At 62.3% G+C, this 48,214-nt stretch carries 39 protein-coding genes, 3 tRNA genes and 1 pseudogene; 39 read left to right on the top strand and 4 right to left on the bottom strand.

Annotated features, from left to right (window positions below):
• Positions 1–29: 29 nt before the first annotated feature.
• Together AB5Z20_RS07070 and AB5Z20_RS07065 are read right to left on the bottom strand one after the other, a co-directional pair.
• The gene (locus tag AB5Z20_RS07070; RefSeq protein ID WP_250787385.1) at positions 30–992 is read right to left on the bottom strand and encodes a diacylglycerol/lipid kinase family protein; all 963 of its coding nucleotides are present in this window, start codon (positions 990–992) and stop codon (positions 30–32) included.
• An 86-nt stretch (positions 993–1,078) separates the two neighbouring features.
• Positions 1,079–2,500, bottom strand: coding sequence for a chloride channel protein (locus AB5Z20_RS07065; RefSeq protein ID WP_368156774.1), 1,422 nt, complete (start codon positions 2,498–2,500; stop codon positions 1,079–1,081).
• Between the two features lie 210 nt (positions 2,501–2,710).
• Between AB5Z20_RS07065 and AB5Z20_RS07060 the strand changes: the two genes are divergently transcribed.
• The 16 genes from AB5Z20_RS07060 (at position 2,711) to AB5Z20_RS06985 (ending at position 18,308) form a co-directional block, all read left to right on the top strand.
• Positions 2,711–3,973, top strand: coding sequence for a molybdenum cofactor synthesis domain-containing protein (locus AB5Z20_RS07060; protein WP_368156773.1), 1,263 nt, complete (start codon positions 2,711–2,713; stop codon positions 3,971–3,973).
• A 10-nt stretch (positions 3,974–3,983) separates the two neighbouring features.
• Positions 3,984–4,463, top strand: coding sequence for a MogA/MoaB family molybdenum cofactor biosynthesis protein (locus AB5Z20_RS07055; protein WP_118080408.1), 480 nt, complete (start codon positions 3,984–3,986; stop codon positions 4,461–4,463).
• A 203-nt stretch (positions 4,464–4,666) separates the two neighbouring features.
• Positions 4,667–5,539, top strand: a complete 873-nt coding sequence (gene modA, locus AB5Z20_RS07050; RefSeq protein WP_320677568.1) for a molybdate ABC transporter substrate-binding protein — start codon at positions 4,667–4,669, stop codon at positions 5,537–5,539.
• A gap of 245 nt (positions 5,540–5,784) precedes the next feature.
• The gene (modB, locus tag AB5Z20_RS07045) at positions 5,785–7,050 is read left to right on the top strand and encodes a molybdate ABC transporter permease subunit (RefSeq protein WP_368156772.1); all 1,266 of its coding nucleotides are present in this window, start codon (positions 5,785–5,787) and stop codon (positions 7,048–7,050) included.
• 3 nt (positions 7,051–7,053) lie between these two features.
• The gene (locus AB5Z20_RS07040) at positions 7,054–8,124 is read left to right on the top strand and encodes a sulfate/molybdate ABC transporter ATP-binding protein (protein ID WP_368156771.1); all 1,071 of its coding nucleotides are present in this window, start codon (positions 7,054–7,056) and stop codon (positions 8,122–8,124) included.
• Between the two features lie 429 nt (positions 8,125–8,553).
• Complete coding sequence (locus AB5Z20_RS07035; protein WP_368156770.1) at positions 8,554–9,837, top strand: double-cubane-cluster-containing anaerobic reductase; 1,284 nt, start codon at positions 8,554–8,556, stop codon at positions 9,835–9,837.
• A gap of 154 nt (positions 9,838–9,991) precedes the next feature.
• Positions 9,992–11,155, top strand: coding sequence for a double-cubane-cluster-containing anaerobic reductase (locus AB5Z20_RS07030; protein ID WP_368156769.1), 1,164 nt, complete (start codon positions 9,992–9,994; stop codon positions 11,153–11,155).
• Between the two features lie 155 nt (positions 11,156–11,310).
• Positions 11,311–12,075, top strand: coding sequence for an acyl-CoA dehydratase activase (locus AB5Z20_RS07025; RefSeq protein ID WP_196022386.1), 765 nt, complete (start codon positions 11,311–11,313; stop codon positions 12,073–12,075).
• 70 nt (positions 12,076–12,145) lie between these two features.
• Entirely contained in the window at positions 12,146–13,195 is a 1,050-nt protein-coding gene (gene selD, locus AB5Z20_RS07020) for a selenide, water dikinase SelD (protein ID WP_368156768.1), read from the top strand.
• Between the two features lie 59 nt (positions 13,196–13,254).
• Complete coding sequence (gene yedF, locus AB5Z20_RS07015; RefSeq protein WP_368156767.1) at positions 13,255–13,881, top strand: sulfurtransferase-like selenium metabolism protein YedF; 627 nt, start codon at positions 13,255–13,257, stop codon at positions 13,879–13,881.
• Positions 13,882–13,900: 19 nt separating this feature from the next.
• Positions 13,901–14,152: a DUF3343 domain-containing protein gene (locus AB5Z20_RS07010; protein WP_196025405.1), complete on the top strand. Its 252-nt coding sequence runs from the start codon at positions 13,901–13,903 to the stop codon at positions 14,150–14,152.
• A complete protein-coding gene (locus AB5Z20_RS07005; RefSeq protein WP_368156766.1) occupies positions 14,149–15,288 on the top strand; it encodes an aminotransferase class V-fold PLP-dependent enzyme in 1,140 nt (379 codons plus the stop codon). Before AB5Z20_RS07010 ends, AB5Z20_RS07005 begins: the two co-directional genes overlap by 4 nt.
• A 77-nt stretch (positions 15,289–15,365) precedes the next feature.
• Positions 15,366–16,724: a branched-chain amino acid transport system II carrier protein gene (gene brnQ / locus AB5Z20_RS07000; protein WP_368156765.1), complete on the top strand. Its 1,359-nt coding sequence runs from the start codon at positions 15,366–15,368 to the stop codon at positions 16,722–16,724.
• 91 nt (positions 16,725–16,815) lie between these two features.
• Positions 16,816–16,892, top strand: a tRNA-Pro gene (locus tag AB5Z20_RS06995).
• Positions 16,893–16,898: 6 nt separating this feature from the next.
• A tRNA-Gly gene (locus tag AB5Z20_RS06990) sits at positions 16,899–16,972 on the top strand.
• A 334-nt stretch (positions 16,973–17,306) separates the two neighbouring features.
• Entirely contained in the window at positions 17,307–18,308 is a 1,002-nt protein-coding gene (locus tag AB5Z20_RS06985; RefSeq protein ID WP_368156764.1) for a hypothetical protein, read from the top strand.
• Positions 18,309–18,449: 141 nt separating this feature from the next.
• Here AB5Z20_RS06985 and AB5Z20_RS06980 read toward each other — a convergent pair whose 3' ends face one another.
• Together AB5Z20_RS06980 and AB5Z20_RS06975 are read right to left on the bottom strand one after the other, a co-directional pair.
• Complete coding sequence (locus tag AB5Z20_RS06980) at positions 18,450–18,905, bottom strand: PIN domain-containing protein (protein ID WP_368156763.1); 456 nt, start codon at positions 18,903–18,905, stop codon at positions 18,450–18,452.
• Positions 18,898–19,221, bottom strand: coding sequence for a type II toxin-antitoxin system RelB/DinJ family antitoxin (locus tag AB5Z20_RS06975; RefSeq protein WP_138112252.1), 324 nt, complete (start codon positions 19,219–19,221; stop codon positions 18,898–18,900). The genes AB5Z20_RS06980 and AB5Z20_RS06975 overlap by 8 nt, the downstream gene beginning before the upstream one ends.
• A 429-nt stretch (positions 19,222–19,650) precedes the next feature.
• Between AB5Z20_RS06975 and AB5Z20_RS06970 the strand changes: the two genes are divergently transcribed.
• The 23 genes and pseudogenes from AB5Z20_RS06970 (at position 19,651) to AB5Z20_RS06860 (ending at position 48,079) form a co-directional block, all read left to right on the top strand.
• Positions 19,651–20,169, top strand: a complete 519-nt coding sequence (locus AB5Z20_RS06970; RefSeq protein WP_022095206.1) for a 4Fe-4S dicluster domain-containing protein — start codon at positions 19,651–19,653, stop codon at positions 20,167–20,169.
• Positions 20,170–20,244: 75 nt separating this feature from the next.
• On the top strand, positions 20,245–22,467 hold the full coding sequence (gene fdhF / locus AB5Z20_RS06965) for a formate dehydrogenase subunit alpha (RefSeq protein ID WP_195444593.1): 2,223 nt from the start codon (positions 20,245–20,247) through the stop codon (positions 22,465–22,467).
• A gap of 78 nt (positions 22,468–22,545) precedes the next feature.
• Positions 22,546–23,163: a 4Fe-4S dicluster domain-containing protein gene (locus AB5Z20_RS06960; protein ID WP_368156762.1), complete on the top strand. Its 618-nt coding sequence runs from the start codon at positions 22,546–22,548 to the stop codon at positions 23,161–23,163.
• Positions 23,156–25,174: a hydrogenase 4 subunit B gene (gene hyfB / locus AB5Z20_RS06955; protein ID WP_195568229.1), complete on the top strand. Its 2,019-nt coding sequence runs from the start codon at positions 23,156–23,158 to the stop codon at positions 25,172–25,174. The genes AB5Z20_RS06960 and hyfB overlap by 8 nt, the downstream gene beginning before the upstream one ends.
• Positions 25,175–25,191: 17 nt before the next feature.
• The gene (locus AB5Z20_RS06950; RefSeq protein WP_055309580.1) at positions 25,192–26,115 is read left to right on the top strand and encodes a respiratory chain complex I subunit 1 family protein; all 924 of its coding nucleotides are present in this window, start codon (positions 25,192–25,194) and stop codon (positions 26,113–26,115) included.
• A 16-nt stretch (positions 26,116–26,131) separates the two neighbouring features.
• Complete coding sequence (locus AB5Z20_RS06945; protein WP_055309579.1) at positions 26,132–27,589, top strand: hydrogenase 4 subunit D; 1,458 nt, start codon at positions 26,132–26,134, stop codon at positions 27,587–27,589.
• A 10-nt stretch (positions 27,590–27,599) separates the two neighbouring features.
• Complete coding sequence (gene hyfE / locus AB5Z20_RS06940) at positions 27,600–28,253, top strand: hydrogenase 4 membrane subunit (RefSeq protein ID WP_035138044.1); 654 nt, start codon at positions 27,600–27,602, stop codon at positions 28,251–28,253.
• Positions 28,254–28,256: 3 nt separating this feature from the next.
• Positions 28,257–29,822, top strand: coding sequence for a hydrogenase 4 subunit F (locus AB5Z20_RS06935; protein ID WP_195625142.1), 1,566 nt, complete (start codon positions 28,257–28,259; stop codon positions 29,820–29,822).
• 4 nt (positions 29,823–29,826) lie between these two features.
• On the top strand, positions 29,827–31,599 hold the full coding sequence (locus tag AB5Z20_RS06930; RefSeq protein WP_035138048.1) for a hydrogenase large subunit: 1,773 nt from the start codon (positions 29,827–29,829) through the stop codon (positions 31,597–31,599).
• A 1-nt stretch (position 31,600) separates the two neighbouring features.
• Positions 31,601–32,317 carry a formate hydrogenlyase complex iron-sulfur subunit gene (locus AB5Z20_RS06925; protein ID WP_152067702.1) on the top strand — a complete coding sequence of 239 codons (717 nt, stop codon included), beginning with the start codon at positions 31,601–31,603 and terminating at the stop codon, positions 32,315–32,317.
• Positions 32,318–32,319: 2 nt separating this feature from the next.
• On the top strand, positions 32,320–33,102 hold the full coding sequence (locus AB5Z20_RS06920; protein ID WP_006234107.1) for an NADH-quinone oxidoreductase subunit B family protein: 783 nt from the start codon (positions 32,320–32,322) through the stop codon (positions 33,100–33,102).
• Positions 33,103–33,684: a formate hydrogenlyase maturation HycH family protein gene (locus tag AB5Z20_RS06915; RefSeq protein WP_195568235.1), complete on the top strand. Its 582-nt coding sequence runs from the start codon at positions 33,103–33,105 to the stop codon at positions 33,682–33,684.
• Positions 33,684–34,187, top strand: a complete 504-nt coding sequence (gene hycI, locus AB5Z20_RS06910; protein WP_195568237.1) for a hydrogenase maturation peptidase HycI — start codon at positions 33,684–33,686, stop codon at positions 34,185–34,187. The genes AB5Z20_RS06915 and hycI overlap by 1 nt, the downstream gene beginning before the upstream one ends.
• 39 nt (positions 34,188–34,226) lie before the next feature.
• Positions 34,227–35,065, top strand: a pseudogene (locus AB5Z20_RS06905) (formate/nitrite transporter family protein).
• 122 nt (positions 35,066–35,187) lie between these two features.
• On the top strand, positions 35,188–37,305 hold the full coding sequence (locus AB5Z20_RS06900) for a molybdopterin-dependent oxidoreductase (protein WP_368156761.1): 2,118 nt from the start codon (positions 35,188–35,190) through the stop codon (positions 37,303–37,305).
• A 76-nt stretch (positions 37,306–37,381) separates the two neighbouring features.
• Positions 37,382–38,839, top strand: coding sequence for an L-seryl-tRNA(Sec) selenium transferase (gene selA / locus AB5Z20_RS06895; protein WP_229089680.1), 1,458 nt, complete (start codon positions 37,382–37,384; stop codon positions 38,837–38,839).
• Positions 38,836–40,803: a selenocysteine-specific translation elongation factor gene (gene selB, locus AB5Z20_RS06890; RefSeq protein WP_250787425.1), complete on the top strand. Its 1,968-nt coding sequence runs from the start codon at positions 38,836–38,838 to the stop codon at positions 40,801–40,803. Before selA ends, selB begins: the two co-directional genes overlap by 4 nt.
• A 492-nt stretch (positions 40,804–41,295) precedes the next feature.
• A tRNA-Sec gene (locus tag AB5Z20_RS06885) sits at positions 41,296–41,392 on the top strand.
• 154 nt (positions 41,393–41,546) lie between these two features.
• On the top strand, positions 41,547–42,179 hold the full coding sequence (gene mobA, locus AB5Z20_RS06880) for a molybdenum cofactor guanylyltransferase (protein WP_250787826.1): 633 nt from the start codon (positions 41,547–41,549) through the stop codon (positions 42,177–42,179).
• 29 nt (positions 42,180–42,208) lie between these two features.
• Positions 42,209–42,604 (top strand): DUF3343 domain-containing protein, encoded by a 396-nt coding sequence (locus AB5Z20_RS06875; protein WP_250787825.1) that lies wholly within the window; start codon positions 42,209–42,211, stop codon positions 42,602–42,604.
• Between the two features lie 251 nt (positions 42,605–42,855).
• A complete protein-coding gene (gdhA, locus tag AB5Z20_RS06870; RefSeq protein ID WP_368156760.1) occupies positions 42,856–44,211 on the top strand; it encodes an NADP-specific glutamate dehydrogenase in 1,356 nt (451 codons plus the stop codon).
• 134 nt (positions 44,212–44,345) lie between these two features.
• Positions 44,346–45,248 carry a xanthine dehydrogenase family protein subunit M gene (locus tag AB5Z20_RS06865; RefSeq protein ID WP_368156759.1) on the top strand — a complete coding sequence of 301 codons (903 nt, stop codon included), beginning with the start codon at positions 44,346–44,348 and terminating at the stop codon, positions 45,246–45,248.
• Positions 45,248–48,079: a molybdopterin-dependent oxidoreductase gene (locus AB5Z20_RS06860; RefSeq protein ID WP_368156758.1), complete on the top strand. Its 2,832-nt coding sequence runs from the start codon at positions 45,248–45,250 to the stop codon at positions 48,077–48,079. The genes AB5Z20_RS06865 and AB5Z20_RS06860 overlap by 1 nt, the downstream gene beginning before the upstream one ends.
• Positions 48,080–48,214 lie beyond the last annotated feature (135 nt).

Below are 48,214 nucleotides of genomic sequence, written 5' to 3'. Positions count from 1 at the left end.
GTCCCCATTTCACCGCAACTTAGGGATGGCTAGTGGGTGGGGTGCCAGACGTGGAGAGCGCCGGCGAGGATGTCCACCTCGATGCGCGAGGCGACGATGGGCTCGCCGTCGGCCTGGATGGGGTAGTCGGGCTCCTCGAACGTGAGCTCGGCATGACGGCAGCGATGCATGCGAACCGGCGACAGCTTGGTATGGTGGCCGTCCTTGGCCGAAAGGAACATGGGCAGGGCGACCGCACGGGGGACGGGGCCGCAGGCGTAGCAGACGTCGAGTATGCCGTCGCACGGGTCGGCGTTGGGACAGATGCGATAGCCAGAGCCATAGGTGGGCCCCAGCTGGATGGCCATGATAATCGCCCGCACGCGCTCGGCGGGCGCGCCGTCAAAGCTGACCGTCATGGGGTAGTTGCGATAGCGCAGGCCAAACTGCTCAAGTCCCGAGAGAGTGTAGAGCGGCGCGCCTGTCAAGCCCGTCTTTTTGCGCAGCTCGGTGGTGCCCAGGCCGATGGCGGCATCGATGCCGACCGAAAGCGTCTGGTCGTAATACTCAACGGCAGCCTCGCCGCTGCCGCCCGCAGGGCTCCACGAGCGAATGCGCCCGATGTCCTGACGCTGCAGCTCGCAGGTGAGCAGCGCGCCAAAATCTTTGCCGGAGAAATCGTCGATACCGAGCGTTTGGGCAAAATCGTTGCCGGAGCCTACGGGTAGGACGGCAAGGGCGGGACGGACCGCCTCATCCTGCGTCATGAGTCCATTGACGACCTCGTGGATCACGCCGTCGCCGCCGAGTGCGATAACCGTGCGGTAGCCCTGGGTCCGTGCGGCAAGTTCCTTGGCATGTCCCATGCGCTCGGTAAGCACCAGGTCAAACTGGGATGAGCGCGCGGTCATGTCCAAAAAGCGCTGAAGGCGCTCGGCAACTTCGCGCGCCGCACCAGACTGGGCGGCGGGGTTGGCGATGATGAGCGTGCGACCAAAATCAGTTGCGTGCATGGGGCGACTCCCGGCGTGTGACATGACGGTGCGGTCGCGCTCAGGTCGAATTGCCCCTGATTGTGGCTGCACGGCGATTATTACATCTACTCTATCAGGTCGTTGTGGCGCTCGATAGCATCCGCTACCGTACCGCCCTCATCCACAATAAGCGAACGGCGCTTGGGTGAGATGATGCGCTGGGCGGGGTACACGCCGCGGTGTCCGCCGGTTAGGTAGCTGATAAAGGCTACGATGACAAAGAACCCGGCAGCCGTGCCGTGGAACAGGTCGATGGCCATCATACAGGTGGTGATGGGTACGTTAAGGCCGGCGCAGAACACGCCGAGCATGCCCAGCGCCGCCAGAAAGCTGGGGTCGATTCCGACGAGGCAACCGATCCAACCGCCGAGCGCCGCACCGATGCCAAACAGGGGTGTGACCTCGCCTCCTTGGAAGCCGGCGCCCAGGGTGAGCGCCGTCACCACGAGCTTGATGGCTGCGTCGGCAAGGGTCGTGTTACCGGCGAACCCGGCGCCCGAGAGCCAGGTGGCAAGGCCGGCATACTTCCAGGCGTCGAGCATCGCGTAGGCCGCGAGCACCACGAGCGCGCCCACGAGTGCGCGAGCAATATAGTTGGTGATAAAGCGGCCGTACAGGCTCTTGACGGTACGAACCGACCAGGCAAAGAGACGTGCGGTGAGACCAAAGATGATGGCGCTGATGACTACGATGACAACCGTCCGTGGTGTCATGTTGGGAACGCTGGCGATAACATTCGCCTCGTACTCGGTTCCCAAGGCAAGCGACGTAAAGTAGCCGGTAAACGAGGCGACCAGGCAGTAGATACCTGCGGTGTAGTCGATCTTGCCGATAAAGCACATTTCCATGCCAAAGAAAGCTCCGGCAAGGGGCGAACCGAATACGGCGCCAAAGGCCGACGAGATGCCGGCGAGCATGAGGTCGTGGTGGTCATGCTTTTTGAGGTGGGCGAGGCTCGAGATGTTACTGGCGATGGTGCCGCCAATCTGCACCGCAGCCCCCTCGCGACCGGCCGATCCGCCGGTGAGGTGCGTGAGCGTGGAGCAGACGAAGGTGAGGACGGCCATGCGCATATGGATAAGGCGTGTGCCCAGGGCGGAGTCGATGACCAGATTGTTACCTCGTTTGGCGGCAAGGCCGTGGTTTTTGTACACCCATGCGGTGGCAACGCCCACAACGGGAAGCAACGCGTAAATCCACGCGTGGTGCTCGCGATAATCGGTCGCGATATTCAGCGAGGCCAAAAATGCCCAAGCGGCAACACCCATGGCGAGCGAGACGATGACGACGAGCGCGAGCAGTTTGGCGCTTGCAAACAGGTTGCGGGCGTTGCGGCGTGTGTCGGCGGCCAAGAGCTGCTCGGAGCGGGTGAGTTGACGCCTGCCGGCCATGATGACGTCGCTAAGGGAGAAAAAGCCGCCATCGTCGAGCGGCTGGGAATGATCCTGCGCTTCGTTTGCGCTTTCGGGTTTGTTGTTATGAGCCATATATTCCTCTTTTAGGTTGCAACGCAAGCATTATAAAACGCGGCAAACGCGACGAGCCGGTGGGTTGGTTTCCATTCTGTTTCGCGGCTTGCGGCCGACAGGTGTATTTGCGGGTACAGGCCAAATCGCGGTCGCGCGTCGGGGGATTATACTGAGACAAGCATAAAGAATCGGCGCTCCTGTTGTGCGCCGTGGCATTAAGAGGTGCATATGGCAGAGAAACTCATTCCGCTGGAGGACGCGCAGTCGATTGTTCTGTCGCACGTTGCTCCGACCAATCTCGTCGAGATTCCCGTGTGGCAGGCGGCTGGTTTTCCCTTGGCCGAGGATGCTGTGGCCGATATCGACATTTCGCCGTTTGACAACAGCGCTATGGACGGATATGCCGTGCGCTCGGCGGACTTGGCGCAGGCGTCTGGTGAGACGCCGGTGACGCTCGACGTTATCGGACATGAGGCCGCGGGCCATGTCTTTGAGGGCGTGGTCGGCGCGGGCGAGACGGTCCGCATTATGACAGGCGCGCCAGTACCCGAAGGTGCCGATGCCGTGGTGAAGTACGAGATCGTCGACGTACTCGATGGCGATGGCAACGAGGGCTCGCACGTTCGCTTCTCGGCGCCTGCCAAGGTAGGGGAGAACGTTCGCTCGGCTGCCGAGGAGGCCCATGCCGGCGATGTTGTGATGCACGCCGGCGAGGTCGTGGCTCCGGCCGGCGCCGGTTTGCTGGCAAGCGCCGGATACGCGAGCGTGAAGGTGCACGCTGCCCCGCGCGTGGGCATCATCTCGCTGGGCACGGAACTGGTCGCACCGGGTAGGGTACCGGCACGCGGTCAGATTCGCGATTCCAACTCCTCGGCGCTGATGGCCGAGGCGCTCGATGCAGAAGCCGAGCCCGTGTTCTACGGCATCGCTCCCGATGATGAACAGGCGATTGCCGAGCTCGTACATCGTGCCGTGCAGGAGTGCGATTTTGTCATTACGAGCGGTGGCGCCTCGGCGGGCGATTACGACTATGTGACGGCGCTGGTCAAGCGCGAGGGCGAGGTTCTGTTCGATCGGATCTCGATGCGTCCCGGCAAGGCCATTACGTTTGGCTTGCTCGGGGGTAAGCCTTACCTGGGGCTTTCAGGCAATCCGGCCGCGGCGTATGTGGGCTTCGAGATGCTCGCCCGCCCGGCGATTCGTAAGATGCGCGGCTTTGCCGAGGGCGCGCGTCCCGTGCAGCAGGCGACGCTCACGCACGGTGTGAAAAAGCGCCAGGACCGACGCTTCTTCGATCGCGCCACGGTTTTGCGCGACCCCGAGACCGGTGAGCTGTTGGTGACCGAGGCCAAGACGCAGAATTCGGCGCTGCTCGGCACGATGCAGCGGGCCAACTGCCTGCTGCGTATTGACGAAGGACCGTGCGAGCTCAAGGCGGGAGATGTCGTGGACGTCGTGCGTGTCGACCTGCCTGAGGGAACGGTGCTATAGGAGGATCGCTATGGAGTTGAAGATTTCGATTGTGACGTGCTCGGATACGCGCGATCTTGCCCAGGACGAGGCCGGAGCCGCACTCGAGGAGCTTATCGAAGCGCAGGGCTGGACGGTCGCCTCACATGTGGTCGTGCGCGACGACGTCAGCGAGATTGGTGATGCCATTGTGGAAGCCGCCGATGAGTGCCACGCCAATGTCGTGCTCACCTGCGGCGGCACGGGGCTTTCGATGCGCGATGTGACGCCCGAGGCGACGCGTGCCGTCTGCGACCGCGATGTGCCGGGTATTGCAGAGGCGATTCGCGCGTACTCGATGACCAAGACGCGCCGCGCCATGCTCTCGCGCGCTATTTGCATGCAACGAGGTCATACACTTGTCGTAAACTTTCCCGGTTCTACGAAGGCCGCCCGCGAAAGCTGGGAGGCCATAGCAGACCAGCTGGAGCATGCGGCTCAGATGACAGCGGGCGGCGGACATACCAACTAAGCGGTTTACCTGCGGCGGGGCGACCTTATCGGTCGCTCCGCCTTTGTTTTCCGCCGAAGCGACGCCGAGGGGTACGGTACCTCGAAACTATATTCTCTAGCGAGAATAATTTCTCACTACCATTATTCGCACAGAAGTATAATCTGATTGCAGATTAAAGCCTGCGGCGGGGTGCCCGGGCATAGCGTTCGAAAGGGTTGAACATGTTCGATATGGTTTCTCGTCGCGGATTCGTCTCGCTCTCTGCTGCCGTCGCTGCCGGCCTTGGTCTTGCCGGCTGCTCGGGCGGCAAGACGTCCGAGCCGGCCGGATCCGATGCCGGTTCTGCTAAGGCATCTTCCAAGAAAGCTGTCGAGCTGCAGGTCTTTGCCGCCAACTCGCTCGAGAAGGCGCTCCCCGAGGTCCAGGAACTCTATACCGAGCAGACCGGCACCACCTTTGCCGACACGCAGTTTAAGGCCTCCGGCGACCTTGTCGAGCAGATGCGCGCCGGTGCCGCCGTCGACGTGCTCATCACCGCTTCCAAGGGCACCATGGATGACGCTGAGACCGCCGAGCTCGTCGACGTCGATACGCGTGAGGACATGTTCGTCAACGACCTCGTGATCATTCGCGCCGAGGGCTCCGACACCAAGGTCGAGGCCATCGCCGACGTCGCGAATCTGGACGGCAAGATCGCCATTGGCGACGCTAAGACTGTTCCCGCTGGCAAGTATGCCAACCAGGCCCTGGCCTCCGTGGGCCTCTATACCGGCACCGAGGGTGACGACGGCGAGTATGCGCCCGAACTCGCCGACAAGGTGGCCCTGGCCGATAAGGTCGGCACCGCTGCCGCCTACGTCTCTACGGGCGACTGCGTGGCCGGTTTTGTCTACAGCTCCGATATCTTCCGCTACGACGGCATCGAGGAGGCCTTCGTGTGCCCCGAGGATTCGCACAAGCCCATCGTGTATCCGGGTGCTGTTGCCGAGAGCTCCGAGCACGCCGACGAGGCCAAGGCGTTCATCGACTTCTGCCTGACCAACAAGAAAGCCCAGAAGATTTGGGCCAAGTACGGCTTTGAGCTTTCCGCGTAGAGCGGCTTGGCGCGATAATTCCATCGTTTTATGTTTCACTCCGTCCTTGTATTCGCTTGGAGCTTTTCGTGCTTAATAGATTCCGCATGCTTGTCGCCTGTGCTTTGACCTTCGCGCTTTGCTGGGTGCCAGGATTTGCGTTTGCTGGGGACACTGAGGACGGGGCCCAGGTTGCTGCGACCGCTCATGGGCTTTCCTATGGGATCGAGTGTTTTGAGCGGTTGGCCAGGGGGACCGCTCGTGCCATGGAGGGCCAGCCTGAGGGCTACCGGTTTCCCGTTGACGAGGACGTGGACCTTGTAGTGGCGCCTGCTGCCGATCGCGTTGTGGTGTGGATATCGCCCAAGGCGGTCGAGAAGTATGGATTGGATCCGCAGGACAACGAGTGCGTATCGGGTCTCAAGGCCCTCGTCTGTAAGCTCGACAGCGCAAACTGCATGGGAGGTGCGCAGCTAGGGGACGTGGATCTTCCTTGGTATGTCACGGCGGAAACAACGTTTGAATCCGGCGGGTATACCTATGGCTTTGACGACCGCGGTGCGGATGGGGACCGCTATGTGGTGATTGCATCAGCCTCGGGTGATGCCAAGGGCGGCGCGCGTTGGCTTGATAGCGCTCAAATGGTAGAGGCATCGTCTGTCGTGTTGCGGGATGAGCGGGGGCCCTTGACCTCTTCGGCCTCCTTATTGGGCGGCATCGACTACCGACCGTTTTGGGTGTCCATTAAAACGAGTGGCCTTGCCCTGCTGATCTCCTTTGCACTGGGCCTGTTCGCCGCGTGGAAGACTATGGGTACCTCGAGCCGCGTGAAGGGTTTGCTCGATTCGGTCTTTACGATTCCTATGGTGCTGCCGCCCACGGTCTGCGGCTTTCTGCTCCTCATGCTGTTTGGCCGCTCGACCGGGGTGGGTCAGTGGCTCATCACGCACGGCGTCTCGATCGTCTTTACCTGGCCCGCGGCGGTGATATCTGCCGTGGTGGTGTCGTTTCCCCTGGTCTACCGCACGGCGCTCGGTGCCTTTGAGAGCCTTGACACGCAGATGCTCGATGCGGCGCGAACCCTGGGCTGGTCCGAGCGTCGCATCTTCACCAAGCTTATGATGCCGCTTGGCTGGCCCTCGATTGCCGCCGGCACGGTGCTCGCCTTTGCCCGCGCGATGGGCGAGTTTGGCTGCACCCTGTTCTTTGCGGGCAACTATGCCGGCATTACGCAGACCATTCCCATTGCGATTTACTTTGAATGGATGGGCGGCAATACGTCGGTGGCCCTCTTTTGGGTCGTGGTCGTAATAACGTTTAGTTTCCTAGTCATCCTGTTCATCAACATGTACACCGCTCATTCGCAAAAGTATCGCGAGCGGGGCCTTGCCCGTGCGGAGCGCAAACAGGCCAAAGATCTCACCGGACAGGGCGATTCGCTCGACCCGGCGGGCGGCGATGCGCTGCGTATCGATCGCGAGGCGCTGACCGAGCTCATGCGCGATGATGCCGCTTTGCAGGGAGGTCGATAGGCCATGTCGCTCGTTCTGGATATCAAAAAGCGCTATTCCGGCTTTATCCTCGACATGCAGCTCGAGGCCGGCGAGGAGCGTGTGGCGCTGCTCGGTGCCTCGGGTTGCGGCAAGAGCTGCACCTTGCGCTGCATTGCCGGTGTGGAGACGCCCGACGAGGGCAAGATCGTCGTCAACGGCGTGACCTTTTTTGACTCTGCGGCGGGCATCAACCTGTCGCCCCAGGAGCGAAAATGCGCCCTGCTGTTCCAAAACTATCAGCTGTTTCCCAACATGACGGTGGCCGATAACGTATGCGCCGGCGTAAAGGACGCGGGCGACGCCGCCGCGCGCAAGCAGCTTGCCGAGCGCTACCTGGGCATTTTTGGCCTGGCCGATTTTGCCGACCGCTATCCCGCGCGCCTCTCGGGCGGCCAGCAGCAGCGCGTGGCGCTTGCCCGCATGGTGGCGGCACACCCGGGCATCTTTATGTTCGACGAGCCCATGAGCGCACTCGATGCGTATCTTAAGAGCGCGCTCGAGCAAAACATGCTCGACCTCTTTGATGTGTGCAACCGCACCGTGCTCTACGTGAGCCACGACATCGACGAAGCGTGCCGCCTGTGCCAGCGCATCTGCGTGATGCACGACGGGCATGTTGAGGAGATCGGCTCCGTCGAGGACGTGGTCCGCCGTCCGCAGACGCTGGCGGCACTGCGCCTGACGGGCTGCAAGAACACAAGCCGGGCGCGCAAGATCGGCGACGAAGAAGTTGAGGCGCTCGATTGGGGCATGACCTTTAACGTGGGTCGCGAGGTTCCCGATAATGTGGCGTACCTGGGCATTCGCGCGAGCTACTTCCATGTGGACAACCGTGCCGAGCGGGGTCGCAACAGCTACGACCTGCACGTGGCGCGCGTGAGCGATTCGCGTTTTGAGCGCCTGGTGCTGTTGGATGCGCCGCGGGCCGATGCGCCAACGCGTCTGCAGTGGAAGGTCAACAAATTGAGCGTACCAGCGGATGGGTTACCGCAAGAAGGCGAGACCCTGCGTATGCATTTTGATGCCAGCAGGATCCATCTGGTTTGTCGGTAGCGCCGGGTAATGCCGTCGGGGATATAAGTCTCGGCGGCTTTGTCTTGCCGTTCGCCTAATGGGGAATGACAAACTCTTATCAACACAGATAATTATTTATTAAACGGCGGCACACGACGCTGTCGTACGAATGTCAACGGTGTTCGCATGGTCGACGACCGTTGATATAGTTGACCTTAACTTGTAAAGGAGGACGCGCACATGCCGCAGACGACATACATTCGCCGCGTTGCCGCGCGCGCCCTGTATATGGCTCGGAGCCGCATATGAGCAGGTATGTTCACGGCTCCGGGAGAGACGACGCACAACTAAATAATCGACCGCAAAGCGGGTTCCCCAAAATTCCGGGTTTGAGCACGGCTGGGTTTTCGCCACCCACCGTGCAGAAATACCGTAGCTATTCATTTTTGGTTCGAGAGGGGAACCGTCATGGCTGAAGAATTTGATTTCCATCCGATGTGGGAGAGCCTCGGCATGAATCTTGCCGACCACGACATGCTGCTGGGCGCTGTGGGCCAGATGTACGGCGATATGTTCCTGACGCAGAACAATCGCCCCAAGTCCACGTCCTACCTGGATTTTGTCGCCACCAACATCCACAGCGGCCGTATTAAGGAGATGCTCGACAAGAAGGAGGCCGGCGAGGCCACCAAGATCGTCGGTTCGTTCTGTGTGTACGTGCCCGAGGAGATCGTACTTGCCTGTGACGGCATTCCCGTTGGTCTGTGCTCGGGTGCCGACTGGGCGACCGACAAGGTCGAGGAGCATCTGCCGCGCAACACCTGCCCGCTCATCAAGAGCTTTGCCGGCTTTAAGCTGGGCGAGGTCTGCCCCTACATTGAGTCGAGTGACTTGGTGGTAGGCGAGAACACCTGCGATGGCAAGAAGAAGGCCTACGAGTTCTTTGCCACGCAAAAGAACATGTACGTCATGGATATTCCCAACGTGCACGACGAGTCGACGCTCGTGACCTGGAAGGCCGAGGTTAAAAAGCTTGCCGCCAAGATCGAGGAAGAGTGCGGCGTCACGATTACGCCTGAGCGCCTGAAGGCTGCCATCCACGCCGTCAACGAGAAGCGTCGCGCCCTGCAGCGTCTGGCTGCGACCCGCGCTGCCGATCCGGCGCCCATCAGCGGTCTCGACAGCCTGCTGACCGTTCAGGCCGCCTTTATGGATGACACGCCGCGTCTGACCGGCGCCATCAACGAAATGGCGGCTGAGTGCGAGCAGCGCGTTGAGGCCGGCGAGGGTGTGGCGCCCAAGGGCACCAAGCGCATCCTGTACACCGGTACGCCCATGGCCGTGCCCAACTGGAAGCTGTTCAACCTCATCGAGAAGGCCGGCGGCGTCGTGGTGGGCGACGAGTCCTGCACGGGCTCGCGCTACTACAAGGACCTGGTCGACGAGTCCGGTGAGACGGTTGACGAGATGCTCGACGCCATCGCCGAGCGCTACTTTAAGATCAACTGCGCCGTCTTTACGCCCAACGACCAGCGTATGAAGGACATTGTCCAGATGGCCAAGGACCTGCATGCCGACGGCATCGTCGACGTGGCCTTGCAGTTCTGCACGCTCTACGAGATGGAGTCGTTTGCCGTGGAGAAGGCCGCCGAAGAGGCCGGCATCCCGTTTATGCACATCACGACCGACTACGCCGGCGAGGATGCAGGCCAACTGCAAACCAGGATTGAGGCTTTCTTGGAAACCATTTAGGGCTATCCGGTCCAGCGGCTTCCCCAAGCATCCGATCTTGCCGTTCAAACCATCGCTTGCATACCAAAGTACGCGGCGCTCCTCTTTCACGGCAACCTCGGGCACCTGGGAAAGCCGTTTCCTTGGTTGGTTAAAAGGTTTGTTAAGGAGTTATATGTCGGAAAATATTGAGCAGCCGTTGCCGTCCACGTTTGAGGAGTTCAACGAGCAACGCAAGGCGGCGTTTATTCGCGTCAAGGATTATAAGCAGGCGGGTAATCGCCTGGTCGGTTTTCTGTGCAGCTACACGCCGCTCGAGATTATCGATGCCGCGGGGGCTGCGAGCGTGGCGCTGTGCGGCACGTCCGACGAGGTGATTCCCGAGGCCGAGAAGGTGCTGCCGGCAAACCTGTGCCCGCTCATCAAGTCTACGTATGGTTTTGCCTATTCGCAAAAGTGCCCGTTTACGTACTTTAGCGACATGATCATCGGTGAGACCACCTGCGACGGCAAGAAGAAGATGTACGAGCTGCTCAACGAGCTCAAGCGCACGCACATTCTGCATCTTCCGCAGGGCCGCGATCGAGCCTACGAGCGCGAGGGCTGGTACGAGGAGTGCCGTCTGCTCAAGGAGGAGCTCGAGAACTTCTACGGCATCACGATTACCGACGATGATCTGCGCGCTGCCGTCCGTCGTCGCAACCGCTTGCGTGCGGCCCAGCTCGAGATGTTTGCGCTGCAGGCCAACCAGCCGGCGGCCATGAGCGGCGTCGACCTGATGAGCACCATGTTTGCCGGTACGTTTAGCTTTGATATCGAGGCCTATACGCAGCAGCTGGAGCAAAAGGTTGTCAAGCTGCGCGAGGCCTACGACGCGAGCGAGCGCCCGGTTGCGGCGGATGCCAAGCGCATTCTGATCACCGGCTGCCCGGTGGGCGGCGTGATCAACAAGATCGGTCGCACCATCGAGTCCAACGGTGGTGTGGTCGTGTGCATGGACGACTGCTCGGGCGAGCGCACGGCGGCCATGATGATCGACCCGGAGGCTCCCGACATCTTGCGCGCCATCGCCGACCGCTACCTGGACATTAACTGCTCGGTCATGACGCCCAACGACGGTCGTATGGAAAACACGCTGGCCATGTGCGAGAAGTATCACGTCGATGGCGTAGTGGAGAGCGTGCTCCAGGCGTGCCACACCTTTAACGTGGAGAGTGCGCGCATGCAGGAGACTGTCGAGGGTGCGGGCATTCCGTACATGAAGATCGAGACCGACTACAGCAACGGCGACATGGGACAGATCGAGACCCGCATCGCCGCCTTCATCGAAACCCTCTAGCTTCCTCAGGCACCGGATCTTGCTCCTCAAACCGTCGCTTGCGTACCCAATGTACGCTGCGCTCCTCTTTCGGGTCAATCTCCGGCACCTGAGAAACCTAGAGCTAAGGCGCCTGAACGCGCCGCTACCTTTGATGTTTAGATTGGGAGAGAGCCATGATAGGGATCGGGATCGATATCGGGTCTACGGCGGCTAAGGCTGCTGTGGTCGATGGAGGGGGTTCGGTGGCGTGGACGTGCGTGCAGCCAACCGGGTTCTCCTCGGTCGATGCGGCGGAGCGTCTGCGCGGCGAGCTTGCCGCGGCCGGCTATGACGTGGCTGCCGACGACGTGCGCGTGATCGCGACCGGCTACGGTCGTGTCGCCGTGCCCTATGCGCATAAGGTCGTGACTGAGATTACCTGCCACGGTACCGGTGCTGTGCGCCTGTTTGGCGACCACGGCACCGTGATCGACGTGGGCGGTCAGGACACCAAGGTCATTCAGATCAAGGGCGGTCGTGTGGCCAAATTTGCCATGAACGACAAGTGCGCTGCCGGCACGGGGCGCTTTTTGGAGATCATGGCCGACCGTCTGGGTATTTCCCAACAGCAGATGGCCGACCTTGCGCGTTCCGGCGAACCCACCAAGATCAGCAGCATGTGCACGGTGTTTGCCGAAAGCGAGGTCATCAGCCTGATCGGTCGCGGTGAGCCGCGCGAGAACATTGCGCGTGGCGTGATCGACAGCGTGGTCTCGCGCGTGGCGACCATGGCTGGGCAGGCGGCGGGCGCCCCGTACTACCTGACGGGAGGCCTGTGCGAGAACGCATTCGTGGTGGAGCGGTTGGGCGAGCTGCTGGGGTCGCCGGTGACCACCTCGCCCCAGGCTCGCTTTGCCGGTGCCATCGGCGCGGCGATTCGCGCACAGGCGCTCAATTAATGCATCCGCCGCAGGCTCGCATTCATGCGTATACTGGGAGAAAATGATTGACCGATGAGAGGAGGTATCGATGGCTGACGATCAGATTAAGCTCACGTCTATGACTGCCGCGAGCGGTTGAGCCGCTAAGTTGGCTCCTGGAGCCCTCGCCCAGGTCCTGGGCGATTTACCCAATGTGCATAACGACAACTTGCTCGTGGGGTTCGATACCTCCGACGATGCGAGCGTCTTTCGCGTTGGCGATAACTTGGGTCTCGTGCAGTCCATCGACTTCTTCCCACCGATGGTCGACGACCCGTTTTTGTTTGGCCAGATCGCCGCGGCAAACTCGCTGTCGGACATCTACGCCATGGGCGGGCGGCCGAGCCATGCCATGAACTTGCTGTGCATCCCGAGCTGTCTGGGCGTTGAGGTTGCCGGTCAGATTCTGGCGGGCGGCGCCGACAAGTGCGTCGAGGCGGGTTGCTCCATCGCGGGCGGTCACACCATCAACGACGACGAGCCCAAGTACGGCCTGTCCGTGAGCGGGTTTGTCGCGCTCGACCGCATGCTCGCCAACAGCGGCGCGCGCGTGGGCGATGCGTTACTGCTGACCAAGGCGGTTGGCTCGGGCATCATCACCACGGCCATTAAGGGCGAGCTCATCGAGCGGGACGAGGCCGCAGCCATGTTTGACTCGATGCGCACCCTCAACGAGGCTCCGATTCGTCTGGCCGAGGGACTTGAGCTTCACGGCTGCACCGACATCACGGGCTTTGGCCTGATCGGGCATGCGTGCGAGATGGCCGAGGGCTCGGGCGTGCAGATTGAGCTTGCGTCGGGGGCGGTGCCGCTCTTTGACCAGGTGCTCGACATGGCGCGTTTGGGCATTATCCCCGCGGGCTCCTACCGCAACCAGGACTTCTTTGGCCCGCGCGTGACGGCCGACGAGGACCTTGAGCCGGGCATGCTCGACGCGCTGTACGACCCGCAGACGTCTGGTGGCCTGCTTATCGCGGCACCTGCTGCCGATGTGGATGAGCTTGCGAGCCGTCTACATGCCGAAGGACGTATCGCCGCCGTCGTCGGTCGCGTGTACGAGCCGGTACCAGGCGGTCCTGCCGTTCGCGTTGTGCATTAAGGAAAACCGTTTATGCGACCGCCTACTGTTCTGGGCGGTCCCTTTTGAAAGGAAAAACTATGTCTACCAAAATTGAAGTCAATGCCATGGGCGATGCCTGCCCGCTGCCCGTCGTCAAGACGCTCAAAGCCCTGAAGCAACTCGATGGCGAGGGCACAGTCGTGACCTCGGTCGACAACGAGACCGCCGTCAAGAACATCTCGAAGATGGCGCAGGAGAAGGGCTGCACGGCCTCAGTCGAGAAGGTTTCTGACGCTGAGTGGCACGTGACCGTCGCGACCGCCGGTGCCGTGGCCGTTGCGGACCCCGAGCAGGACGGCGCCGCTTTCTGCGACGCCAGCGCCGGCAAGGGCAAACTTGTCATTTCCGTCTATACCGATTGCATGGGCCGTGGCGACGACGAGCTGGGCCACAAGCTCATGAAGGCGTTTGTCTTTGCCGTGACGCAGCAGGAGGAGCTGCCCGTGACCATGCTGTTCTACAACGGCGGTGCCAAGCTCACCGTCGAGGGCTCGCCGGTGCTCGATGACCTGAAGGGCTTGGCGGAGCAGGGTGTCGAGATTCTCACCTGCGGTACCTGCCTCGACCACTATGGCATTAAAGACCAGCTTGCGGTGGGCGAGGTCACCAACATGTACGTGATCGTGGAGAAGATGGAGCAGGCCGTGCGCGTCGTGCGCCCGTAGCGTATTGGTTGGAGTTGCCATGAGGGAGAAGCGCCCGGCGCTTGTCATCACGTTTCCTACCACGGCGGCCGCCATGGGTTGCGAATCCCTGTGCATCGAGCGCGGTCTTCCCGGGCGGACGATTCCCGTGCCCGGGGAGGTCGCTGCCGGCTGCGGTTTGGCGTGGAAGGCGTTGCCTGCCGATGAGGAACTGCTGCGCGGCGAACTTGCCTCGGCGGGCGTTCCCACCGAGGGCTTCACCGTGATCGATATGTGGGAGGTCGTGCGATGATCTATCTGGATAACGCGGCAACGACCATGCACAAGCCGCAGGTGGTCATCGATGCCGTGACGCAGGCGATGTGCTCGCTCGGCAATGCCGGGCGCGGCGCCACGTCGGGTGCCCTCGATGCCGCTCGTACGATTCACGCTTGCCGTGCCAAGCTCGCGCGCCTTTTGGGTTGCCCGAGGGCGGACCATGTGTGCTTTACGCCCAACTCCACGGCGGCGCTCAACACCGCCATCAACGGGGTGGTGCGCCCCGGCGACCATGTGGTCACAACGGTGCTCGAGCACAACTCCGTACTGCGTCCGCTCAACCGCCTGGCGGCAGAGCAGGGTGTGACGGTTGAGCATGCGGGCTGTGATACCAATGGCGTGCTCGACTACGACGAGCTCGAGCGGCTTGTCACGCCCGGTACGCGTGCTGTGGTGGTGACGCACGCCTCCAATGTGACCGGCAACGCGGTCGACATTGCGCGCGTGGCTGCCATCGCGCATGCGGCCGGTGCGCTGGTGATCGTCGATGCCTCGCAGTCTGCCGGCACGGCGCATATCGATATGCAGGCCATGGGCCTCGACATTGTGTGCTTTACCGGCCATAAGGGGCTCATGGGTCCGCAGGGGACCGGCGGCCTGGCCGTGGCGGAGGGCATTGACGTGGCTCCGTGGGCCATGGGCGGCACGGGCGTGCACAGCTTCGACCCACTGCAGCCGCTTGAGTGGCCCATGCGCCTTGAGGCGGGCACGCTCAACGGCCACGGCATCGCGGGCTTTTCCGCAGGCCTCGACTTTATCGAGGCCCAGGGTGGGGTCGAGGCGATTGCTGCCCACGAGCGTGCACTCGCTGATCGCTTCCTTTCCGGTGTGCGCGAGATTTCGGGGATTAAGCTCTACGGTGCCTTTGACCAGCCGACGCGCTCTGCGATTGTGTCGCTCAACGTGGGCGATATCGACTCTGCCGAGATCTCGGATGCACTCATGCAAGGGTGGGGGATTGCGACGCGCCCCGGCGCCCATTGCGCCCCGCTCATGCACCGTGCGCTGGGGACCGAGCGCCAGGGCGTCGTCCGCTTCTCGTTTGGGTATTTCAACACTACCGAAGAAGTCGACACGGCTATCGATGCTCTGTGCGATTTAGCCTGCTAAAGCTGCTAGACCGTTTATACTTGCGGGACGGGTGTTTTTGCCCGTCCCGTTTTTGTTTCGACCCGAAAGGTGTGCATATGGCCTCATCCGCTCCGCGCGGTTTGCGCTCCGACCATGTCGTCACCGTCGGCATTGCGCTGTTTTCGATGCTCTTTGGCGCCGGTAACCTCATCATTCCGCCGTTGCTGGCACTTCAGGCCGGCACGGCCACGCCGCTTGCCATGATTGGCTTTTTGATTGCCGCCATCGGCCTGCCCGTCACGGGCTTTATCGCCGTCGCGCTCGCCGGCACGGCCCGCGAGCTGGCCGGGCGCGTGCATCCTAAGTTTGGTGAATTCTTCGTTGCGGCGGTCTACCTGGCCATCGGTCCGTGCCTGGCCATTCCGCGCACAAGCTCTACGGCGTTCGAAATGCTCGTGCCGCTGCTACCCGAGGGTGTTTCGCTTGGCACGGCACGTCTGGTGTTTGCCATCGGGTTCTTCGTCGTCGCGTTTGCGCTCACACTGCGCCCGGGTGTCATCACGCGCGTGCTCGGTCGCATTACGGGCCCCGCGCTCATTGCGCTCATCGTGCTGGTCGTGGGTGCAGCCGTGATCTCGCCGCTGGGACCGGCTGCCGCGCCTCAGGCTCCCTACGATGCAGGCGCCGCCGTGCAGGGCTTTTTAACTGGCTATCAGACCATGGACCTGCTTGCGTCGCTCGCTTTCGGCATCATCATCGCCGAGACCATTCACGAGCTGGGCGTGACCGACGACAAGCGCGTCGCTTTTGAAATTTCGCGCTCCGGTGTGATCGCCGGCGTGCTCATGGCCTTTATCTATTGCGGCTTGGCCCTTGCCGGCATGCAGCTCGGCACCGTGATGCCCGACGCTACCAATGGCGCCGCCATCCTTGCCCGCTCTGCCTCCATGCACTTTGGCCTTGCCGGCACGGTCGTGGTCTTCGCCATCTTCTTCCTCGCCTGCATGAACGTGTGTATTGGCCTTATCAGCTGCTGCTCGCGTTACTTCTGCGAGACGTATGTGGTCGAAGGGGGAGCGGAGGCCTCCGAGGAGGCCATGCGCCGTCCCTTTGCGATTCTCGCCTTTGTGTTCGCAGCGTTTTCGTGCGTGCTCTCCAATGTGGGCCTCGACGTGATTCTTATGTTCTCGGTGCCCATGCTCAACGCCTTGTATCCCGTTGCCATCGTGCTGGTACTGATGGGCCTGGTGCACGGCTTTTGCGACGCTCATCCGCAGGTGTGGGTGTGGGTCGGCGGCGTGGTTGCTGTGCAGAGCGTGATCACCTCGGTCCGCGATGCGTTCTTTGCGGGCGCGTGGCTGCCGTTCGATGCGCTGCCGCTTGCGGACATTGGAGCCGCGTGGGCGCCGGTTGCCGTGGTTGCCTTTGTGATCGGTCTGCTCCATAGTCGTTTTGTCGCACATTCGAGGAGCTAGGGTTTCTGCGCTTGCACAGGCGGGGAGTCTCCCCTATAATTTCCTTCGCTTTGGGACACGCAAGGTTTAGACCTTAGCTGCTCAACACCTTCGGGACGTGGCGCAGTTTGGTAGCGCGCCTGCTTTGGGAGCAGGATGTCGCAGGTTCAAATCCTGTCGTCCCGACCATATTTTGCGGGCGTAGTTCAATGGTAGAACCCCAGCCTTCCAAGCTGATGACGCGGGTTCGATTCCCGTCGCCCGCTCCATAGGATAGTTTTAACGGCTTTGGCTCTATTTGGTGCCAGAGCCGTTTTCATATACATGCCGGGGACCCCACATCCCCTCCTAAGTTGCGGTGAAATACGGACTGTTTTCCGGCTTTTATGGCCCATGTAGTCCGTATTTCACCGCAACTATTTGTAAGGTTGGATTTTGATGCCGTTGGGAGGGTCGTAGCGACCGTCTACCGAGAGTGGAAATATTTTTTGAAGCTCTGACCTGCGACGTCAAGCTTTTGGTCAGCTTTTGGCAAGGCCTGCGGACGGAAGCATGCGATAGCGTAATGGTATTCTCTCCGCCGTGATGGTTATGGGGTTGGCCATGCTCGATAAAGGCAAACATTTTCCGCAGTCCTATGCAAGGATGCTATTCTCGGCCGTTGGAATTCATCAAGATGGACAGCTGCTTATAACAATTGATCCTTGGGATGAACGCCGTGCGCGCGAGCTTATGCAGGAAGAGCTTATGCTTCGTCTTTACAACCATGTGTATGCGGATCCGGTCTATTGGAATAATCTTGGGGTTGAAGATCGTATCTTTCAGCTGGCATCCGCTATTGCGGTCGTTGAACCGGATGCTGTGTTTTGCGGAGCGACAGCAGCGTTGCTCTACGGCATCGGCTCGGCGTATACGCTTCTGGATAAAGTGCAAGTGCTGCTGCCACGGTCTACAAGGCGTGATACGTATGAGTTCGTTGAATACAAGCGCTGGCGCCCGGGCGAAGTGTGGCGGCTTGGTCTGTTTACACTGACGGATCCGTGTCGAACGGTTGTTGATATCGCGCGATCGAGCGCCTTTCGCTATGCGCTGGGTTATGTCGATGGCTTGGCCCGTGAGTACGATGTCGAACGCGAAGAGCTGCGAGCATATGCGCAGGCAAATTGTCGAGGGCTGCATGGCATCGCGCGTGCTTTTGACGTTTTTGAGTATATGGACGGCAGGTCAGACAATGGCGGCGAGTCTGAGGCGAGAGCAGCGATGATTCTCGCTGGGGTTGCCGCGCCTGAGCTTCAAGTTGAGATACCGCGACCAGGAAACGCTGGCTATTATCTAGCAGATTATGGCTGGCAGATGCCAGACGGCTCATGGACGCTGGCAGAGCTGCATGGGCTGGGTAAGTTTGAAGACGAAGCTCAAAATGATCCGGAGCAAGCGGCGGCAAAAACCTATCGAGCGGCCCTCATGCGCGATGCGAACCTTCGCGCCATGGGCCACAACGTCATTCATTTCAAACTCTCGGACACCTACGAAGTAGAATCGTTCGGTGCCATGATGCGCGGTTACGGTATTCCGACAACAAAACCCTACGCCGACTCCCGATAGAGAAATCGTTCGCAGCCAACCTTCAATAAGTTGCGGTGAAATACGGACTATCGAGGCCTTTAAAGGCATGAAACAGTCCGTATTTCACCGCAACTTAGGAGGGGATGGGGCTGAGGGGCGGGCGATGCCGTTGCCTGCCGGTTAGTGGCGACCGTGGTGGCGGAGCTTGTCGATGGTGGAGTCGGTGCTGCGGCTGCGGGCTTCGGTTGCGGTTTGACGCTTGCGGCGGTAATCGATCATGCCTTGGATGATGGGCTTGCCAAAGCTCACGACATCATCGTTGTAGATGGCGGTTCGGGCTGCGAGGAGGCAGTCGGTAAAGTCCATATGGGTCTTGCCGAAGAGTTTGACGGCAAGGGCGACAACGGTGGGCTCGTCGACCATGACGTCATCGAGCAGTCTTTTCATGGCCGCAGCAATTTCAACGCGGGGAACCTTATAGACGTCGCGCAGCGTGAACACGACGCGCGTGATGATTTCGGGGTAGACACGTGCGGTGCGCGTGGCGATGACCTTGGCGGCGCGCGGTGACAGGACCTCGTCGTCGTCAAGCAGGTAGCGAAGGATGACGGTCTCGTCGATGATGGTGCTACTCATGGATATCTACTTCCTCGGGACCCAAAACCGACTCGTCGCTTTCTGTGGCTAGGTATTCAATCCAGGCATTGCGCTCCTCGGAGCGGCGATTGGGGTCCCCATATGCTTTGAGCAGTCCATAGGCGGCCGTGCCGTCCTTGGAGCGCACGGCGACCGGCTGAAAGGGGAGCTTGCGCATCAAAATACTCTGCGCGACAAATAGACGGACAGCCTCGGCGAGCGATGTACCCATGGCGTCGTAGAGACGTTCGGCATGCTGCTTGTCTTCCTCGCGAATGCGCACCTGCAGGATGGCTCGTTTTTGAGTCGATGACATCACTGGCCTCCCTTAATGAGCGTGCAATTTGAATAGTCAAATACAACATCGGCTAATAATAGCCAATCTTACAACCACTACTTTATTGCACTAGAGTAATTGAGTGTAAACGATATTACAAACGTACTACATCCTTCAGAAACGAGCGTGAAATCTCCCTTGGATGTACGCATGTAATACACTCACCTTTATAGCTTCTAGAGAATAATTCCAACCTGCCAAAACCCCTGCAATACACCCGTATTGCAGGGCCTATGCTCAAGTTTGCCACCTGCAACTGCGTATATTTAACCTGTATATCGTTGGAGGAATTCTATCGAAGTGCCTGTTTCGCCGCATGCACTCGATACGCCGATGCCGGACCACGGGCGGTCCGGGGCAACGTCGACAGGGTCTCTCCGGCATGGGATTCAGGAGGGAGTGAACAACATGGGCAATAAACGAGTCGTAGCCGATTCCTCACGCTGCATTGGGTGTCAAACCTGTATGGCGGCGTGCATCGAGGCGCACGACATCCCCGGCAACATCGCCGCGCCGCGCCTGCGCGTGACGCGTACGTACGAGATCTCCGCGCCGGTGGCTTGCCATCACTGCGAGGATGCCCCGTGCGCGAAGGCCTGTCCTACGGGCGCCTTGTTCTTTGATCCAAAGAACCATCGCATCGGCGTCAACGAGGACAACTGCATCGGCTGCAAGAGCTGCGTTATGGCATGCCCCTTTGGCGCCGTGAGCGTGGCGACCACGCAGGTCCCCGTCTTGATGGGCGACGTTCGCGTGGGTTCGCAGACTAAGAGCTTCGTGCTTAAGTGCGACCTGTGCGTGGACCGTCCCGGCGGCCCGGCGTGCGCCGAGGCGTGCCCGACCAAGGGCCTCACCCTGGTTGACGAGGAGCGTCTGGCGGAGCTGACCGCCGAGCGTGCCCGCGCCACCATCGAAAACGAGGCGTAAGCGTTGGGGCGACAGGCCCAATGATTGGCAAATTAGTACCGAATAATCGGTAGCAGAAAAAGGAAGGAGGGTGTCATGGAGAAGCATAAAGTGATCTGCCCGTATTGCGGCGCCGGTTGCCAGTTTAACCTCTTGGTCCAAAACGGCCAGGTCGTGGGTACCGAACCGCTCAACGGCATCACCAATCAGGGCGAGCTGTGCCTTAAGGGCATGAGCGGCTACGACTTCATCAACGACACCAAGATCTTGACTCCTCGCGTACTGCACCCGATGATCCGCCGCACCAAGGGCGCGGATCTTGAGCGCGTAAGCTGGGACGAGGCACTGGATTTCACCGCATCTAAGATGCAGGCCATAATTGACGAATATGGTCCTAACGCTGTCATGACCACCGGCTCTTCGCGAGGCGGCGGCAATGAGGCGAACTACGTCATGCAGAAGTTTACGCGTGCGTGCATCGGCACCCACAGCGTAGACAACTGCGCCCGTACTTGACACGGCCCTACTGTCCTCGGTCTGATGGACACGGTTGGTTCAGGTTGCATGTCATGCTCCATCCCCGGTATGGAGGATGCGGGCTGCATTTTCCTCTTCGGCTATAACCCTGCCGATTCGCACCCCATCGTCGCAAGGCGTATCGTGCGAGCCAAAGAAAAGGGTTGCAAGATCATCGTCGCCGACCCGCGCCATATCGAAACCGCGCGTATCGCCGATCTCTACCTTCCGATCAAGAACGGTTGCAATGTTGCGTTCCTCAACGCCTTTGCCAACTGCTTGGTCAACGATGGCCTCTACGACAAGGAATTCGTCGCCGAGCACACGAACGGCTTTGACGAGTGGTGGGAGACCATCAAGAACTACACTCCCGAATCCGTACAGGACATCACGGGTGTCGAGCCCGCGTTGATCCACCAAGCTGCCGAGATGTACGCCACGGCGAAGCCCTCCGCCATCATTGGCTGGGGCATGGGCGTATGCCAGCAGAAGCAGAACCTGAAGACGGTGCACACCATCGCCTCCATCGCCTGCGTTGCCGGCCAGATCGGCAAACCCAATTCCGGCCTCGCGCCCGTGCGTGGTCAGAACAACGTCCAGGGCTCCTGCGATATGGGCATGCTGCCTAACCTGTACCCTGGCTACCAGAAAGTCACCGACCCCGCCGTGCGCGCCAAGTTTGCAAAGGCTTGGGGCGTGCCCGAGGAAAAGCTCCCGCTCGAGGAGGGCTACAAGCTCACCGACCTGGGCCACCTGGTCGACGAGGGCAAGGTGCACTGCTTCTACAACTATGGCGAGGACCCGGTGCAGACCGAGCCCGATTCGGCCGGTATGCGCAAGACGCTCTCCGAGCTGGATCTGTTCATTTGCCAGGACATCTTTATGACGCAGACGACCATGCTCGCCGACGTCATCCTGCCCGCTACCTCTTGGGGCGAGCACGAGGGTGTCTTTACCGCATCCGACCGTAGCTTCCAGCACTTTGACGCGGCCGTTCCGCCCAAGGGCGAGTGCCGCCACGACTGGGAGATCTTCGCGGACCTGTCTACGCGCATGGGTTACCCCATGCACTACGACAACACCGAGCAGATCTGGAATGAGTGCATCAGCCTGTGCCCCAACTTTGTGGGCGCGACCTACGAGAAGATGGCTCCCGAGGGCGGTTACGCCCAGTGGCCCGTCAAGAGCACCGATGTGAACGACCACGGTACGCCCGACATGTTCGCTGGTGGCAAGTTCACCACCAAGGACGGCCGCGCCAACCTGATGGCGCACGACTGGGAGGCGCCCTCCGAGCTTCCCGACGATGAGTACCCGCTCATCCTGTGCACCGTCCGCGAGGTCGGCCACTACAGCTGCCGCTCGATGACCGGCAACTGCAAGACGCTGGCACTGCTTGCCGACGAGCCCGGCTTTGTCCGCATGAATCCCGCGGACGCCCAGGCGCGCGGCATCAAGAATGGCGACATCGTCTCGATCCACAGCCGCCGCGGCCAGGTATATAGCCGCGCCGACGTGAGCGACCGCATCAACAAGGGCACGGTCTACATGACCTACCAGTGGTGGATCGGCAAGTGCAACGAGCTGACCATTCACAAGGTCGACCCGGTATCGCATACGCCCGAGGACAAGTTCTCCGCCTGCCAGGTCGACGCTATCGCCGACCAGGTCTGGGCCGAGGGCGAGGTGGAGCGTCAGTACACCGAGCTCAAGCAGGCTCTGGTCGACGCCGCCGCTCCCCAGGACGTTGAGCCCGGCGCCGCCAAGTTCGACGACGAGACACACGTGAATCAAATCGTGTAGTCCCGTTCTCGTTGGCTTTTTGGGCCGGGCGTCCCGTACGTTCGGGAGCCCGGCCCGTTATTTTGAAAGGAAGTGGGGATGAACCGCTTCATCGACATCAACCCGGAGAGGTGCATCGGCTGCGGAACATGCCAGTCCGCCTGTGCCGACGCCCACCGGATGCAGGGTCTTCAGGATACGCTGCGCCTGGCGCTCGTGAAGACCGACGGTATTTCGGCCGCCCTTGCCTGCCACCATTGCGAGGGTGCCCCCTGCGCCGAGGTTTGCCCGGTGAATGCCATCGAGCACGATGGCGATCGCATCCACGTCAAGGAGCAGGAGTGCATCGGGTGCAGGCTGTGCGCCATCGCGTGCCCCTTCGGAGCCATCCATCCCGATGGCACGTCTATCGCCGGTGTCGCAGGCATGTGCGACCCGACGCCTTCGTATCCTAAGTCCCTGAGCAGCCTGCTTACGTGGGCTCCCGGCCAGTACACCTGCGCTGTCAAGTGCGATCTGTGTGCCTTCGATCCGGACGGCCCGCATTGTGTGGCGGCGTGCCCCACCAAGGCGCTGACCGTCATGGGCGGCGCGGCCGATCGCGAGCTCGACGAGGCCAAGCGCCTACGCTCGATCGAAAACGGTCCGGTCGTCGACGTTACCGCTGTGGCCCAGGGCCTGTCCGAGAAAGCAGAAGGGAGCGTAAACAATGGATAGCATGACGCTGTTTATCGCATCGCTTGCCGTCTCGTGCATCGGTGCGCTCGCCTCGGTTCTGCTGATCAAGGCCGATAACGCCGCCAAGACCGCCGGCTGCCTGATCGGCGCCGTCGCGGCCGTGCTGTCGTTCATCGCGGGCCTCGAGGCCGTGCTTGGCGACGTTTCGTCCCTCAACACGGTCTTCTTCTTCCCGTTCGCCCGTCTCGAGCTCTTGCTCAACGGCCTTGCGGGCCTGATCGTGGTCCTCATCTCGATTCTCGCCTTTGCGGGCTTCATCTACGGTCTGTCCTACTTCGACGAGTACCCGGGCAAGGTCGGGCGCGCCGGCTTCTTTATGAACACCTTCGTCGCCTCGATGATGCTCGTCATCACCGCCGACAACGTGTTCTGGTTCCTGGTCGCCTTTGAGCTCATGTCCCTTACGAGCTACTTCCTTGTCGTTATCGAGGAGAACAAGAACTCCATTAGGGGCGGTTGGCTCTACTTCGTCATCGCGCACGTGGGCTTCGTTCTCATCATGGCGAGCTTCCTGCTCATGACCAACGGCGTGGGCGGTTCTTTCAGCTTCAGTGATTTCCGTACGCATGACTTTGGACCCGCCGTCTCCTCCGCGTGCTTCGTCCTCGCGTTCTTCGGATTTGGCGCGAAGGCCGGTATCATTCCGCTGCACTCCTGGCTGCCCCAGGCGCACCCCGAGGCGCCGTCCAACGTGTCCGCCCTCATGTCCGGCGGCATGATCAAGATCGGCATCCTGGGAATCCTCAAGGTCGGTCTCGACCTGCTCGCGGGTTCGGGCGTCCAGCTCTGGTGGGGCCTCATGGTCCTGGTCTTCGGATCCATCTCGTCGGTCCTGGGTGTCGTCTACGCCCTCCACGAGCACGACATCAAGCGCCTGCTTGCCTATCACTCCGTCGAGAACATCGGCATCATCTTGCTCGGTGTCGGCGCGTCCATGACGGCGCACGCCCTGGGCAACGACGTCATCGCGACGATCGCGCTCATGGCCGCCCTCTACCACACGCTCAACCACGCCATGTTCAAGGGCGAGCTGTTCCTCGGCGCGGGCTCCCTGCTCTATGCCACGGGTACGCGCAACATGGAGAAGATGGGCGGTCTGTTCCGCCGCATGCCGGTCACGGCCGTCTGCTTCCTCATCGGTGCCCTTGCCATCTCGGCCATCCCGCCGCTCAACGGCTTCGTTTCCGAGTGGTTCACCTACCAGTCCCTGTTCAACATCTCGACGCTCTCCGACCCGGTCGTCATGGTGTTCGCCGTCGCCTCCGCGGCCGCCCTCGCCATCACCGGTGCCCTGGCCGTCACGTGCTTCGTGAAGGCCTACGGCGTCTCGTTCGCGAGCAGCCCTCGTTCCCAGGAGGCCGCGAACGCCAAGGAGTCCCCGGCTCCGATGTTGTTCTCGCAGATGCTCCTCGCGGCCATCTGCGTGGTGCTGGGAATCGGCTCTCCCGTCATCGCCCCGGTTCTGGGCGACGTCGCCCAGAGCGTGCTTGCCGGCTCTGCCGTCACAGCCACCTCGGGCGTGTCTCTGGTGAACGAGATTTCCGGTGCCGCCACCTCCACCCCCGCGATCGCCATCGCGCTCGTGGTCCTCACCGGCCTCGCGTTCGTGTTGAGGTCCTGCCTCGGCACCAAGGCCCCCGCTAAGAAGACCGACCCTTGGGCGTGCGGCTACGAGCCCAACGAGCACATGCCCGTCGTCGCCACGAGCTTCGCGTCAGACGTAGAGCTCTTCATGGGCCCGCTCTACACCCTGCGCGAGGTATGCACCAAGATCTGCTGGTCCATCGCGCACGTGTTCCAGAAGCTCACCGGTGTCGCCCAGGGCGTTGAGCCCCTGCCCGACCGCTTCCTGGTCGATGCACCGAGCGAGGGTGCCGATAAGCTGGCCGGCCTCGCCTCCAAGATCGAGGGCGGCAACTACTCCGTATACATCTGCTACATCGTCGCGGCGCTCGTGGTCTTCCTCGTGCTCGCCGTGGTCATGGTCTAGAGAGGGGAGAGGATATTATGAACATCGTTCTTGCGATAGCGCAGGGCCTCGTGGTCATGCTGGTCGCGCCCTTCTTCTCCGGCCTCGCCCGTGTGATTCGCGCGAAGATGCACAATCGCCGCGGTCCGTCCATCCTTCAGGATTACCGGGACCTCGCGAAGCTCATGGCGCGTCCCGAGTCCGTGAGTTCCGACTCGAGCTTCGTGCTGCGCATCATGCCGCCGCTGTTCCTCGCGGTGTCGTTCATGCTCGCCATGGGCCTGCCCATGTTCACGCTCGAGAGCCCCATGCCCGTCTTTGGTGACGCCATCACCATCATGTACGCGCTCGCGCTGTCCCGTTTCTTCTTCGCGCTGTCCGGCGTGGATTCCTCCAACGCCTACGCGGGCTTCGGCGGTATCCGCGAGCTCCTCATGAGCGTGCTCATCGAGCCGTCCATGCTCATCGCGCTGTTTACCGTCGCCATCGTGTGCGGCTCCACGGACATTGCGACCATGGGTCAGCACATCGTTACGGGCAACGTCTCGAGCGTCGTCGCCGTCATCCTCGCCGGCGTCGCCTTCGCGGCCGCCTGCTATATGGAGCTCGGCAAGCTTCCGTTCGATCAGGCCGAAGCCGAGCAGGAGCTCCAGGAGGGCCCGCTCGCCGAGCTCTCCGGCCCGTCCCTGGCCATGATGAAGCTCGCCATGGGCATGAAGCAGGTCGTGGTCGTCGCTTGGTTCACCTCCATCTTCATCCCCTGGGGAGAGCCCGCGACCATCGGCGTCACCGCTCTCGTGGGCGCCGTCGTCTTCCTTGTCAAGTGCCTGGTCGATTTCGTTGTCTGCGGCGTGCTCGAGAACTCCGTTTCCCGTTCGCGCTTCAAGGTGCTCGGTAACCAGACCTGGGCCGTCGTCGGCATCGCGGTCCTCGCGTTCGTCTTCGTCGTCGTAGGCGTGTAGGGAGAAGGGAGAAACTATGTCAATCGAATCGAGCTTGTCCCTCTTTGCCATGGTGGCGATCGCCGTCCCCATGCTGGGCTCCCTGCTCATCGTCATGCTGCCGCGTCCCTACGCTAAATGGATCTGCGCCTTTGCCGGCGGCATCGCCACGGTCGCTTCCGTTGGCTTGGCCGCGACGTTTGCCGGAAACGGCATGAACGCGGTCGATGTAACCTGGGCGAGTATGGGCCAGACCTTGGTCATGGGCTTCATATTCGACCGGATGAGCACGCTGCTCGCACCCGCGTTCGTCGCTATCGGCCTGCTCGTCGTCATCTATTCGTTCCCGTACATGAGCGATAAGAACAAGGAGCATCCCGACGCGCCCCGTCGCCGCTTCTACGTGTACTTCTCCACGTTCATCGGCGCCATGGCCGGTCTCGCCTACAGCTCCACCATCGTCGGCCAGCTCGTTTTCTTCGAGATCACCGGCGTGTGCTCCTGGGGCCTCATCAGCTACTACATGACGCCCACGGCCAAGAAGGCCGGTATGAAGGCGCTCATCATCACCCATATCGGCGCTCTGGGACTCTACATCGGCGCGGCCTTCCTGTTCGCCGGAACCGGCACGTTCGCGCTGAGCGCGATCTCCCAGCTCGATTCCGGTATGAAGACCGTCGTGCTGCTGCTCATCCTGTTCGCCGCTTGGGCCAAGTCCGCCCAGTTCCCGCTCTACATGTGGCTGCCCTCCGCAATGGAGGCCCCCACGCCCGTTTCCGCCTACCTCCATGGCGCGTCCATGGTGAAGGTCGGCGTGTGCGTGTTCGCCCGCGCTCTTGCGAGTGCCGGCGATATCCCCGAGATCGTCGGTTGGGTCGCCATCATCGACGCCGTCGTGACCATGCTCTTCGGCTTCCTCATGTACCTGCCCCAGAAGGATATGAAGCGCCTGCTCGCCTTCTCGACGATCGCGCAGCTCGCCTACGTGTTCTTCGGCCTGGGCCTCTCCGTGTTCGGAAGCCAGATGGCGTTCAACGGCGCCGTCGAGCACATCTTCAACCACGCGTTCACCAAGACCCTGTTCTTCCTCATCGCCGGCTCCCTCAGCTTCACGCTGGGAACCCGTATGTTGCCCAAGATCCAGGGCCTCATGAAGAAGTACCCGGTCACGGGCGTGGGCTTCGCGGTCGCCGCGACCGCTATCGCCGGCGTGCCCCCCATGAGCACGTTCTTCTCCAAGTTCCAGATTATTTCCGGTGGCTTCGCGGTTGGTGCTTCCAACACGGTCATCTTCGTCCTCGTGTGCGTCATGGTCGTCGAGACCGTCGCCACCTTCGCATGGTTCCTGCGTTGGATGGGTAAGGTCCTGCCCGGTGAGCCGAGCGAGACCGTGGCCGCCGGCCAGCCCCTTCCGCGCGCCATGGCGTTCGTGTTCGTCGTCCTCATGATCATGGTCGTCGTCGCCGGTCCTCTGTCCTCTAGTTGGATGGGTTAGGAGGTAGGACATGGGTTATTCGTTAGTCAATATCCTGGGCGGTCTTCTGATCGTGACCTCCACCATGGTGGTCGTCTCGAAGACCATCCCGTCCGCCATTAAGTGGTACGCGATCCAGTCGGTTGTCCTGGTGGGCGTGCTGCTCACCCTGGGCCTCACCACCGGTGCCACCGAGCTTCTCATGTGGGCCGCGTCGGCCTTCGTCACCAAGGTGATCCTCGTTCCGTTCATTCTCAACCGTGCCTACAAAAAGATGGGTTCGCCTGCCGATAGCACGCTGACCTCCTCCATCAAGCCGGCCTGGACCATCATCCTCACCGGTCTGGAGGTGGCCATCTGCTTCGCGGTGGTCACGCGCCTGAGCCTGCCCACCGCTGAGGTGGCTACTCCGGCCCTCGCCATCAGCTTCGCGCACTTCTTCGTCGGCCTCACGTGCATCATCTCCCAGCGCAACATCCTCAAGCAAATCTTCGGGTACTGCCTTATGGAGAACGGTAGCCACGTGACGCTCGCCCTGCTCGCGCCCACGGCCCCCGAGATCATCGAGATCGGCATCGCCACCGACGCCATTTTCGCCGTCATCATCATGTCCGCCGTCGTCGTGAGGATCTGGAACGACACCAAGTCGCTCGACTCCCACGACCTGACCGAATTGAAGGGGTAGGCCATGGATGTTTCAATGCTGACGGTCGCCCTGCTCGCTTGTCCCCTCGTGTTCTCCCTGATTATGGCTGCGCTCCCCAAGACGACGTCCTACAGCGTCTTTGCGGGGCTCAACACCATCTCCGTCGCGGCGACCCTCGTCCTTTCGGTCGTCACCGCGGGAACCATGCTCTCGAGCGGGCAGAATATCGACGCTTTGGGCCTGTGGCTCCATCTCGATTCGCTCTCGTCGATCTTCGTCCTTCTGGTAGGCATCATCGGGTTCATCACCGGCGTGTACTCCATCTCCTATATCAAGATCGATATCGAGGAGAAGACCATGCCGGCCGAGCGCACCAAGCAGTACTACGCGCTGTTTAGCCTGTTCGTTTTCACGATGCTGCTCGCCTGCCTGTCCAACAACATCATCCTCACCTGGGCGGCGGTCGAGGCCACCACGCTGTCGACCGTGTTCCTCGTGGGCATCTACAAGAACAAGCAGGCGCTCGAGGCGTCTTGGAAGTACGCGATGGTCTGCACCGCCGGCGTGGCCTTCGGCCTGTTCGGCACGCTGCTCATCTACGCGAACGCCGCCGATATCATGCCCAACGCGCATGAGGCAGCCTTCCTCACCTCCATCATGCCCTACGCCGACCAGTTCGACCCGATGCTCGTGCGCCTCGCGTTCGCGTTCATCGTCATCGGCTTCGGCACCAAGGCGGGCCTGTTCCCCATGCACACTTGGCTGCCCGACGCGCACTCCCAGGCTCCGAGCCCGGTCTCCGCGCTGCTCTCGGGCGTGCTGCTCAAGTGCGCCATGCTGGTGATCATCCGCTTCTACTCCCTGTCCATCATCACGGTGGGCGACACCTATCCGCGTACGCTCCTGCTCATCCTGGGCACGCTGTCCATCCTGGTGGCCGCCCTGTGCATCTTTAAGCAGGACGATATCAAGCGCCGCTTCGCGTACTCCTCCGTCGACAACGTCGGCGTGGTCGCGCTGTGCCTGGGTATCGGTGGTCCGCTCGGTATCGCCGCCTGCCTGCTGCACTGCATCTTCCACGGTTTCACGAAGGCGCTCGCCTTCTGCATGGCCGGTAACATCCAGCACATCTACCACACCCGCGACCTGAACAAGATCAAGGGCGTCGTCGAGATCGCTCCCGTCACGGCAGCGCTCACCATCATCGCCCTGCTCGCGCTCGCCGCCTTCCCGCCGTTCGCCCTGTTCATCTCCGAGTTCCTCACCTTCGTGGCCGGCGTCCAGTCCGGTCCCATCTGGGTGGTCGTGCTCGTGGCCACTGGCCTCACCGGCGTGTACTTTGCCCTTACCGGCATCGCGCTCAAGTCCATCTTCGGCAAGGCGCCCGAGGGCATGAAGCGCCACGAGGTGCCCGCCCTCATGATCATCCCCGAGATCGCCCTCGCGATCGTGGTCATGTGGTTCGGTATCGCCACCCCGGTCGCCATCACGAGCGGCGTCGAGGATGCAACGTCCGTCGTTTTGAACCAGAGCGTCGAAGAGCTCCACGAGGCTCCTCTCTACCGCATGGTGTTCAGTTCCCAGACCAAGACAAGCGAGGTGAATTAGCACCATGGCAGAACCTGAAAAGAAGGACTACGCTCGTCGTTGCGAAAGCCACGTCGAGGCCCTGCGCGCCGCAGTGCCGGGCGCTATCGAGAAGGTTGAGTGGCAGTGCGAGGACCAGCTGACGATTACCGTCAAGCAGGACAAGCTGCCCGAGGCCGTCCACTACCTGTACTACGAGCGCTACGGCTGGATTCCCGTGATCATCGGCAACGATGAGCGCAGCCTGTGCGGCCGTTACGCCGTGTACTACGTCATCTCCATGGAGGGGGAGGATCCCGGCTGGGTGACCGTGCGCACCGAGGTCGATCCCGCCAAGATGACGTTCCCGTCCGTGACGCCGTTCGTCCCCGCCTGCGTGTGGGGCGAGCGCGAGCTGCGCGACATGTTCGGCCTGATCCCCGAGGGTCTGCCCGACCGTCGTCGCCTCGTGCTGCCCGATGATTGGCCCAGCGGGCTGTACCCGTTGCGCAAGGATTCGATGGATTACCGTTTCCGTCCCGCTCCCGCGAGCGACATGGAAAACTACGAGTTCTTGGCCGACACCAAGGGCAAGGAGACCACGCTCGTCCCCATGGGCCCGCTGCACATTACCTCCGACGAGCCCGGCCACTTCCGCCTGTTCGTCGAGGGCGAGACGATCGTCGACGCCGACTATCGTCTGTTCTACGTGCACCGCGGCATGGAGAAGGTCGCCGAGACGCGCCTGAACTATGATGCCGTCACGTTCCTTGCCGACCGCATCTGCGGCATCTGCGGCTGCGCCCACTCGGTGGCCTACGCCGAGGCTGTCGAGCGCGCCCAGGGCATTCACGTCCCGCCGCGCGCGCAGTACATCCGCGCCATCATGCTCGAGGTCGAGCGCCTGCACTCGCACCTGCTCAACATTGGCCTCGCATCGCACTACACCGGCTTCGATTCCGGCTTCCAGCAGTTCTTCCGCGTTCGCGAGAAGTCCATGGACCTGGCCGAGAAACTCTCCGGCCACCGTAAGACCTATGGCCTCAATGTGATCGGTGGCGTGCGTCGCGACATCCTGGCCGAGCAGAAGCTCTCCACGCTCACGACCATCCATCAGCTGCGCTCCGAGGTCCAGGAGCTCGTCGACGTTTTGCTCTCCACGCCCAACTTTATTGAGCGCACGAGCGGCATCGGCATTCTCGACCGTAAGATCGCTCGCGACTTTTCGCCGGTCGGCCCGCTCATGCGTGGCTCTGGCTATGCCCGCGACGTGCGCTTTGACCATCCCTTCGACGGCTACGCCGATCCGGACGTTCAAAAGATGCACGCCGCTACGGCCGACACCTGCGATGCCTTCGGCCGTACCGCCGTTCGCATCCAGGAGGTCTACGATTCGATCGACATGATCGAGACCATGCTCGAGAACTGCCCGTCGGGCCCCATCCTCACCACGGATTGGGAGTACACCCCGCACAAGTACGCCATCGGCGCCACCGAGGCGCCGCGCGGCGAGGACGTGCACTGGGCCATGCTCGGCAACAACCAGAAGTGCTACCGCTGGCGCGCCAAGGCGGCCACGTACAGCAACTGGCCGGTCCTGCGCTACATGTTCCGCGGCAACACCGTGGGCGACGCTGCGCTGATCGTCGGTTCGCTCGACCCGTGCTACTCCTGCACCGACCGCGTGACGGTGACCGATGTCGCCGCCAAGCGCGACCACGTGCTCGACAAGGAGCAGTTCGAAAACGTCTGGCGCGACAAGTCGCCGCTTGCGGGCGAGGGCACCATGGCCGCCCCGCTCGATGAGGAGGCGCTCTAATATGCTGAAGCTTTGGAAGGTTAACGCCAAGGCCGGCGACGCGACGGTCAAGTACCCGTTTGCGCCGTTTCCCACCAACAAGGACATGCGCGGCAAGCCCGAGCACAATGCCGAGCTCTGCATCGCCTGCGGTGCCTGCGGCGTGGCGTGCCCGGCCGATGCCATTCGTATGGACACCGACCTTGCGGACGATACCATCACCTGGTCGATCGACTACGGTCGCTGCATCTTCTGCGGCCGCTGCGAGGAGGCCTGCCCCATGGAGGCCATCAAGCTCACCGAGGAGTTTGAGCTGGCCGTCATGAGCAAAGACGACCTCACCAGCAAGAGCGTCTACACGCTCGAGCACTGCTCGCGCTGCGGCAAGCCGTTTGCCCCGCACAAGGAAATCGACTACGCTAAGCGCCTGTTGCAAAAGGCCGGCGGCATGGAGGCCGAGCAGGCCGCCCGTACCGTCGGTATGTGCCAGGAGTGCAAGCGCGAGCTCGACGCCCTGCGCGCCGCCTCGGCCGTAAAGACCGGCAACGCTGCCGGCATGGCTGCCAACGAGACGCTTGCGTCCGGCGAGCCCCAGGGCCCCGGCATGGAGTATCTGGGCGGCCACGGCGTGAACCCGGAGTATATCGACCGCGAGCTCAACCCCGATGCGCCCGAGATTCCCGCCGGTCCGGCGCCGGTCGAGGGCATCATCATGGATTTTGAAACGAAGGAGGAGTAACCATGGCCGAACCCACGCTTTTGCCCGAGCGGCTTCAGTACCGCCCGACCAAGATCGAGCTCGACGAGAGCATCGAGAAGGCCAAGGCGACCCTTCTTAAGAAGATCAAGCGCTCGGTGTACGTCTACCGTGTTGACTGCGGCGGCTGTAACGGCTGCGAGATCGAGATCTTCGGTTCCATCACGCCCGTCTTCGACGTCGAGCGCTTTGGCATCAAGGTCGTGCCCTCGCCCCGTCACGCCGATGTGCTGCTGTACACCGGTGCCGTGACGCGTGCCATGCGCATGCCGGCCCTGCGCGCCTTTGAGGCCGCACCCGATCCCAAGATCGTGGTGTCCTATGGCGCGTGCGGCTGCACCGGCGGCATCTTCTACGACAACTACTGCGTCTGGGGCGGCACGGACAAGATCTTGCCGGTCGATGTCTATATCCCCGGCTGCCCGCCCAGCCCCGCGCAGACCGTCTACGGCTTTGCCATGGCACTTGGCCTGCTGGACCAAAAGCTCCATGCCGAGACCACGGTGGAGGCCGCCGGCGAGCAGGCCGATATCCTGCACCCCGGCGTGCCGTACAAGCTGCGTGTGGCCATCGAGCGTGAGGCTCGCGCCATGAGCGGCTACCGTTACGGCCGCGACCTGGCCAACGAGTTTATGGATACGCTCGAGGGCGCGCCCAAGGGCGATATCCGCGGTGCCATGGCGCTCCTCATCGACAAGCAAGATGATCCTCGTCGTGTTGAGGTCTACTCGGCGCTGCAGGATCTGGTGCTGGCCGGAGGCCGTTAGATGGAACTCACGGACCGCTCTGGTTACTTTGCGGGCCCCGGTATGCTCGGCGGCTCTTTTGGCGATGCCTCGCGCGCAAGCGACGAGGCCGCCGAGGGCGTCGCCGACCCCTGCCTGGGCCATGCGCCCGACCAGGTGGTCTTTTACGAGCTCACGCGTAAGTTTGTGGAGACCGAGGAAGACGTTCCCCAGGAGGCCTGCGACGTGCTGTACTACACGCTCGCCGTGGGCCACCACACCGGCGTGCTCGACTGCTTTGAGCCGCGCCTGTCGGTGCCGGTGGATGTGTTCTATTCGCTCGTCGATGCGTTGCCGGAGGGGGAGGCCAAGACCAAGTTCGAGGCCATCCGCTCCTTTGGCGAGTGCCAGCTCGACAAGGCGGCGGTGCCGTCGCTGCTCGAGGCCTGCGATATGCTGCTCGACGAGCGCGGTTTTCGCGGCTCGGCCAAGGCCGGCATCTCGGTGTTCGACGACGACTTTGGCCTGCATGCCCAGCAGGTCGCGTTCTTAATGAAGTTTCGCGATCTGGTTGAGCGCGTGCGCGATGTGTCGGGCGTGTATCTGACGGGGAGGTTGCAGTAATGGGTCGCGTTGTGGATGGACGTGTGAACGGCGCCCCGTTTGCGGGTATCGTGCTCACGGCGGGAAGCGTGCTGCGTGCCGACGATGCCGCCGGCCCCGTGCTCTCCAAAAAAATGGAGGACGCGCCCATTGCCGGCTGGTACACCATCGATGGCGGTCAGACGCCCGAGGATGACATCATCGAGGTCAAGCGCGAGCGTCCGCCTCGCCTGGTCTTGGTCGATGCCTCTGACATGGCGCTGCCCGTCGGTGCCATCCGCTTGCTCGACAAACGTGATGTGGCCCGCAAGTCGATGTTCACCACGCATTCGCTTCCCTTGTCGATTCTGATCGAAGAGATTGAGCAATCGTGCGAAGATATCGTCTTCATAGGGATTCAGCCGGGCGATACGGAGTTCTATAACCCCATGTCCCCGGAGGTCTTTGGGGCCGTCGACGCCGTGTACGACGCCGTGGCCGCCAACGACTTTTCCCACTTTGTCCGCTTGGGGCAGGAGCTATAGCAGCGCTTGCCCCTGCTGAATAGGAAAGAAGTGATTGACATGGCAGATTCCAAGGTGGAGTACCCCGCTCCCGATTGCCTGGCGCCCGCCGCGATCGAGGCCAAGACCGAGGCCGCCGGCGTGACCAAGGCCAACCTGCCGGTCGCTAAGGCCTTTCTGTTGGCAATGTTCGCCGGTGCGTTTATCGCCTTCGGCGGCCTGTTCTTTACGGTGTTTTTGAGCGACGGCACGCTGGGCTGGGGTGCCCAGCGCGTCGTGGGCGGCCTGTGCTTTTGCCTGGGCCTGGTGCTGGTGCTGGTGTGCGGCGCCGAGCTGTTTACCGGCAATTCGCTTATGGTCTGCGCGCTCAAGAGCAAAAAGATCACCCTGGCTCAGATGCTCAAGGCCTGGGTCGTCGTGTGGGTCGGCAATTTTGTCGGTGCCCTGTTCATCGTCTTTTTGGTGTACATGGCCGGCATTTACAAGCTCAACGGCGAGGCGGTCGCCAATTCCATGGTGAGCGTCGCCGCCGGAAAGTGACGATCGACTGGGTGACGATCTTCTTCCGCGGCATCCTGTGCAACATCTTTGTGTGCCTGGCCGTGTGGATAGGTACCGCCGGCAAGACCGTGGTCGATAAGGTCGTGGGCATTCTGCTGCCCATCGCCGCCTTTGTGGCCTGCGGTTTTGAGCACTGCGTCGCCAACATGTACTTTTTGCCCATGGGCGCCGTGATGCATGCATGCGGCTACGGTGCCAAGGTCGCCGGCGCCGATGCGCTCAACGCCGCGGGCATTGCGTTTAACCTGTCCGCTGCCACGCTGGGCAACATCGTGGGCGGCGCGGTTCTGGTCGCGCTCGGCTACTGGTTTATCTACGCCAAGAAGTCCGAGGCGTAAGGTATCGTCTGTTTGACGTTGGGCCTCCCGCGGGGCGTTGCCGTGCGGGAGGCTTTTTGGGTCCGGGACTCGTTGCCGGGCTTTTGGCCTGCTGTGTTTGGCTGATGAAAGGGGTAATCGAGATGGCATCTGCTGTGAAGCGTGACGGTCGCGCCGTGGTGACTGCATGCGGGGGATGCTATGCCGATTGCGCCTTTGCGGCACGCGTTGAGGACGGTCGCGTGGTGGCCGAGTTGCCGGTGCCGGGGCATCCGTGCGCGGCGCGTGCCCTGTGCGCCCGCGGGCGGCATCGCCTGGACATGCCGTTTGACGAGCGCGACCGGATTTTGCATCCCATGCGCCGCCGAGCTGATGGCTCGGGGTTTGATGCGATTTCCTGGGATGAGGCGTTTGCCCAGATTGCCGAGCGCCTTTTGGGGATTGTTGACGAGCGCGGGCCTCGTGCGCTGGGCATGACACTCGGCGTGCCCTCGTTCGACCGCTACTGGGCCTATCGTTTTATGCATGCGCTGGGCTCGCCCAACGTGTACGGTGCCGACGGTGCCTGCGAGGTAAGCCGACTTACCGGTTGGGAGCACAGCCTGGGCTATAGTCCCGCCTCCGACCTTGCGCATACCGACTGCATCATGTACCTGGGGCGTTCCTTGGTGGATTCGTCGTCGATGGGGTCGGTCGATGCGCTCAACGACGCGCGCCGGCGTGGGGCGAAAATCATCGTGGTTGACCCTCGGCGCAGCGGTTCGGCTGCTATTGCCGATCGCTGGCTCCGCGTGCGTCCCGGATGCGATCTGGCGTTGCTGCTGGGTATCGCACACGTGTTGATTGCCGAGGGTCTGTACGATCACGAGTTCGTTGCCCGCTATACCACGGGCTTTGATGAGCTGGCGCAGGCGGCCAGTGCTTGGATGCCCGAGTGGGCTGAGTCGATGTCCGACGTGCCGGCCGAAGAGATTGTCGCCACGGCGCGCGATCTGGCTGCCGCCGCGCCTGCCGCCGTGGTGGATGCGGGCTTTCATGGCGGCATCGGTATCGCGTATGCCAACAGTACGCAGACGGCGCGCGCTATCTGTTTGGTCGATGTGCTGCTGGGCTGCATCGGACATGCGGGCGGTGCCCTCAACCCGCCCACACCGCTTGCGTTGGGCGATTTGGACCCTGCGCGTTTCGCGACGCCGTCGATGCCACGTGAGCCCAAGTTGGGGTCCGAACGCTATCCGCTCGTCGACCCCGAGCGCGGTCTGTGCACGACCATCGGCCAGTCGATTCTTGCCGGCGATTTGCGTGGGCTCATCGTCTATGCCAGTAACCCCGGTGCGGGCTATGGCAATGCACAGGCTTGGTTGGGTATTTTGCAGCTGCTCGACTTGCTTGTGACGATTGATATTCGTTGGTCCGAGACGGCGCGTGCTTCTGACTTCGTGCTGCCCGACGTGACGTATCTGGAGGCCGACCGCGGTGTGGGCACGGTCGTGGGCGTCAACGATTCGCGCGTGTTCTACCGCAACGCCGTGCTGCCCGTGCAGCATGACGGCACACGTCCCGGTCGGGAGATTTTTGCCGGTCTGGCGCAGGCGTGTGGCGTGGGCGAGTATTTCCAGTTTACGTCTGACGATCTGACGGCTGCCCAGGTGGCGCCTTTTGGGATCGATCTGGACGAGCTCAAGGAGCGCGGCTGGGCCGATACGGGCGTGGCGCTGCCGTCGCGCACGGGTGAGCCGGTGATTCCGCTTGCCGGCGGCAAAATTGCGCTGGCAAGCGACGTATGGGAACGAGTCGGCATGGGTCGTGTGCCCAACTGGATTGCGCCCATTGTGGAGCCCGGCCCGGGGATGTTTCGCCTCATTAGTGGCAACCGTCCCTTTGAGTCGCACACCTCGCGCAGGCTTGCGGCTCAAGGTGCCGCCGAGGCTGGATCGGACCTGGATGCCGTGCAGATGAATGCCGATGCTGCTGCGCACATGGGCATCGCCGACGGCGAGATCGTCGAGCTCGTGAGCGATATGGGCCGCGACCGCGTGCGCGTGGAGACGACGCCCTATCTGCATCCGGCGTGCATCTTCACGTCGGCCGCCCCCGGCGGGCGTTCGCTTGGCGCCGATGTCGGTGGCGCTCAAGCCTTGGGCGTGGGCCCGCTCGACCATACGCCGTTGCGTTGGGATCCGTTGACAGGTGCCGCGCTCACCCAGGAAAACGCCGTTCGCGTGGAAAAGATCACGGAGCACGTGGATAATAACGATTGATTGACTCAGCCGATCGAATTGGCTGATAGTTTGACGTTCGAACGATTGATTCACCTTTGGTTTTGAAAGGCCGCACATGAGCGATAGCCAGAACATGTCCGATGAGGTGCGCGCCCGTCTGCGTGCCATTCCTTCCGTCAACGAGCTGCTCACCGAGTGGCCGGTGGTGAAGGCGGCAGGGGAGACCTGCGACGCGGTGGTCCATGCCGCCGTCACGGCCGAGCTTGACGAGGAGCGCGCCGCCATTCGCGCCGGCGCCGCCCCGCGTTCCAAGCGTGACCTGGCTTCGGCTATCGAGTGGCGTGCGCACCGCTCCGCGCTGCCGAGCCTGCGCCCAGCGGTTAATGCCACGGGTGTGGTCATCCATACCAACTTGGGTCGCGCCCCGCTCGCGGAGTCGGCCGCCAAGGCCGTGGCCGAGGTCGCGCGCGGCTACAGCACGCTCGAGTACAGCGTGGACACCTGTTCACGCGGTTCGCGCAAGGAGCACGCCGCGCAGCTGATCCGCTCACTCACCGGTGCCGAGGACGCGCTCGTGGTCAACAACAATGCCGCCGCGGTGCTGCTGGTGCTTGCCACCCATGCCGCGGGCAAAGAGGTTATCGTCAGCCGCGGCGAGCTTGTCGAGATTGGCGGCAGCTTCCGCATCCCCGATGTCATGGCGGCCTCGGGCGCCAAGCTCGTCGAGGTCGGCGCCACCAACCGCACGCACCTGGCAGATTATGAGCAAGCTATTACGCCCGATACGGCCATGATCCTCAAGGTTCATCCTTCCAATTATCGCATCGAGGGTTTTCACGAGGAAGTGGGCTCTCGGGAGCTCGCCGCACTGGCCCATAAGCACGGCCTGCTGTTCTATGAAGATCAGGGGTCGGGCGCGCTGTTGCCCGACGACATCTTGGTGCGCGGAGGCGAAGAAACCACGCCGGCTTCGGTTTCGGCAGGGCTCGATTTGGTGTCGTGCTCGGGCGATAAACTTCTCGGTGCAGCACAGGCGGGCATTATCATGGGCCGTCGTGACCTGGTTCAGGCCTGTGGGTCACATCCGCTTATGCGCGCCCTGCGCCCGGGCAAACTGGCCCTGTCGGCGCTCGAGGCCACGCTGCGTATCTACATGGATGGCGCCGATGTTGCCCATCGCGATATTCCGGTGCTCAGCATGCTTACGCTTCCGCAGACCCATTTGGAGCGACGTGCCCGCAAGCTGCGCGATCGTATGGTCGCCGGTCTCGACAAGGCCGGTTGCCTGTGCGCCGTTCAGGTGGAGATCGTCGAGGAGTCGTCGACTCCCGGCGGCGGTTCGCTGCCTACCGTTGAGCTGCCCACCATGTGCGTTGCCGTGCGTCTTGTCGATGAGCGTCTTTCCGTTGACGCACTCAAGCGCTCACTCGTCCAAGATTTCGACACGCCGGTCGTCACGCGCGCCTCGCACGATCGCATTTTGTTTGACGTCCGTACGCTCGTGGGCGACCGCGATATCGAGACGGCGGCGTCGACGCTTGCCGCATGCGTTGAGAAGGCGATTGCTCGATGAGTGAGGTTCAGGCGCTGGTGGAGTGTCCCGTTATCGTTGGCACGGCGGGCCACGTTGACCACGGTAAGTCGGCACTGATTGAGGCTCTGACCGGCAAGAATCCCGACCGTCTGGAGGTTGAGCGCCGTCGCGGTATGACCGTGGAGCTGGGCTTTGGCGAGCTGGCGCTGCCGAGTGGCAAGATCGTTGGCCTGGTCGACGTGCCGGGCCACGCGCATTACTTGCGCGCCATGGTGCAGGGCGCCACGGGTATCGACGTGGCCGTGCTGGTGGTTTCGGCCGTCGAGGGCGTTATGCCGCAGACCCGCGAGCACGTGCATGTGCTGGAGCTGCTGGGCGTCACGCATATGGTGGTCGCGCTGACGATGTGCGACCTGGCTGATAGCGAAATGATTGAGCTGGCCGAGCTCGACGTGGACGATTTTCTTTCGGATACCGTGTTTGCGGACGCGCCGATGGTGCCTGTGTCGTCCAAGACCGGCGCGGGAATCGATGACCTGCTGGCTGCGCTCGACGAGCAGGTTGCCGCTTGCTGGGGTGCCTGCCGAGCCCGTGCCGAGCTCACCGATGCCGCACCGCGTCTGCCCATCGACCGCTGCTTTACGATCAAGGGTGCCGGCACCGTCGTGACGGGAACGCTGCACGATGCGCCGGTTGCGGTGGGCGATGAGCTCGTCGCGCTGCCGTCGCGCACGGCCTGCCGCGTACGCGGGATCCAAGTGCATGGCGACACGCAACGGGCGCTGCCCGGTCAGCGTGTGGCGCTCAACCTGGTTGGTGACGGCGTTGCTGCGCTCGATCGCGGTGAGATGCTCGGCGTGGAGGGTCGCTTTGGCCAGACGATGCGCTTTATGATGACGTTTACGTATTTGGGTCGCGAGGGAGCCAAGCCGCGTGTTCTCGAGTCGGGTGCGCGTGTGCACGTGATGGCGGGTACGGCCGAGGTCGTCGGTCGCATCATGTTCATGGAGGGCGAGGCCCCCATGGCGGTGGGCGAAACCCGTATTGTTCAGGTGCGCTTGGATAACTCGCTGCCGCTACGTGCCGGGGATCATGCCGTGGTGCTGTCCTATTCGCCCGTGATGCTTATTGGCGGCGGGCGCGTGCTGCTTTCTCGCTGCCGTCGCTCTCGCGAGCTTGCCGAAGGGGAGCGTGCGCTGTATGCGGCGCTCGAGGCCGGAGATGTTGAGGGCGCTGTGGATGCGTGGCTGGCGCTGCAAGCGCTGCCGGTTGCGGCTGCCGATGTTACCGCGGCGCTCGATCTTGTTGCCGGTGAGGCTGAGGCGGCGTTGCGTGAGTTGGTGGCGAGGGGCGCTGCTCGCGCGCTTGCTGGCTCGGATGGCTCGCTGTATGCAGATGCTTCCGTGCTCGACGCCGCGATGGATGCACTGGCGGCTACCCTGTCAGCCATGCATGCGGCGGCTCCCAAGGAGACGGGCTTTACGCCCGGCGCCGTTGCCCATGCTGCGTGGCCTGCCGCTGATGAAGCCGTTGCCGCGGCTCTGATTGCCGAGGGCTGCTCGCGTGGCGTGTGCGCCGCCGAGGGCGCCGAGGTATTCGATCCGCATTCGGCCGCCGCGGCGGCACGTGTGGTGCGAGAGGCTTGCGAGCAGATCGTCGCGCTGCTTGACGAGGCCGGCCTGGATGCACCGGCGCTTCCCGAGGTGGGCGAACAGCTGCAGCTCGGCCGCGACACCATGACGCGTGCCCTGCGCGAGCTTTCGCTTAACCGTTCGATCGTTAAGGTCGAGCGCGACGTTGCCCTGTCCGCTGCCGCCGAGGCCCATGCGCGTGAGCTCGTCGCCGCCGCCATTGAGGCAGCCGGCGGCGCTGCCACCACGAGCGTGCTGCGCGAGGCCCTGGGCGTGTCGCGCAAACGCGCCATCAGCATCTTGGAGCACCTGGATGCCGTGCGCTTTACGGTGCTCGACAAGGATGCCGGCGGCCTGCGCTCCCTGCGCTAGACCGGTCATACCGCCCCGCCCCCTTCAGTTGCGGTGAAATAGTTCCTGTTTTCCGGTTTAGATGCCTCTTCCAGGAACTATTCCACCGCAACTTTGAGGATGGCCAGCCGAAGCTGGCCATCTTGAGCCTTGAATCGGGCCGGTCGCCACGAAAGGGGCCTATCTACTACATTCAGTCGACTACCCTCAATCATTCCGAAATTCGCGAAATTAAAACCGCAGGTAGACGGCTTGCCGATTTTCTAAAAACACCTGTATAGTCGACCCATGCCGGTCGAACGTAGTAGATGGTCCGTTTTCGTGGCGCGGTGCCAAGTCAGTCTTTTTGGGACGGTGTGGATGATTTTTCTGGGACGGGGATTTAATAATCATTGAGTACCTAATGATTATTAAATCCCCGTCCCAGAAAAATCATCCTTTGATCCAGCTTGGGGCAGCTAAAAAAGCCCCAAAAAGACTACCCTGCTAGTTTGGTAAAATACCGCCGCACTTGGGAACGGATGGGCTCCGGTGGGCTCCGCGGTCCTCAAAACCGTTGCGAGGCGTGCAAAACGTCTTGGATGTGTTCGATTCACATACGTTCCCGCCATACGCTACCAGCGCTTTTGTGCTCGCGGTCTTGCTGCGTGCCGCAAAGGCGCTGTTTTGTTTTTGCACGAGCTTTTCGTAGCGCCGCTATTTCGGCGGCGGTATTTAGCTTCGTGCATAGGGTTTCGAGCATGCCGATGGGGGTGTTTTGCCGTATGACTACCGTAAGACGAGCCGATCTTTCTTGCGTCGTCCAGGCGGGCGGGCTGTCGTCGCGCATGGGTTGCGACAAGGCGCGCATGACGTTTTGCGGCGAGCCGCTCATCGAGCGCGTGCTGGGTCGGCTGGCGCAAGTTGCCGGTGAGTTAGTCGTGACGACTTCGCGTCCCAGCGAGCTTGCCTACCTTGAGGAGCGCGCGTTTGGCGGTCTGGTGCCGCGTGTGGTGGCGGACCTTGAGGGGTCGGCGGGCGCCATGCGCGGCATCGCGAGCTCGTTGGCCGCGGCCCGATTGCCGCTCGTGGCGATCGTCGCCTGCGATATGCCGTTTGTCTCGCCGGAACTCATCGGTGCGCTTGCCGATCGTACTGAGGCCGAGGCGCTCGACGTGTGCGTACCGCGCGAGGAGCGGGGGATTGAGCCGCTTTGTGCCGTCTGGCGCCGCGATGCGTGTGCGCCGGTTGCCCAAGAGCTGCTCGCCTGCGACCGTCAGCGCATTCGCTGCCTGATTAATCGCGTTCAGGCTGGTTATATGGATGAGCCGCAGATCGTTAAGGTCGCAGGCTCGACGCTCTGCTTCGAGAACGTCAATACGCCCGAGGAGTTTGCGGCAGCCGAGCTGCTCGCCTAGATCTGCACACATCAATGACGGGAGATGCCGTGTCACATGATATTTGCCCCGATACCGGGGAACCTTGCACTTGCGACGGGTCCGAGCCTTGCACCTGCGGCTGTGGCGGCTGTGGACATACGGCCGAGGAAGAGGCAGCGGCGGCTGCGTATCGCGAGTCGCACCGCGAGGCTTCGTCCGGTGACGCTCTCGACCACGAACGCAAGATTATCGTGTCGTTCGACAGCACTTTCGATGTGATGGAATGCGAACAGCTGTGTCTTGCCGCCGGTGTGCCCGGGCGCATCATGCCGCTGCCCGGCTCCATTACCGCAGGTTGCGGCCTGTGCTGGGCCATGCCGTTCTCGGGCGATGCCCTCGCCGCCTTCCGTGCCGCCACCGAAGGCCGTATAACCCCCGCCGACTACCATCAGCTCGTCCTCTAACCACCAACACCACCACAAAGGTGCCCAATGTGGTGGTTTGGAACACGTGGACGAAACAGGTTTGAAACACGGGTTTTGCATGTCAGGCACTCAAAAACGCTTCTACCTGCATCGTAATCAAAACGAAACATCTGCTCGTCGGCTTATGCGAAACTTTGCTGCAACAGTGCGATATTATCCATACTCGATAAAGTTCGCGGCGCATAGGGTGCCGCGACCGACATTTTTCGTTTCCCATCATTGGAGGAAGCATGAGCTACACGCAGAAAGTTCTCGAAGAGCTCAAGGCCCGCTATCCCGAGCAGCCTGAGTTCATCCAGGCCGCGTCCGAGATCCTCGGCACCATCCAGCCGGCGCTCGACGCCCATCCCGAGTACGAGGAGGCCGCTCTGCTTGAGCGCCTCGTCGAGCCCGAGCGCATTGTCATGTTCCGTGTTCCCTGGGTCGACGACCAGGGCAAGGTTCAGGTCAACCGCGGCTATCGCGTCGAGTTCAACTCTGCCATTGGACCCTACAAGGGCGGCCTGCGCTTTAACCCGACGGTCACCCTGGGCATGCTCAAGTTCCTGGGTCTGGAGCAGATCCTCAAGAACAGCCTGACCACCCTTCCCATGGGCGGCGGCAAGGGCGGTTCCGACTTTGACCCCAAGGGCAAGTCCAACAACGAGATTATGCACTTCTGCCAGTCCTTCATGACCGAGCTCTATCGCCACATTGGCCCCAACACCGACGTTCCCGCCGGCGACCTGGGTGTTGGCGGCCGCGAGGTTGCCTACCTGTTCGGTCAGTACAAGCGCCTGACCAACGAGTGGACCGGCGTCCTTACCGGCAAGGGCCTTTCCTTTGGCGGCTCGCTCGCCCGTACCGAGGCCACCGGTTACGGTCTGGTTTACTTTGTGGACGAGTACCTCAAGAGCCGCGGCGACTCCTTCGAGGGCAAGAACGTCGTCGTTCATGGCTCCGGCAACGTCGCTATCTACGCCGTCCAGAAGGTCTCCCAGCTCGGCGGCAAGGTGCTGGCCTGCTCCGATACTCACGGCTGGGTCGAGGATCCCGACGGCATCGACTACACTGTGCTCGAGCATGTCTACAACAAGAAGCGCTCCGGCCACGACAAGGGCGTTACGCTCGCTATGTACGTCGACGAGAAGCCCAGTGCCACGTGGCACGAGGGCGACGGCCGTGGCGTGTGGCAGCTGCCCTGCGACATCGCGCTGCCCTGCGCTCGCGAGAACACGCTGCTGCTCGAGGACGCCCAGGCGCTCGTCGCCAACGGCTGCAAGGTGGTCGGCGAGGGCGCGAACATGCCCACGACCATCGAGGCCACGACCTACTTCCAGGAGAACGGCGTCGCCTTTATGCCCGGTAAGGCTGCCAACGCCGGCGGCGTGCTCGTGTCCGGCCTGGAGATGAGCCAGAACGCCGAGCACCTGTCCTGGACCTTCGAGGAGGTCGACGGCAAGCTCGAGCAGCTCATGCGCGGCATGTTCCACAACGTGGACGACACCGCCAAGGAGTATGGCCAGGAGTGCAACTTTGTCATGGGCGCCAACATCGCCGGCTTCCTGAAGGTTGCCGACGCCATGCTCGCCCAGGGCGTCTGCTAAATCTTCGCTCGACATAGCATCGCAGAAGGCTCCCAGTCATCTTGGCTGGGAGCCTTTTTCTATGGTGACGATGGCGACGGCCCCTCGTTTGGTACACTTAAAAGTACTGGACAAGTGAAGAGATGGGGGAGAACGTGCTCAAGTTCGGTACCTACGTCCGTGTTGGAAACGCGGCCGAAGCCTATGAGCTCTTGCAGAAAAACCGCAACAACAAGATTGTGGGCGGCGGCATCTGGATGCGTCTGGGTTCGCGTCGTGTGGCGACGGCGATTGACCTTTCGGCCTGTGGACTCGATCAGATCGAGGAGACCGAGACCGAGTTTCGCATCGGAGCCATGTGCACCCTGCGCCAGCTCGAGCGTCATGTCGGACTCAACGCGCTTGTCAACAATGTCTTTGAGTTCGCCGTCCACGACATCGTGGGCGTGCAGCTGCGCAATACCGCCACGGTGGGCGGCAGCATCTACGGCCGCTTTGGTTTCTCGGACGTGCTCTCGGCATTTTTGGCGCTCGATTCGTACGTTGAGCTGACGGGTGCCGGCCGCGTGCCGCTTGTCGAGTTCGTGGACATGGACTACATGCGCGACGTGATCGAGCACGTCGTGGTCGTTAAGCACGACTACCGCGCAAGTTACGAGGCCGTGCGCAAGGCCGCGACCGACTTCCCCTCGCTCAATGTCACCGCCGCCTGGTGGGACAACTCCTGGCACGTCACCGTGGGTGCCCGCCCGTTGCGTGCGACCCTGCTGCAGGGCGAGGCATGCGGCCTTACCGCCGGGCAGCCTTCCGAGGACGAGCTGCGTGCCCTGGCCGCGTCCGTACGCGCGCTGAGTTACGGCACCAACCTGTGGGGCTCGGCCGAGTACCGTCGTCGCATCTCGGCACCGCTCGCCGTCCAGGCCGTGCGCCGCGCCGCCGGCATCGAGCTTTCGGCCGCGCTTGCCCGCGAGCTCGAGACCGTGCAGATCCCCAAGTTTGCCACGGACGAGTATTCCTGCCGCCGCGTGCCCGGCGTCGATTCTAGCGAGGTGCGCTAATGGCTGCCAAACTCATCGATCTTTCCTTTACGCTCAACGGCCGCAAGGTCAAGGTTCAGATTGCCCCCGATACTATGCTCTTTGCGCTGCTGCGCGAGCAGGGCTGCGCGTCGGTGCGCTGTGCCTGCGAAACCACCAACTGCGGCCTGTGCACGGTGTGGCTCGACGGCGACCCGGTGCTGAGCTGCTCGGTTCCCGCCGCCCGCGTTGAGGGCCGCTCCATCACCACGCTCGAGGGCCTCAAGGCCGAGTCCGAGGCACTGGCCCGCGCAATGGCTGCCGAAGGTGCCGAGCAGTGCGGTTTTTGCGCCCCCGGCCTCATCATGAACGTGCTGGCGCTCGCCCGCGCCGCCAAAGAGGACCCAAGCCTTGTCGCCACGCGCGAGGAGCTCTCGCGCCAGCTCGCCGGCAACCTCTGCCGTTGCAGCGGCTACGAGAGCCAGCTGCGCGCCATCGTTCGTTTCCTCAACGAGTCCGGCGTACAGGTGGGCTTTGAGTTGCCCGAGCTGCCGGTCAACGACACCAGCTGCGACGGCGTCACCTACAAGCAGATCACCCACAAGCAGCCCAAGAAGGATTCGAAGGCCCTGCTCGAGGGTCGTCCGGTCTACACCGGCGATATGGTGCCCGCCGGCGCGCTCATCGTCAAACTCAAGCGCAGCCCGTATGCTCGCGCCAAGATCCGCTCTATCGAAACGTCGCGCGCCCTGAAGGTGCCCGGCGTCGTGGGTGTTTACACCTACGAGGACGTGCCCAAGCGCCGCTTTACCATCGCCGGCCAGAGCTATCCGCAGCCGAGTCCCTACGACCGCCTGATCCTCGAGAACCTCGTGCGTTACCAAAACGAGGAAGTGGCGATCGTCGCCGCCGAGACCGAGGAGGCCGCCGACAAGGCGCTTAAGCTCATCAAGGTCGACTACGAGGTACTTGAGCCGCTGCTCGACTTTACCCAGGCACTCGATAACGACATCGTAGTCCACCCTGAGGGCGACGTGACCTTTATGTTCCCGCAGGGCGGCGACGTTGCTCGCAACCTGGTGTGCAGCGGTACCAGCGATTATGGCGACCTGGACGAGGCCTTCGCCCAGAGCGATATCGTCTTTGAGCGCACCTACACCAGCCAGGCCACGCAGACCGCGCCCATGGAGACCTTCCGCGCCTTCGCGACGACCGACGCGTTTGGGCGCATCTCGGTGACCACCTCTACACAGGTGCCCTTCCACGTGCGCCGCATGGTCGCGCAGTCGCTCGACATTCCGCAATCGCAGGTGCAGGTCATTAAGCCGCGCATCGGCGGCGGCTTTGGCTCCAAGCAGACGGGCTGCTGCGAGATCTTCGTGGCGTTCGTGACCCAGCAGACTGGCCGTCCGAGCTACTGCTGCTACACCCGCGAGGAGACCATCACCGCGGGCAACTCGCGCCACCAGATGCAGATGACCGTTAAGCTGGGCGCCATGAACGACGGCACCATCACGGCCATCGACCTGCATACGCTGTCCAACGCCGGCGCGTACGGCGAACACGCCACCACGACGATCGGCCTCTCGGGCCACAAGAGCCTGCCCATCTACAACCACGTGAAGGCGAGCCGTTTTAGGTGGGACGCCGTCTACACCAATACCAACCGTGGCGGCGCGTATCGCGGCTACGGTGCCACCCAGGGCCAGTTTGCCGTGGAGAGCGCCGTCAACGAGCTCGCCGACATGCTGCACATGGACCCCGCCGACCTGCGCCTTAAGAACATGGTGCACGAGGGCGAGATCATGCCGCAGTACTACAATGAGAAGCTCAACGCCTGCGCACTCGACCGCTGCCTGCTGCGCGCGATGGACATGATCGGCTGGCGCGACAAGCCGCTGGCCGTGGACTTGGGCGACCGCGTGCGCGCCCTGGGCTGCGCGCTCACCATGCAGGGCTCGGGCATCTCCAACGTGGACATCGCCGGCATCGACATGCGCCTGGAGGAGGACGGCTTCATTACCATCGGCACCGGCGCCACCGATAACGGCATGGGCGTCGATACGATTCTGGCGCAGATTGCTGCCGAGGAGCTGGGCGTGGAGAGCTCGCAGATTGTGGTGCGCGGCGTAGACACCGATGTGTCGCCGTTCGACGCCGGCTCGTACGCGAGCTCCGGTACCTATGTGACGGGCCTTGCCGCCAAGAACGCCGCGACCGAGCTGCGCGAGAAGATTTGCGCCAAGGCCGCCCAGATGTGGGATGTGGACGCCGCCGACGTGGTCTTCGACGGCCAGTACGTGCGCCTGTCCGACGAGCGCGCCGCTCGCGAGCGCGGTCGCTACCTTACGCTGCGCGACTTTGCCAACCTATGCGTCAAGAACATCGCGGGCGGCGACGCGCTCACCTCGCACGCCTCTGCCTGCCTGCCCGTTTCGCCTCCGCCGTTTATGGCCGGCATTGCCGAGGTCGAGGTCGACAAGGCCACCGGCAAGGTGACCGTGGTGGATTACGCCGCTGCCGTTGACTGCGGCACCGTGATCAACGAGGCGCTCGCGCGCGTCCAGGCCGAGGGCGGCATTGCCCAGGGCATCGGTCACGCGCTCTACGAGATTGTCGAGCATGACGATCGCGGCCGCCTGCGCACCGGCAACTTTATGAGCTACAAGCTGCCCACGCGTCTGGATATCGGCAGCATTCGCGTTGCCTTTGAGCCGAGCTATGAGCCGACGGGCCCGTTTGGCGCCAAGTCGATCGGCGAGGTCGTCATCAACACGCCGCTCGCCGCCGTGGCCTCGGCCGTGGCGCACGCCACCGGCCACCAGGTCCGCTCGCTGCCGATCACGCCCGAGAAGGCCCTGCTGGGGGAGTAGGCGAGGCGACGCAGCCGCCGCTCTTGGCCTAGCCCGGGGAAACTGCAGCCCACTTTTCAACTGAATTGTGGGCTGCAGGAGATAGCCGATGGGGGTAGCTAATTTGGGACGGGGCTTTTTTAGCTACCCCGCTTG

Source organism: Collinsella aerofaciens, assembly GCF_040910245.1.
Classification (GTDB): Bacteria; Actinomycetota; Coriobacteriia; order Coriobacteriales; family Coriobacteriaceae; genus Collinsella.
Note: the sequence above shows the minus strand (reverse complement) of the source record. Positions and strands in the feature narration are given on the sequence as shown.

Excerpts from the sequence above, each read along its gene's own strand:
- AB5Z20_RS07005 (WP_368156766.1), top strand. The coding sequence starts at position 14,149 with ATGATCTATCTGGATAACGCGGCAACGACCATGCACAAGCCGCAGGTG.
- AB5Z20_RS06915 (WP_195568235.1), top strand. The coding sequence starts at position 33,103 with ATGGAACTCACGGACCGCTCTGGTTACTTTGCGGGCCCCGGTATGCTC.
- hyfB (WP_195568229.1), top strand. The coding sequence starts at position 23,156 with ATGGATAGCATGACGCTGTTTATCGCATCGCTTGCCGTCTCGTGCATC.
- AB5Z20_RS07070 (WP_250787385.1), bottom strand. The coding sequence starts at position 992 with ATGCACGCAACTGATTTTGGTCGCACGCTCATCATCGCCAACCCCGCC.
- AB5Z20_RS07010 (WP_196025405.1), top strand. The coding sequence starts at position 13,901 with ATGAGGGAGAAGCGCCCGGCGCTTGTCATCACGTTTCCTACCACGGCG.
- hycI (WP_195568237.1), top strand. The coding sequence starts at position 33,684 with ATGGGTCGCGTTGTGGATGGACGTGTGAACGGCGCCCCGTTTGCGGGT.
- AB5Z20_RS06945 (WP_055309579.1), top strand. The coding sequence starts at position 26,132 with ATGTCAATCGAATCGAGCTTGTCCCTCTTTGCCATGGTGGCGATCGCC.
- AB5Z20_RS06930 (WP_035138048.1), top strand. The coding sequence starts at position 29,827 with ATGGCAGAACCTGAAAAGAAGGACTACGCTCGTCGTTGCGAAAGCCAC.
- AB5Z20_RS07025 (WP_196022386.1), top strand. The coding sequence starts at position 11,311 with ATGATAGGGATCGGGATCGATATCGGGTCTACGGCGGCTAAGGCTGCT.
- AB5Z20_RS06970 (WP_022095206.1), top strand. The coding sequence starts at position 19,651 with ATGGGCAATAAACGAGTCGTAGCCGATTCCTCACGCTGCATTGGGTGT.
- mobA (WP_250787826.1), top strand. The coding sequence starts at position 41,547 with ATGACTACCGTAAGACGAGCCGATCTTTCTTGCGTCGTCCAGGCGGGC.
- selA (WP_229089680.1), top strand. The coding sequence starts at position 37,382 with ATGAGCGATAGCCAGAACATGTCCGATGAGGTGCGCGCCCGTCTGCGT.
- AB5Z20_RS07035 (WP_368156770.1), top strand. The coding sequence starts at position 8,554 with ATGGCTGAAGAATTTGATTTCCATCCGATGTGGGAGAGCCTCGGCATG.
- AB5Z20_RS06860 (WP_368156758.1), top strand. The coding sequence starts at position 45,248 with ATGGCTGCCAAACTCATCGATCTTTCCTTTACGCTCAACGGCCGCAAG.
- AB5Z20_RS07055 (WP_118080408.1), top strand. The coding sequence starts at position 3,984 with ATGGAGTTGAAGATTTCGATTGTGACGTGCTCGGATACGCGCGATCTT.
- AB5Z20_RS06980 (WP_368156763.1), bottom strand. The coding sequence starts at position 18,905 with ATGAGTAGCACCATCATCGACGAGACCGTCATCCTTCGCTACCTGCTT.
- yedF (WP_368156767.1), top strand. The coding sequence starts at position 13,255 with ATGTCTACCAAAATTGAAGTCAATGCCATGGGCGATGCCTGCCCGCTG.
- AB5Z20_RS07065 (WP_368156774.1), bottom strand. The coding sequence starts at position 2,500 with ATGGCTCATAACAACAAACCCGAAAGCGCAAACGAAGCGCAGGATCAT.
- modB (WP_368156772.1), top strand. The coding sequence starts at position 5,785 with ATGGAGGGCCAGCCTGAGGGCTACCGGTTTCCCGTTGACGAGGACGTG.
- gdhA (WP_368156760.1), top strand. The coding sequence starts at position 42,856 with ATGAGCTACACGCAGAAAGTTCTCGAAGAGCTCAAGGCCCGCTATCCC.
- AB5Z20_RS06935 (WP_195625142.1), top strand. The coding sequence starts at position 28,257 with ATGGATGTTTCAATGCTGACGGTCGCCCTGCTCGCTTGTCCCCTCGTG.
- AB5Z20_RS06925 (WP_152067702.1), top strand. The coding sequence starts at position 31,601 with ATGCTGAAGCTTTGGAAGGTTAACGCCAAGGCCGGCGACGCGACGGTC.
- hyfE (WP_035138044.1), top strand. The coding sequence starts at position 27,600 with ATGGGTTATTCGTTAGTCAATATCCTGGGCGGTCTTCTGATCGTGACC.
- AB5Z20_RS07060 (WP_368156773.1), top strand. The coding sequence starts at position 2,711 with ATGGCAGAGAAACTCATTCCGCTGGAGGACGCGCAGTCGATTGTTCTG.
- AB5Z20_RS06950 (WP_055309580.1), top strand. The coding sequence starts at position 25,192 with ATGAACATCGTTCTTGCGATAGCGCAGGGCCTCGTGGTCATGCTGGTC.
- AB5Z20_RS06920 (WP_006234107.1), top strand. The coding sequence starts at position 32,320 with ATGGCCGAACCCACGCTTTTGCCCGAGCGGCTTCAGTACCGCCCGACC.
- AB5Z20_RS06960 (WP_368156762.1), top strand. The coding sequence starts at position 22,546 with ATGAACCGCTTCATCGACATCAACCCGGAGAGGTGCATCGGCTGCGGA.
- AB5Z20_RS07040 (WP_368156771.1), top strand. The coding sequence starts at position 7,054 with ATGTCGCTCGTTCTGGATATCAAAAAGCGCTATTCCGGCTTTATCCTC.
- selB (WP_250787425.1), top strand. The coding sequence starts at position 38,836 with ATGAGTGAGGTTCAGGCGCTGGTGGAGTGTCCCGTTATCGTTGGCACG.
- modA (WP_320677568.1), top strand. The coding sequence starts at position 4,667 with ATGTTCGATATGGTTTCTCGTCGCGGATTCGTCTCGCTCTCTGCTGCC.
- AB5Z20_RS06900 (WP_368156761.1), top strand. The coding sequence starts at position 35,188 with ATGGCATCTGCTGTGAAGCGTGACGGTCGCGCCGTGGTGACTGCATGC.
- AB5Z20_RS07030 (WP_368156769.1), top strand. The coding sequence starts at position 9,992 with ATGTCGGAAAATATTGAGCAGCCGTTGCCGTCCACGTTTGAGGAGTTC.
- AB5Z20_RS06975 (WP_138112252.1), bottom strand. The coding sequence starts at position 19,221 with ATGTCATCGACTCAAAAACGAGCCATCCTGCAGGTGCGCATTCGCGAG.
- AB5Z20_RS06985 (WP_368156764.1), top strand. The coding sequence starts at position 17,307 with ATGCTCGATAAAGGCAAACATTTTCCGCAGTCCTATGCAAGGATGCTA.
- brnQ (WP_368156765.1), top strand. The coding sequence starts at position 15,366 with ATGGCCTCATCCGCTCCGCGCGGTTTGCGCTCCGACCATGTCGTCACC.